Below are 48247 nucleotides of genomic sequence, written 5' to 3'. Positions count from 1 at the left end.
CATTGCGCCCCTTGGAGACCACGCGTGGTCACCGCCGGGGTGCCGATGCGCAGGCCCGAGGTCACGAAGGGCGATTGCGGGTCGTTGGGCACCGCGTTTTTATTGACGGTGATGTGCGCACGCCCCAAAGCGGCGTCGGCGTCTTTGCCGGTCAGGCCCTGACGAATCAGGCTGACCAAAAACAGGTGGTTGTCAGTACCGCCCGACACCACGTCGTAACCGCGTGTGATAAACACCTCAGCCATCGCTTGGGCATTGTCGATGACCTGCTGCTGATAGGTTTTAAAGCCTGGCTCCAGCGCTTCCTTAAAGCACACGGCTTTGGCCGCAATCACGTGCATCAACGGACCGCCTTGGCCGCCGGGGAATACCGCGGAATTGAATTTCTTCTCCAGCGCCTCGTTGCTCTTGGCCAGAATCAGCCCGCCACGCGGCCCGCGCAGGGTTTTATGGGTGGTGGTAGTCACCACGTCGGCATAAGGCAGCGGATTGGGGTACAGACCCGCCGCAACCAACCCGGCAACGTGGGCCATGTCGACAAATAGGTAAGCCCCGACTTTGTCTGCAATCTCACGGAAACGCGCAAAGTTCAGGGTTTTGGAGTAAGCCGAAAAGCCGGCAATGATCATCTTGGGTTGGTGCTCGACCGCCAGACGTTCCACCTCGTCGTAGTCGATCAAGCCGGTGGCGGTGTCAATGCCGTACTGCACCGCGTTGTACAACTTGCCCGAGAAGCTGACGCTGGCGCCGTGGGTCAAATGGCCACCGTGGGCCAAGCTCATGCCCAGCACCGTGTCACCGGCATTGAGTAGGGCCAAGTAAACGGCCGCATTGGCTTGGCTGCCGGAGTGCGGTTGCACGTTGGCGTAATCGGCGCCGAACAGTTGTTTGGCCCGGTCGATGGCCAATTGCTCGACTTTATCCACATGCTCGCAACCGCCGTAATAACGCTTGCCGGGGTAGCCTTCTGCGTACTTGTTAGTCAGACCGCTGCCTTGGGCTTGCATGACGCGTTGGCTGGTGTAGTTCTCGGAAGCAATCAGCTCAATATGATCTTCCTGACGCTGATCCTCAGCGTTGATCGCCGCTAACAAGGCATCGTCATAACCTTGGATCTGATCGTGTTTGCTGAACATTGCGTACTCCCAGCGCCAGCGCGCCATTCGTCTCGGTGAGGCTTATGCCCTTTGAGCCAGATGGTAGAGCTGGCGCTGGCCGATCAAATGCCTACGCACGCCACGCAATGGCGCGTTTACGACATCAAGCCAACGCAAATCTCTGCTGCCGTTGCCGCAGGCGGTGATAAAGCCCGCTGCATTTTGCAGATTGCGATCCAGTCACACGTTGAGAACCCCCTGCTGATTAATAAAAATCTTTGGGAATATTCCTACGCGCTGAGGGTGCTCAACGCTTCAGGGTAGTGCCTGCGGATTACATCCTTTCACATGCCGCCATCGGCAGAGACACACCAGACTTATCGCTATCGTTGAGCATGGTGGCTCAGTGTCACGCTGTCCGAATGATGTCGTCACTGACAGTCAATTTACGGTCGCAAACAGCTTGGTTTCGACCAGGCCGACAGGGAGGAAAATCAATGAGTGTTGGTTATTTCATTGGCTTGGGTGACAAAACCACCTGCGGCGGTGAGGTGTTGGATGGTGATAAGAGAATCAACATCTTTGGGCTTCTACATGCTTGCGCAGGTGATCGGGTTTCTTGTGGTCAGGACGGAAAAACGTATCGGATCGTCGGCGGGATTGCGCATATGAAAAGCCATGGCAGGCTAATGGCCGGTACGCTGGATAGCTTCAGCGATTGCCCCTGTAGGGCCCGACTGATTCCCTCGATATTTACTGCCACCTATAGAAACGGAAAGTCTGCACCACCAGCGGCCCGCAGAACGGCTCAACCGGCCTCTTCAACGGTAACCAACCCCTCGGTAGCGTCGCGTCAATCCAGTTTCACGCCTTCGAGCCATTCAGCGCCAGCGGCATTCAACCGCCTAGAGGCCCAGGAGCCGGGCTTTTATGTGGCGCCCAAGAGCATGACCCGTGAAGCGCTGGAGTCCACGCTTTTCCCCCTGCGCGATTCGGCTGTAATGAGCAAGTTTCGGGCGCTCAACCCGCATCTGGCCGAGGTTAAAGCCGGCACGATGATCGTACTGAGCGACCCGAATAACGCTCAGTGCACTCGTGAAGAAGCGCAACTGATGGAGGCCGCTCAACACGTCAAGAAGTCCCTTGAGCCCCTAACGCCGAGCGAGGCCGATTTTTTACAGCGCCATGCGGCTGAAATCGCCAGCTTTACCGGCCAGACCTCAACGTGGCTTGGCGTCAGCGCAGTGGTGATGGAAACGCACCTGACTAGCTTGCGCGACACCCTTCAAGCCATGGAACGCTTGCATCAAGCAAGCTATCGCCAACACGGCCACCTAAAGTCGCCGCAGTTCTTCGCCCATCGCCAGAGCCTGCTCGCCCAGTTGGATGCACACCTGCTGAACTCCACTCGTTTGCGTGGCCAGACAACCTTGGGCGACCACCCCAAGTTGAAAACGGCCCTTGGCATTTCCAGCCGTAGCTTGGTGCACCACTGGAGCAAGGCCGGTGCGCCGGGCCAGATCCCGGGTTACGCCACCCACGTGGACGCAACCAGTCGTGCGACCCAGTACATGAAGGCAGGTGGGTACATCGGCATTGGTATTGGCGGCGTCTCCTCGTTGTTGGCTATCCAGCAGGTGTGCAACGGCGACTCTGGAGCGGCTTGTGAGAAGGTTAAGTTTACTGAGGGGGGGAAGTTTGGAATGTCCACCTTTGGTGGTGCTGTGGGCGGGGAAATAGGCAAATTAGCGGGTATACCGATATGCCTAGCGCTTGGCGTTTCGACAGGTATTGGTGGTGTTGTCTGTGTTGCGGCCTTAGTAGGTACTGGCGCATGGGTGGGTACGACTGTCGGTGGTCAGGCTGGCGAGTATATAGGGGATAAAGTTTATCAGGCTGCACAACCATGACCAGTATCGACACTTGGCATCCTTGGGTTGCGATCTTTGTTGCGGGTGGGTGGGGTCTGCTAACAGCTGTAAGTCTTGCATTTAGTCTGTACCTGAGTCGCCGTCACCTAGACGCAATAAAAGAAGCCTTGAAGAACAGCCGTTATATTTATATATGGGGGCCGAGTCTGGGGAGGCGGGGGGTGATTTGGTCCCTCTTGGAGATAGCAAAAATCACCCAAATGATCATGATGCCGAGGGCATCACTTACCATCGGAGAACTGGACCCTGTCGATCTTGAGAACTTTCCCACTCATCTTAAACGGCTACTGAAGATCAAATTAGTGATGCTTCTGAGTTGTGCTACTTGGCTAGTGATTGTGGCTGTACTACTGAAGCTTAGATAACTTGACAGACGACTACTCCACATTGAAAACGGCCCTTGGCATTTCCAGCCGTAGCTTGGTGCGCCACTGGAGCAAGGCCGGTGCGCCGGGCCAGATCCCGGGTTACGCCACCCATTTGGATGCAACTCTTCGTACTACCCAGTATCTACACTTGGCATCTCTAGGTTGCGATCTTTGTTGCGCGTGGGTGGGGCCTGCTCGTAGTTGCCGGTAGCATCCACCGCCACGTGGACGCTATAAAAGAGGCGTTGAAGAACAGCCGTTATATTTGAGGAGATAGCTTGGGTAAACGAGATTTGATTGGGTCCCTCTTGGAGGTAGCAAAAATCACCTAAAGCCCAGCTGATTATTCCTCTTGGATAGCGTGGAGTTCTCGAAGAACACCGACTTGCCCTTTAAGGTCGCAACGTTGACCCTTATGTAATCACTCAGTGGCACAGACGTGCGATCGGCTCTTAAGGATGTTGCATATGTATCACGGAGAAAAACTCAACGCCTGGACCCACTTGGTAGGGGCTGTTGCGGCGGCTGCAGGGAGTATTTGGTTGTTGGTCGTGGCCTGTCTGGACGGCAGCCCGCAAAAGATTATCAGTGCCGCTATTTATGGTGTGACGCTGGTGCTGTTGTACAGCGTGTCGACCGTGTATCACAGCGTGCGTGGGCGCCCCAAGGCGATCATGCAGAAGATGGATCACCTGTCGATTTACTTGCTGATTGCGGGCAGTTACACCCCCTTTTGTCTCGTGACCCTGCACGGGCCGTGGGGTTGGTCGCTGTTCGGGATTGTTTGGGGCATGGCGGTGATTGGCATGCTGCAAGAGATCAAACCGCGCTCTGAAGCACGCATTTTGTCGATTGTGATCTACGCGGTGATGGGCTGGATTGTGCTGGTGGCGGTCAAGCCTTTGCTGGCGGCGCTCGGCACCGCCGGTTTTGTTTGGCTGGCCACGGGCGGGGTGATGTATACCGTGGGCATTATCTTTTTTGCCCTTGATCATCGTCTGCGACATGCCCACGGTATTTGGCATTTATTTGTGATCGCTGGCAGCCTGCTGCATTTTGTTGCCATTGCGCGTTACGTGATTTAAACGAAGCTGACGAGCAACCGCGTAGGATCTGCGGGGCGGGCCGATGGTAGCGCTGCATTAGCCGCGTCACGACGTCGAACGATAACCCCCGTAGGAGCTGCCGCAGGCTGCGAGCTTTTGACCTTAAACATCTAAAGCTCGCAGCCTTCGGCAGCTCCTACGCTGTGGGCCGGGCAGATGGTCGCGCTGCATCAGCCGTTAGTTTTTTTAGGCGGATAGTTGGTGTCACTGCGAATTTGAGCGTGGCTGATCAGGGCGAAGATACAACTGCCACCGATGATATTGCCGGCCAGTGTCGGGCCGGCAAAGATCATCCAGAAGTCATGCCATGACAACTCGCCAGCAAACACCAGGTAAGACACTTCAGCGGAGCCGACTACGATATGGGTGAAGTCGCCCAGTGCCATGAGGTAGGTGATGAGGATGATGATCCACATCTTGGCGCTCTCCATCGACGGGATCATCCAGACCATGGTTGCAATCATCCAGCCCGAGACGATGCCTTTGGCGAACATTTGACTGGCGTCGTTCTCCATCACCTTGCGTCCGATTTCGAGGAAAGCCTCGTCGGTCGGGGTGTCGAATATCGGCAAATGCAGCATGACGTAGGCCACCAGCAAGGTGCCCACAAGATTACCCACCAATACCACGCCCCACAGCCTGAGCAACCGACCGACGTTTTTTACGGTGGGTTTGCTCATGATCGGCAATACCGCCGTCAGGGTGTTTTCAGTGAACAACTGCTGGCGAGCTAGAATAACCGCCAAGAAACCCGCGCAATAACCAAAGCTTGTGATGACCTTAAACGTTTCCTCGCTGGGCAGCCTTGAAGTGAGCAAACCCATGCCCATCAACGACAAGCCCATGGTCAAGCCAGCGGCCAGCGCGGACCAAAAAAGTGCGGCGATGCTGCGCTCTAGCTCCTGATCGCCTTGCTGGCGGATGATTTCGTGCAAGACAGCGGCGCGCGGTGGTTGATGTTTGTTGATGTCGTGCTCTTCATCCGCCGACAGATTGGGGGTTTTACCGCTGTTTTCAGTGTCCATGAGCTTCATGACCGAGGGTGTGTATAGCGTACGACACGCCCGATCAGAAGCTGTTCACTGAAAAGAGTTAGCCGTTTTGCTGATCGTCAAACTGGTCTTTAACGTACTTGATTTCAGTGCGGCCATGGGCGGCTGGCAAGCCGTCTTCACCCAAGTTGACGAAGACCATTTTGTCGACCGTCAGAATGCTTTTGCGGGTGATCTTATTGCGCACTTCACAGGTCAGGGTGATCGAGGTGCGACCAAATTCAGTGGCTGTGATCCCCAGTTCGATGATGTCGCCTTGGCGCGAGGCGCTGACAAAGTTGATTTCTGAGATGTATTTAGTGACGACGCGCTGGTTGCCCAGTTGAACAATGGCGTAGATCGCGGCTTCTTCGTCGATCCAGCGCAGCAGGCTGCCCCCGAATAAGGTGCCATTGGGGTTGAGGTCTTCGGGTTTAACCCATTTGCGGGTGTGGAAATTCATATTCACTCCTGACCGTCTTGCCTTAGAGGCCTGCCATGATGTCAGACCTTAGCGCCTAGCTCTATTAACCTTGGACTATGGTCTCGATTAAACAATTAAAAAAGCCTTGGATTAAGCCTTGGGAACCACGGCGTGGATGGCTATAATCTCCCTCGCTTTAAAAACGGTCATGTTCACCCAGTACCGTTTTCCCGCCACCTGTCCGAGGGGCGCTGCAGCAGGTTCAACCTGTCAGGCTCGGATGGGGCGTTGTTTGTTCAGGGTCCCTGAGCAAGCATTAAACGCACAACGGCGCCCATTCGCGATTAAACGAATGGAGGCTCTTAATGAGCGCTGTAAACACGCCTGCAGGTTTTACCGACTACAAAGTCGCTGACATGTCCCTCGCCCCGTGGGGCCGTCGTGAAACCTTCATCGCTGAGTCCGAAATGCCAGCATTGATGGGCCTGCGCCGTAAGTATGCCGCTGAACAACCGCTCAAGGGCGCGAAGATTCTGGGCTGCATTCACATGACTATCCAGACTGCCGTACTGATCGAAACCCTGGTTGCCCTGGGTGCCGAAGTGCGTTGGTCGTCGTGCAATATTTTCTCGACTCAGGATCAAGCCGCTGCCGCTATCGCTGCTGCTGGCATCCCGGTTTTTGCTTGGAAAGGCGAGACAGAAGAAGAGTACGAATGGTGCCTTGAGCAAACCATCCTCAAAGATGGCGAGCCTTGGGACGCCAATATGATCTTGGACGATGGCGGCGACTTGACCGAGCTGCTGCACAAGAAATACCCGGCCATGCTGAAAAAGATCCACGGCGTGACCGAAGAAACCACCACAGGCGTACACCGCTTGCTGGACATGCTGGCCAAAGGCGAGCTGATGATCCCGGCAATCAACGTGAACGACTCGGTCACCAAAAGCAAAAACGACAACAAGTACGGCTGCCGTCACAGCCTGAACGATGCCATCAAGCGTGGTACTGACCACCTGCTGTCCGGTAAACAAGCGCTGGTCATTGGCTACGGCGACGTGGGCAAAGGCTCGGCTCAGTCCCTGCGTCAGGAAGGCATGATCGTTAAGGTTTCCGAAGTTGACCCGATCTGCGCCATGCAAGCCTGCATGGACGGCTTTGAAGTGGTTTCGCCGTTTATCAACGGTCAAAACGACGGCACCGAAGCCAGCATCGACACCGCTCTGTTGGGCAAAATCGACCTGATCGTGACCACCACCGGTAACGTCAACGTGTGCGACAAAAACATGCTCGCTGCGCTGAAAAAACGCGCTGTAGTGTGCAACATCGGTCACTTTGACAACGAAATCGACACCGCTTTCATGCGCAAAAACTGGGCATGGGAAGAAGTTAAGCCACAAGTGCACAAAATTCACCGTACGGGCGCTGGCGAGTTCGACCCACAGAACGACGACTACCTGATCCTGCTGGCTGAAGGCCGTCTGGTGAACTTGGGTAACGCCACAGGTCACCCAAGCCGTATCATGGACGGCTCGTTTGCCAACCAAGTGCTGGCGCAGATCTTCCTGTTCGAGCAGAAGTACGCTGACTTGCCAGCCGCGCAACAAGCTGAGCGTCTGACCGTTGAAGTACTGCCGAAGAAACTGGACGAAGAAGTGGCCTTAGAAATGGTTCGCGGCTTCGGTGGCGTGGTCACTCAACTGACCCCGCAGCAGGCCGACTACATCGGCGTGACCGTCGAAGGCCCGTTCAAACCTGAAGCGTATCGTTACTGATTAGACCCTCTTGCCCGCTCCCTTTTGGGAGCGGACTTGTATTCGGCTCTTGTATTGCCAAGGATTTGACCATGTCCCAAGACCGTCGTTACAGCTTCGAGTTCTTCCCGACCAAGACCGATGCTGGGCATGAAAAACTGATGAACACGGCTCGCCATCTGGCGACCTTTAACCCGGATTTTTTCTCTTGCACCTATGGTGCCGGTGGCTCGACTCGCGACCGCACGATCAACACTGTGTTGCAGTTAGAGAGCGAAGCCAAGATCCCTGCGGCTCCGCATTTGTCGTGCGTCGGTGACAGCAAAGACGATTTGCGCGGCCTTCTGGCTCAGTACAAAGCAGCAGGCATCAAACGTATTGTCGCGCTGCGTGGCGACCTGCCTTCGGGTATGGGGATGGCCAGTGGCGAGTTGCGCTACGCCAACGACTTGGTGAGCTTTATTCGCGAAGAAACCGGCGATCACTTCCACATCGAAGTGGCGGCGTACCCAGAGATGCACCCTCAGGCCCGCAATTTCGAAGACGACATCGCCAACTTCGTGCGCAAAGCCAATGCTGGCGCCAACAGCGCGATCACCCAGTACTTCTTCAACGCCGACAGTTACTTGCGTTTCGTGGAACGCGTTGAAGCCGCAGGCGTAACGATTCCAATCGTGCCGGGCATCATGCCGATCACTAACTACAGCAAGCTGGCGCGTTTTTCTGATGCGTGTGGTGCAGAAATCCCACGTTGGATTCGTAAGCAATTGGAAGCTTACGGTGATGATGTGCAGAGCATTCAGGCCTTTGGTGAGCAAGTTATCAGCGAAATGTGTGAGCGTTTGCTGGATGGCGGCGCGCCTGGCCTGCACTTCTACACCTTGAACCAGTCTGAGCCGAGCTTGGCAATCTGGAACAACTTGAAGCTGCCACGGTAAAACTGTGTGGCCGCTGCCGCAGCCTGCGGTAGCGGTTTGAGGTGTTGTGGCCTACAACGGAACAAAACCGTTGAGCAGCATGAAATCGGCGCGCCGTGATTGCTCTGTTATACTCCGGGCTTTCCGCCAGGCTTACGCCCGGCCGCTCGTCCTAGTACCCGGCATTCAACCCCGTTACTGCGCAGCTTTCAGCCAGCGCGAGCGCTGTTGATAAGCCTTCTGGACTGGAGCAGGACCGGACGGGATTGCGTCCCCTTAAACGCCATTCACGCCCGGCAAGACTATCCCTTTGGGCCACGCCCTAACTTAAAACAGGATTACTCATGTCCTTTGCTTCCCTCGGTCTCTCCGAGGCTTTAGTCCGTGCAATTGAAGATGCGGGCTATACCGAGCCTACTCCGGTGCAACAGCGGGCTATTCCCGCCGTGTTGCAAGGTCGCGATTTGATGGTTGCGGCTCAGACAGGTACGGGTAAAACCGGTGGTTTCGCTCTTCCAATTCTGGAAAAGTTGTTTCCCAACGGCCATCCGGACAAATCCCAGCGTCACGGCCCACGCCAACCTCGCGTGTTGGTCCTGACCCCGACCCGTGAACTCGCCGCTCAGGTGCACGAGAGCTTCAAGCTTTATGCGCGCGATTTGAAGTTTGTCAGTGCTTGCATCTTCGGCGGCGTAGGCATGAACCCACAGGTTCAAGCCATGTCCCGTGGTGTTGACGTGCTGGTGGCATGCCCAGGTCGTCTGCTCGATCTGTGTGGTCAAGGCAGTGTTGACCTATCCCACGTTGAAATTCTGGTGCTTGATGAAGCTGACCGGATGCTCGACATGGGCTTTGTCCACGACGTGAAAAAAGTCCTCGCCCGTCTGCCCGCCAAGCGTCAAAACCTGCTGTTTTCGGCGACGTTCTCCAAGGACATCACCGACTTGGCCGGCAAACTGTTACGCAACCCTGAGCGTATTGAAGTCACGCCGCCAAACACCACGGTTGAGCGCATCGAACAGCGCGTTTTCCGCCTGCCTGCGACGCACAAGCGTGCGTTGTTGGCCCACTTGATCACCGCTGGCGCGTGGGAGCAGGTACTGGTCTTCACCCGCACCAAGCACGGCGCTAACCGCTTGGCAGAATACTTGGATAAACATGGCCTCAGCGCTGTGGCGATCCACGGTAACAAGAGTCAAAACGCCCGAACCAAAGCCCTTGCCGACTTCAAAGCCGGTTCAGTGCGGATCTTGGTAGCCACCGATATTGCGGCCCGCGGTCTGGACATCGACCAGTTGCCACATGTTGTCAACTTCGAACTGCCTAACGTCGATGAAGACTACGTTCACCGTATCGGTCGTACTGGCCGTGCCGGTCGTTCGGGCGAAGCGATCTCGCTGGTCGCGCCGGACGAAGAAAAACTGCTGAAAAGCATTGAGCGCATGACCAAGCAGAAAATCGCTGATGGCGATCTGATGGGGTTTGACGCCAGCGCTGTAGAAGCCGAAAAACCAGAAGTGCGCGAGCGTCCGGACGTGCGTAACCCACGCAATCCGCCACGCGGCCCGCGTGGTGATGGCCCCGGTAATCCGGGCGGTGGCGGAGGTCGTAAAGACAAAGGCAAAGACAAGGGCAAAGAAAAGAGCAAAGAAAAGCCAGCCGCTGCACGCAGTGAGCGCCCGGTACGTGAGCGCAAACCACGTGAGGGGCAACCTGCTCGTGAGCCGCGTCAATCTATCCCGCGTCCTGACGCCAACCGTGCGCCAGACGAGTTCCGTGATGATGATGTGGACAACTTTGGTAACCGCGCTGATTACGTCAGCCCGTACCAAAACAAAAACAACCAAGGCCGCGACCGTCGTCCGGGTGCTCCCGCGCAAGGTGCAGGGGCTACCAACCGTTCGGGTGGTCGTCAAAACACCCCACGTACTGGCACCGGTGCAAGCACGGGCACCCCGCCAGCCAAGCGCAGCGGCCCACGCAGTGGTGCCCCTCGTGACGGCCAAGCCCGTCGTGACAGCCGCCCGCCGCGTGATGCTGCGCGCCAAGAGCCTGCGGTTAAAGGCCAACGTGAGAACCAGCCGAAAATCATGCACAAGGAGTCCAAAAGCGATCGCTTTTTGACCCCGGAGCAGCTGGATCAACTGCCGAACCGCCCTCGCGGTGAGAAGCCTGCACTGTTGACGCGCAACCGCTGAGCTTTATGACAGTGGGGTTCACAGTAGGAGCTGCCGAAGGCTGCGAGTTTTAAAAGTCGCACCCCCCGGTAGCGCCTACAAACATGCGCAAAGTTATATTTTTGCCTAAGCATGAACAATAGCCTCCGTAGGAGCTGCCGAGGAACGAAGGCTGCGAGCTTTTGATCTACCGGGCCGCCCTAAAATCTAAAGATCGCAGCCTTCGGCAGCTCCTACGGGGCATGCGCAAGTCATATTTTTGCCTAAAAAAACGCCCCGGCTCTCACAAGCCGGGGCGTTTTTTTAGCCGTATAAAAGCGCTATTACTTAGCTTTCACGCCTTCGAGCGAGATGTCCAAGTCCAGCGTCTGGGAAGTTGGGCCTGGGCCTTTGATGCCGAAGTCGCTCAGGTTCAGCGTGGTAGTTGCGTTGAAGCCAGCGCGTTCACCGCCCCAAGGGTCTTTGCCTTCGCCGTTGAATGTGGCCTTGAAGGTCACAGGCTTAGTCACGCCGTGCAGCGTCAGGTCGCCAGTCACGTCAGCGGTCTTGTCACCGGTGGCCACAACCTTGGTCGACTTGAAGGTCGCTTCAGGGTATTTGGACACGTCCAGGAAGTCTTTGCTGGCGATGTGCTTGTCACGTTCGGCGTGGTTGGAGTACAGGCTGGCGGTCACCAGAGTCACGTCAATTTTGCTGTCCGCAGGCTTGGCCGCGTCCCACGAGAAAGTACCTTTCCAGTCTTTGAACGTGCCATGAATGAAGCTGTAACCCAGGTGGCTGATTTTCCAGTCGATGAAGGCGTGTTGGCCTTCTTTGTCGATCGTGTAATCCGCAGCCATTGCTTGACCGGCGGTCAGCAGAGCAGTCCCAAGTGCCAAAGCGGCGAGCGTCTTTTTCAACATGCGTTCTATTCCTTTTGAATTGAGGTTGAGCATCAGGCTTTGCGACCCAGCATACGAGTCAAGGTCACATCACGATCAATAAAGTGGTGTTTAAAGGCGGCTAGACCATGCAAAACAGCGAAGATCACCACAGTCCAAGCCAGCCATAGGTGCACAACGCCGGCAACATCAGCCTGATCGGGCAGGCTGGATATCAGTGCCGGTACTTCAAACAGACCGAAGACAGGAATACCAACGCCCTCGGCTGTAGAGATCAAATACCCCGCGGTCATGAGGGCAAACAAGCTCAGGTACAGAAAAAAATGACCAAACTTGGCGCCGACACGGGTGGCAGGACTATAGCTTGCGAGCGCAGGTGGAGGGGGGCTAATAAACCGCCAGACCAGGCGGATCACCATGACCGCTAGCAGCGTCAGACCGATGCTTTTATGCAGGTCGGGCGCTTCTTTGCGCCAAGGGTCATAGTAGTCAAGACCTACCATCCACAAGCCCAACGCAAACAACCCAAACACGGCCAGAGCTACCGACCAGTGCAGGAAAATGCTAACCGCACCATAGCGGGAAGATGAGTTACGTAGCTGCATTGCCAACATCCTGTGGGAATTGACGATAAGACTAATGGTTTATCTATCGAATGAAAGCGCATTTTTTTGCTGCAAACCATCGACAAATACGATGCTTAGACTGTGTGTGGAGCATTAAGCAAGCGTTAACAATAGCCGCACGAAGTGTTTTGTGCCGAACTGTGTCCCGAATGTATACACGATAATGACCGGATAGTCGTAATGGCTTGTTACAGGGCTGTGCATTGCATAGGCTTGCAGGCTTATTCACCCGCAGACGCCGGGAACCAGCGCCAGGAGAGTGTAAATGGGCCTGAATAATCAGTGGATGCAGCGCGACCTTGCGGTGTTATGGCACCCCTGCACCCAAATGAAAGATCACGAACAGTTACCGCTGATCCCGATCAAGCGCGGCGAAGGCGTGTGGCTCGAAGACTTCGAAGGCAAGCGTTACTTGGATGCCGTGAGCTCTTGGTGGGTCAACGTGTTTGGCCATGCTAACCCGCGCATTAACCAACGCATCAAGGATCAAGTTGACCAGCTAGAGCACGTGATCTTGGCGGGTTTCAGTCACCAGCCAGTCATTGAATTGTCTGAGCGTCTGGTAAAAATGACCCCCGAGGGCTTGAACCGCTGCTTCTACGCCGACAATGGTTCGTCGTGCATCGAAGTGGCGCTGAAGATGAGCTTCCACTACTGGCTCAATCGCGGTCAGCCCGATAAAAAACGCTTCGTGACCCTGACCAACAGCTACCACGGCGAAACCATGGCGGCGATGTCTGTGGGCGATGTGCCGCTGTTCACCGAAACCTACAAAGCCTTGCTACTCGACACGATCAAAGTGCCGAGCCCTGATTGTTACTTGCGCCCTGAAGGCGTGAGCTGGGAAGAGCACTCGCGCACGATGTTTCTGGCCATGGAACAGACCTTGGCCGAACACCATGAAACAATTGCCGCAGTGATCGTCGAGCCGTTGATTCAGGGTGCAGGCGGCATGCGCATGTACCATCCGGTGTACCTGACCTTGCTGCGCGCGGCGTGTGATCGTTATGGCGTACACCTGATTCTCGACGAAATCGCGGTCGGCTTTGGTCGCACCGGAACCATGTTTGCCTGCGAGCAAGCCGGTATCACCCCAGACTTCTTGTGCTTGTCCAAGGCGTGGACCGGAGGCTACTTGCCGTTGGCGGCTTGTCTGACCACCGATGAGGTGTACAGCGCGTTCTACGACGACTATCCAACCCTACGCGCCTTCCTGCATTCCCACAGCTACACCGGTAACCCGCTGGCGTGTGCGGCGGCCTTGGCGACGCTAGATATTTTCGAGGACGACAACGTCATCGAAAACAACAAAGCACTTGCCCAGCGCATGGCCACTGCAACTGCTCACTTGGTCGATCATCCGCATGTCTCGGAAGTACGTCAGACCGGTATGGTGTTGGCGATTGAAATGGTGCAGGACAAAGCTACTAAAACGGCTTATCCCTGGCAGGAGCGGCGAGGCTTGAAGGTCTTCCAACATGCGCTTGAGCGTGGTGCGTTGTTGCGCCCATTAGGCAGTGTGGTGTATTTCTTGCCGCCTTACGTGATCACCCCTGAGCAAATCGACTTCTTGGCTGAAGTGGCCAGTGAAGGGATCGACATTGCCACTCGTACGGACATCAGCGTGGACGTGCCTGCGAACTTCCATCCTGACTTCCGGGACCCGGGTTAATTTAATCTTCTGTGGGCGCAGCCGGTCGACGCGCCTACAGGAGGAATTTCAGAGAATTTAAATGAGAGTGTCCCGCTTCTTTATTGATGCCCCACTGAGCCTCGGTGAGCATGAACTGCCTGAAGCTCAGGCGCATTATATTGGCCGCGTGCTGCGTATGGCCGAGGGCGATGCCCTGCAAGTGTTCGATGGCTCTGGCCAAGAGTTTCTGGGGCGCTTGCTAGAAGTTGGCAAAAAACGTGTACGCGTTGTGCTCGATCAAACCATCGCTGGGCAAGTTGAATCGCCATTGGCTGTCCACTTGGGGCAAGGTTTGTCCCGGGGTGAGCGCATGGACTGGGCGATTCAAAAAGCCACTGAATTGGGGGTGGCAGAAATCACGCCGATCATGAGTGAGCGGTGCGAAGTGCGGCTCAAGGACGAGCGTGCCGACAAACGCTTGGCGCATTGGCGGCAAGTGGCGATCAGTGCGTGTGAGCAATGCGGCCGTTCGCGGGTGCCGGTAATCCACCCTCCGGTGCTGCTCAGCGAGTGGATCAACACCACCCAAGCAGACCTCAAATTGGTGCTGCACCCCGTGTCTGAGCCGTTGACCGCCCATGCAAAGCCTGCGCGGTTGGCATTTTTGATCGGCCCAGAAGGCGGTTTGACTGACAACGAAGTGGCCCACGCCCAAGCGGCTGGTTTCCAGTCTGCACGCCTCGGCCCCCGTGTGCTGCGCACCGAAACAGCTCCGGTCGTGGCGTTAGCCGTTGCCCAACAGCTGTGGGGTGATTTCTAAGCCCACCCTTTACCCGCGCCGCGAGCCAAGGGGCGATAGGCTCATCGCCCCACGGCTAAGCCGATGAGTCTTGCGCCTTACTCCACCGGATCACTGACCGGCTTGGCGATGATCTGTTTCAGTTCGGCGGTCATCGGGAATTCCAGGTTGAGGCCATTCGGTGGAATGGGCTGTTCGAACCAGCGCTGGTAGATCCCATTGATTTCGCCCGACTGATACAAGTCCGCGAGCGCTTGGTTTACCGCGGCGAGCAATTGCGGATCATCTTTGCGCACCATGCAGCTGTAGATTTCACGGGATTGCTCATGGCCTACCACGACCCAGTTATGCGGATCGCGGGCTTTGGCACGTTCGCCGTACAGCAGCGCGTCATCCATGTAAAAGGCCACGGCACGACCTGTTTCGAGCATCTTGAACGCCTCGCCGTGATCTTTGGCACTGACCACGTTCATGTTCATGGCGTGATCAGCGTTGTAACTCTTAAGAAAGCGCTCATTGGTGGTGCCCGCCGTGGTCACTACGTTTTTATCGCGCAGATCGTCAAAGCCTTTGATACCGCTATTTTTCGCGGTCAACAGTTGGCCTTTGACGTAGATAAATCCATACGAGAACGCCACCTGCTTTTGCCGCTCGGCAGTCACGCCGGTCGAACCGCATTCCAGATCAACCGTGCCGTTTTGCACCAGCGGGATACGGGTTTGCGAGGTGACTAGGTTGTATTTGACCTTGAGCGGCTTGCCGCCCGTTTGCTGTTGGATGCGTTCGACGATTTTGTTCGCCAAATCAACCGAATAGCCCATGGGTTTACCGCTGTTGTCGCCCACATACGAAAACGGTACAGATGCATCGCGATAACCCAGGGTTATGCTTCCAGAATCAGCGATTTTCTTAAGCGTGCCTTGCAACGGCGCTTCATTGGCGTGCAGTGAGTGGCTGAGTAAAAGACCCAGCGTACAACTGATCAACGTGAGTTTTTTCATCTTCTTATTCTCCGGTTCAAGCTGATTAACGGCGCACAGCAATGACGCTGATTTCCACCAGCACCTGTGGCCGCGCCAGTTGGGCTTGCAGCGTCGTGCGCGTAGGCGCTTTGCCTTCGGACAACCAGGCTGACCACACCGCGTTCATGGGGGCAAAGTCGCGCTCAATGTTTTGCAGATAAATCGTGGCGTTAAGGATGTGGTCTTTATCGCTGTCGGTTTCGGCCAGCAAGGCGTCGATTTTATTCAGGACCTCTTGGGTCTGCGCCGCGATGTCTTCACTTTGGGTCGGAACCTGTCCAGACAGAAACACCAGCGCCTCAAAGGTCGCAGCGGCGCTTAAACGGTCATTGCTGTGAATGCGGTGAATCGTCATTGGACATTTCCTTGTTGTGTAGGTGATTTTTCAGGCGGCATGCAGCGCCAAACCTTGTAGGTCGATGGAGGTTTTACGTTGTGCAATCAACTCGCTCAGCAAGCGCCCGCTGCCGCAGGCCAAGGTAAAGCCCAGCGCGCCATGCCCCAAGTTGAGCCACAGATTGCGATAACCACTGGCGCCCAAAATGGGCACGCCGCTGGGCGTCGCAGGGCGCATACCCGCCCATTCAATGGCGTGCTGGTAATCACCGGCTTCGGGGAACGTGCTCTGCGCCAGTTGGCGCATTTGCGCGAGGCGTTTTGGGTCGAGCGAGGCATCGAAACCGACGATGTCGACCATCGCGGCAATCCGCAGTTGGCTGCCAATCCTGGCGTATACGATCTTGCGATCGTAGTCGGTGATGCTCACATTGGGCGCTTTGGTCAGGTCATCTAGGGGCAGGGTGAGGCTGTAGCCCTTGAGCGGATACAACGGCAGACTCAGCCCTGGCACGCTCAAGGCTGGGCTGTTATGGCCCGCAGCCAGCACCACTTGATCCACCGGCAGCACGTCATCGACCATGTGTACTGCTTTGATCTCGCCTTGAACATGCTCAAGGTGGGTAACGGTTTTACCCAGCAAAAAGGTGCAGCGCCCTGACGCCTGCAAGCGTGCGTAAAGCTGTTGGCAGAAGGCGTGGCAATCACCCACTTCTTCATCGGGTGTGTAAATACCGCCGACAAAAGCTGAGCCCTGTAAGCCAGGCTCTAACGCTGAACATTCGTTGGCGGACAGCGCCTGCTGAAATGAACTGTGGATAACTTTCTGACGAGCCTTGTCGAAGTGGGACTGCTCGCGAAAGGTCACCAACTTACCGTTCCGACGCCATTGGAAGCCGTCGAGATGATCTTCCTCGCGCCATTGCTGCAAGGTGGCTTGGCTCAGCAATGCCAAGCGTAATAGATGTGCGCCATTGCGCTGGTTAACCGAACCACGACACGCCGCCATAAATGACGCCAGCCAGCGCCATTGTGCGGGGTCCATACGCGGGCGCAGTTTGAGCGGCGAATCGCCACGCAACATCCAGCCCAGCGCCTGCCACGGCACGCCAGCATCTGCCAGCGGCGCGACGTAGCGGTAAGACAATTGGCCGCCATTGGCAAAGCTGGTCTGGCTGGCGAGTGTCGGCCGGGCTTCGATCAAGCTCACTTCAAAGCCATCACGCACCAGCGCATACGCTGTTGCCAGCCCGATAACTCCGCCGCCGATGATGCAAACGCGCTGTCCCATCTCAGTTCTTTCCTACAATTGTGCGGGTTTCAGATTAGGGGCAGGTGACAGCACTTGAACAATGATTAAAGATGCCTAACCCATAAACAAAGGTTATGGACTGCCCTTATGCGCTTGCGACACATCGAAATTTTCCAGGCGATTCGACAGACCGGCTCGATCAGCGCTGCTGCTCAATTGCTGCATGTCTCGCAACCTGCGGTGAGCAAGGTGTTGCAGCATGCAGAGCTGCAACTGGGGTTTCCGTTATTTTTGCGTGTGCGTGGCAAATTGCAGCCCACCCCAGAGGCGCTGCTGCTGGAACGCGAAGTCGAAAAAGTCAGCGAGAGCGTACAAGGTGTACAGCGGCTGGCCGAAAGCTTGCGGCGCACGCCGGGCCATCGTTTACGGATTGGCAGCACCCCGGCGCTGGCATTGTCTTTATTGCCGCCTGTGATTGGCGAGTGGACGCGCCGTTATCCCGACACGCGATGCGAATTGGCGAGCGCTCACAGCCGTGAGCTGGTGCAAAACCTGTTGATGCGTGAGCTGGATGTGGCGTTGACCTTCAAACAGCCCGACCACCCAGGGCTTAAAGCGCAGGCGTTGGCTCACGGCGTACTGGTCGCGCTGGCGCCACGAGGTTACTGGGCACACGACCGCGAAGGCGTGCCGCTGGAGTTGCCTGAATTGGCGGATGCACCGTTGATTGGTCTGAGCAGCGCCGATCCGTTGTTTTCGCGGCTGGACAGCTACCTCAAAGCCATTGAACCGCCGCCTCGCATCAGCATTGCGGTGCAAACCTATTCATTGGCGCGGGCGATGGTGGAGTCTGGGGCGGGGTTGGCCGTGATTGACCCGTTTACCGCATTGGGCGCCTCACGGGCCAGTACGATCATTCGTCCGCTGAGTCCGGCGTTGCCGATCACGCTCTACGCGCTGACCCGAGCCGACGAGGCGCCGGTGCATGTATTGGAAGGGTTGCTGGAACTGTTCGCCGAGCGTGCCAATGAACAATTACAGCGAATAGAGAAAGGCCAAGAAACCCTGTAGCCGCAGGCGACTACAGGGTTGCGTGCTTACTTCGGCAGTGCGTACACCACCACTTGGTCACCCACTTGATCTTTCATGATCGAGTTGCCGCCTGCGACAAAGGCGACATATTGCTTGCCTTTGTACTCATACACCGCAGGGTTGGCGACAGCAGGGGCCATGACGATGTCAGACCACAGCTCTTTACCGTCATCCAGTGAGTAGGCGCGAACCTTGGCGTCCATCGAGGCACCAATGAACACCACGCCACCGGCTGTTACCGCTGGGCCACCAATGGTAGGCGAACCCATGTCTTCGGGCATGTACCAGCCCCACTGTTGAACCGCACCCATCGGCCGACGCCATTTCACGTCACCGGTTTGCATGTTGATGGCCACCAATTCCCCGAACGGTGGCGCCCAGCAAGGCATACCGGCCCAGTTCTGCGCGTTCAACAACGACATGCCGTAAGGCGCGCCGATTTGCGGGTAGAAGCCGTTTTCGTTACCAGCATCTTTAGGCTGTTTATCGTAGGACGCACGATCCCACAGCTTGATCATTTGCACGATGTGCGAGGTGTTGACGATGGCCACTTGGCTGACCGGGTCAAACGCTACACCGCCCCATTGCACACCACCGGCGCTGTCTGGATACGCCAGCACGCCGTTACCTTTGGTGGTCGGTGGCGAGTACATGCCGTCGTATTCCAGGCCGTCCCACATTTTGCTGCACTGGCCAAAGCCGACGATGTCAGCGATTTTCCAGATGGCAGGTTTTTTCGACTGATCCAGTAACGGAGCAGGCTTGGTGGGGAACGGTTGAGTCGGTGAATAGACTTCGCCTTCAATGATGCCTTTAGGCACCGGGCGCTCTTCAATCGGCCACACGTCTTCACCGGTACGACGGTCAACCGTGAACAGGAAGCCCATTTTGGTCGCTTGAACCAGCGCCGCGACAGGTTTGCCGTTAACCGTGATGTCCATCAGGGTCGGTGCAGAGTTGATGTCGTAGTCCCACAGATCGTGGTGAACCCACTGACGTGACCAAACGACTTTGCCCGTGTTGATATCCAACGCAGTGGTCGAGGTGCCGAGTGGGATCGGGTTAGTCCGGTTGCCGCCCCAGTAGTTAGGTGACGGAGAGGACACAGGGATATACAGCAGGCCCAGAGCTGGATCATAGGACATGCCGGTCCAGATATTGGCGGTCCCGGTTTTCCCGGCTTCTTCATCAGGAATAGGCTTGAATTCCCACTCCAGCTCGCCAGTACGAGCGTTCAGGGCAAACAGTGAGCCTGGCGATTCGACTTCGTATTCCCAGTCTTTACCGGCCCAGCCGACGATCAACTTGTCACCGATAACGGTTGGCGGCTGCAACTGCGACAACGGCCATTTGTTGTTCTGCTTGTTCCACTGGTTAACATCCACAACGCCGTTTTTGCCGAAGTTTTCACATGGCTTACCGGTATCCGCATCGACTGCATACAACTGCGCGGTCATGTTGCCCAGGTACACCATCTTTTGGCAGGCCACACCCGCTTGCGGGTCTTTCTCTTGCCAGTAAGACACACCGCGTGACTTCAGCGCAGGCTGTGTTTCTGCCACTAGCGCAGACTTGGTGTCGTATACCCACTTCTCTTTACCACTCTCGGGGTCAAGGGCAATGATCCGGTAGAAAGGCGTGCCCACGTAGAGCGTGTCGTTGGCAAAAATGGGCGTGGCAGACCAAACAGTTGCGGGTGTTTTGCCCGCGCCGTCAGACATGTCCCCGGTGAAATACTGCCAGACCTTCGTCAACTGACCGACGTTGTCCTTATTGATTTGAGTCAGTGGCGAATACTTCTGCGAACTGAGCTGGCCGTGAAAGGTGTCCCATTCTTTACCGGAAGGCACCGGCAGCTTGGCCTCTTCAGCCGAGAGGGTCGGCGCAGCGAGAAGCGGCGGTGGAACTACGTAAGACGTGTCTGCATGTGCAGTAGAAATGCCCGCCAGCATGCAGAGGGCGGGTGCTGCCAATAGAGTTTTTTTCATTGCGCTCATCTCACGCTCTCCTTGTCGGCTGGCTGCCAAACGTTTCAATGAGGACACCTAAAGCGCACACAATTAGCACAGCGACTGTCCACCAGCCATGTAGCAACAACGCGGCAAAAAACGTCCCGATAACACCGACCCAAGCCAGAAACAGGAAAAAAGCTCTCGCGCCTCCGGCCCCGGTCTTGATCAATAAAAGCCCCAAAATAAACAGTACAAACTCGGCCAACATGGCGACCATTGCGCCACCTGAGTCTGTAATCCCGGATAACGGGGTGAAAAATCTATACGCAGTGATGCATAAAGCGACCAGCGCAGTGATGATCACGATATAAGCGCCGGTATGGCGCCGTGGGGGGGTAAAGGCAGCAGACGTACTCATCACTCTCTCCTTTTGTGACGTGCTTTTTACATTTTGAAACCAGTGTAGCCAAGCTTACAAGAAACGCATGCAAGAGAGCGAAATGACTTTTTGGAGGTCAAGGCTGCGATTTTTTGACTTGAAAATCGCAGCCTTGGCCAGTACTTGCGGGGGGAAAGAGGATTAATGCGTGTGTTCGGACTCAGCGGGTGCAGGCGTATCTTTTGTGACGTGGCTGACCAACTTGCCGATGGTCAAGCCCTGGAGCAGGATCGAAGACAGCACCACGATGTAGGTGATACTCAAGATCAGGTCACGCTCTGGGCCCAATGGCAACGCCAAGGCCAACGCGACTGAAACGCCGCCCCGCAGGCCGCCCCACGTCAGAATGCGGATGGTGCCACGTGGCACCGTACGCCAGCGACGCAGCAGCACAATGGCTGGGGCCACAGTGAGTAGGCGAGACAGCAAAATCGCCACGGCCAACAGGCCAGCAGCCATCAAGTGCAGCCAAGAGAACGGCAGCAGCAACAGTTCCATACCGATCAACGCGAAGAGCAGCGCGTTGAGCATGTCATCCAGCAACTCCCAGAAACCGTCCATGTAGCGACGGGTCATGTCGTTCATGGCCTTGTTGCGGCCCAAATTACCAATGATCAAACCGGCCACCACCATCGCAATCGGCGCAGACACGTGCAGCTCACTGGCCATGGCCGAGCCACCGATGACCAGCGCCAGCGTGAGCATGACTTCGATTTGATACTGCTCAATACTTTTGATCATCAGGTACACCAAGTACCCAATCAGGCCGCCAAACACCACGCCGCCAATGGCCTCGTGAGCGAATAGCATCGCGGTGGCGCCAAGGCTCGGGGTTTCGCCCAATTGCACGATGCCCAGCAACACGGTGAACACCACAACCGCGGTGCCATCATTGAACAGCGACTCGCCAACAATCGTGGTTTTCAGTGGCTTAGAGGCGTTGGCTGTACGCAGTACACCGAGCACGGCAATCGGGTCGGTGGGTGAAATCAATGCGCCAAACAGCAAGCAATACATGAAGCTGACATGCCAGCCGAACAGTTCAAAAATCCAGTACGCGAGGCTGCCGATCACCGTGGTTGCGATCAGCACGCCGAAAGTCGCCAACAGACCAATCGGCCAGCGATAGCTGCGCACATCATTGATATTGACGTGCAAGGCGCCCGCAAACAGCAGGAACGAGAGCATCCAGTTCATGAGCAGATCGCCGAAGTCGATCTGGCCGATCAGCTCTTGCACACGGTCTTCGAGCCCTGGAAAGCCGATGAAGCTCAAACCTTGCAACAGTAGAGAAAACATCAACGCGGTGACCATGACGCCAATCGTTGGCGGCAGGCCGATAAAACGGTAGTTCACGTAAGTGAGGAGTGAAGTCAGACAGATAAACGCAGCAACAAGCTCAAGCATCCGGGATCCTGTGGTGGCGTGAGTGAATGGAAACCCGACGGTGCGGGCTTTTAGTTTGATGTAACCATACTTGTCAGGGACACATCTTGGGTAGGTATGTGTTTTTAGAGGAAGGGGTTTTAACCGTCGAGTCACTGCGAAGAACCTTTTGCCGCCCCGAGGCTCTTAGGCTCTGTAGACCGGCGCTGATTAGCATGCGCGTGACCCCACTCTAAAAAGGAAAACTCCAATGACGGTTGCCTTCTGGTGTGTACTGATTGCTCTGTTTTTGCCGTATGTGTGCACCGGTGTTGCCAAGTTCAGCCAAGGCAAATTCGGGCCTCGTCAGAATCACGATCCGCGAGGGTTTCTAAGCACCGTTGACGGGGTCGCCAAGCGCGCCGACAACGCTCAACTCAACAGCTTTGAAGTGACCCCGGCCTTTGCGGCGGCGGTGATCATTGCCGACATCGTCGGCAACGCCCAGCCCGTGACCCTCGACGTACTCGCGGTGTTATTTATCACCAGTCGCCTGCTGTACATCATCTGCTACCTCGCCGATTGGGCGATGTTGCGTTCGATTGTCTGGGTGATTGGCATGGGACTGATCGCTAGCTTCTTTTTTGTGTCGATGTGAATCAGCGCACGATCGACAGGGGCGAGGCAGCGCGCCCCTGTAACAGAGCTAAGGTGTTTGCCAGTCAAGAAGTTAGGCGTTTTGTTGCTGCTTAGCCCGTAGGCTTTGGCGAACGCCAGCTTTGTCGTTCAAGTAGTCCTCTAAGCCTTTTGAACGTAGGCTGCAGGCTGCGCAGTGGCCGCAGCCGGCGCCTATGAGGCCGTTGTAGCAGGTCAGTGTCTGGTCACGAACCAGCTCAAGTTGGTGATGGGTGTCAGCCAATGCCCATACTTCAGCTTTGTTTAACCACATCAGCGGCGTTTTAATGTGTACGTCGTAGGCCATGCCTAATGCGATGGCTTGGTTCAGTGATTTTACAAACTCATCCCGACAGTCCGGGTAGCCCGAAAAATCAGTTTCACACACGCCGGTGATTACGGTTTTAGCTTGCACTTGGTAAGCATAAATAGACGCCAGTGTCAGAAACACGATATTGCGCCCCGGCACGAATGTACTCGGTAAACCGTTTACAGGCGCCGACGCGTCAGGCACTGGCATGTCATCACGGGTCAGGCTGCTAACAGTGAGTTGGTTCAGTAGTGAGGCATCCAAGACAGTGTGTTTTGTGGCACCCAGTTTTTTTGAAAGCGCTGAAGCAACGTCTATCTCCGCTCGGTGACGTTGGCCATAGTCAAAAGTGACGCAGTGAACTTCGTCATACAGAGGCAGTGCCTGTAATAAACAGGTGGTCGAGTCTTGCCCGCCACTGAAGACGATAACCGCTTTGTTAGTCATGTTTTTCACTCGATAAGTGCTGCGCAGGAATGACGCTAGACAGCGACGCCTGAGACTATTCCGCGATACGGGCAGGAACAAGCAGGCAGGAATGTCTAGGTACTTTCCAAGCTCAGAAGAGGATTTGCCCTACCGATCACTGTGTAGGAGCTGCCGCAGGCTGCGATCTTTTGATCTTTAAACGATCGCAGCCTGCGGCAGCTCCTACGCGTGGTCAGTCGTTACTGCGGCAGTTCGGCACCTTTAGGCCATAACAGCCAGATGTTGCCTTTCTGTTTCATGTCGCCCGCTATTTGCCCGGCTTGAGGGCCGGTGCCGACGAAGAAGTCAGCGCGCACTTCACCCGCAATTGCGCCGCCCGTGTCTTGGGCGGCGACCGGGCGAATAATCGGCTGGCCATCTGCTTGTGTGGTCGACAACCACAGCAGGCTGCCCAGTGGGATCACTGAACGATCCACCGCCACGCTGTATCCGGGTGTCAGCGGCACGTTGAGAGAGCCGCGTGGGCCTTCGTTGCTGTCAGGGTTTTGGGTGAAAAATACATAGCTGGGGTTGCTTGCCAGCAACTCATGCACGCGCTCAGGGTGAGCCATTGCCCATGCGTGAATAGTGCCCATGGTGACGTCTTCTTTTTTTAGTTCGCCCTGTTCGACCAGCCAACGGCCAATAGGCTTGTAGGGATGCCCATTTTGGTCAGCGTATCCGATGCGCAGTTGGCGGCCATTTTCTAGCTGTACTCGGCCCGAACCCTGAATTTGCAAAAATTGCAGGTCCATCGGATCGGTCAGCCATGCCAGCACCGGAGCGTTCAGCCCTTTGCTGTAGATGGTTTCGGCGGTGTCATAGGGCTTGAGTACTCGCCCTTCAAGACGACCGCGCAGGCGTTTACCTTTGAGTTCAGGGTAAATGCTGTCTAGGTTCACTACGATCAAGTCAGACGGAATACCGTAAATCGGCACATTGGCATTGGCGGTCTGTTTTAGGCTGCCGGGGTAAACCGGCTCGTAGTACCCGGTGATCAAGCCGTCACTGCTGCCTTCGGCCGAGCGCAAGCTGTACACATCCAAGTGAGTTTGCAGAAAGCTGCTGACCTCGGCCACGCTCGGGTTGGCGGGCAAACTGGCGGCAGCGCTGCACAGGCTCCCCCAGTTGGGGTCGGCTTTGAGCCGGGTACACGCACTGCGCCATGAGGCAAAACCGTTTTGCAGATCGACACCGGTCACTTCGGGGAGCGCACTCCAGTCGGCTTTGCTGTACGTGGTGTGAGGGGTAGGTTTGTCGGTGTCTTTGTCGGTGCCATTGCAGCCCGCCAGCAACATGACAATCGGCAGCGCCCAAGCCAGAGGCTTGAAAAGTGATTTCATCTGCGATGTTCCTTCAAGGGTTGCCGAGGTCAGATAGCCGTCGAGGCAACCGTATATTTAATAGGGGTATTGGTCTTTGCAAGTGACCCGAGGATGCTGGCAACCGTTTTTTGTGACGTGAAGCCACCATGACTTTTAAATATTGTTCCATTGTGTTGCTGGCTTGCTTGGTGCTGTCGGCGTGCGGCGGCATTGATCCCGATTCACCGCTGGGTCAGCGCAAAGCGATCTTTAAACAAATGCTCAGTACCAGTGAGGAACTGAGCGGTATGTTAAAGGGGCGGGTTGCGTTCAATGGCCCGCGCTTCGCTGAGGCGGCCGTGCAGTTGGATGCATTGGCTTACCAACCGTGGACGCATTTTGCGCAGGCTAAAGATTCAGATCAATCCAGCGCGACAGATGCCGTTTGGCACAAGCAAGCGCGTTTTCAGGCGTTGGCGCGTGAATTGGAAGCTGCGACGGGAGAGTTGGTGATTGCCAGTCAATTACAACCTTATAAGGCCAGCCACCTGACGCCAGCGGTGCAGAAAGTCCAAGACACGTGCAGCGCGTGTCACAAAGTCTTCAGAAATCACTGAACCCGTAGGAGCTGCCGCAGGCTGCGATCTTTTGCTTTTAACGATCAAAAGATCGCGAGCAAGCTAGCTCCTACAGGGCGTTCAATGGCTCACTTATCCAACTGTTCCAGCGCTTCTTGTAGCTCTTTGCGCGACTCAGCAAGCTTGGTTTTGCGCTTGTCGATTTTTTCTGGATCGCCTTTTTTCATGGCTTTGTCCAAGTCTGCCTGGCGCTTGCTGACGTCGTGCTTGGCTTCCAGCACTTTGTTTTCGCGCTCTTTCTTCAGGCCCGCATCGGTGCAGTTCGCGGTAACTTCGCTCAGGGCTTTTTCCAAACCCGCCACTTGGTTGCTGTTGTTGTGGGCACGTGCTTGTTCGAGTTGCACGCTGATGGCGTGCTTTTTAGCCGCACAACCAGTGAGTTCTGGGGTTTGATCAGCAGCCATCAATGGAGCAGCCAGCAGGCCGCAAACAGTAAACAGGGCGAGCGGTGAAAAACGTTTCATAAAAAGCTCCGTGACAAAAATAATGACAATACACACAATTCAAAAAGCTGAGACGCAGCATACGCCTCGGGTGAAGCGACGGCGCGGTTTCTAATCAAAACCGGCAACCCCCGCAGCACGTAACTGTTTGCTTAACGCTTGGACGTTGGGCTCGCGCAAAAACTTAACCAGTTGCGTTGCACGCTGCGGCCCAATTCCTGGGTAAGCCTGCCAAGCCCTTTCGTCACGAGCAACCAATGCTTGCCATGACTGCCCCAGCGGCGCATCCGCGCTGGGTGGCAAGCCAAGGGCTCTGACCCAACGTTCAAACGGTTGTTGCCGTGCCGCGTGCACACTTGTGAGCAAGCGTTCGCTGCTACGTTTGCCGAAGCCGCTAATGTTAGCAAGCTGTGCGCTATCAAGGGTCAGCCAATCCAACAGGTTGTTAACGCGGCCCGCTGTAACCAAGGTTTTCCACGTGCCCGGCCCGACAGATGGCATCGCCAAGCCCTTTTTACCGCTCAGCCAACTAAGCCGCGCTAAAAACTGACCTTCGCATCCCGGTGTTGCCTGCCAGCAACTCAGCTCATGGAAGTCCGTGGGGTTGGGTGTTTTGACTTCAATGCGCTCGCTGGCCCGCACGGCCACGCTGTCCAGTTGAGGAATGGTCATGCCTGCCAAGCTGATGACGACTTGATCACCGGTTCGAATATCCAGTTGTCGCCAGCGCTGTAGCGAACCCACGCTGATGCGTTTTATTGTGCGGTCATCGAGGCGCACCGGAGTCAGTTCCAGCATGGGCGTGATACGCCCTGTACGACCCACATTGAAGGTAACTGCACGCACCTCGGTTAGTGCCTGAGCCTGCGGGTATTTCCATGCCGCGGCCCAGTCAGGTGGCTTGGCTTGCCAACGTTCGGCCGCAGGGCGCGGGCCTTGGCGCAACACCACACCATCGCTGGCGAAAGGCAGCGGGCTATTAAACCAATACTCGCGCCAATGTCGCGCGTGCTCGAGGTGTTCGATGGGCTGGCTGTAGGTTCGGCTGTCGGTAAACCCCAGCTCCGCCAACTGAGCAAACCGTTCGCTTTGAACACGCGGGCCTTGGGGCCAGTCCCACACAAACAGCCCAATACGTTGACCTTGTGCCGGGCTCAGTTCATGCCGCGCCATCAGCCCGGCAACGATGCTGCGAGCATTGACGCTGCCCGCCTTGGCTTGGATATGGTCGGGCAAGCGCCAGTAAAGTTCGCCTTGCAGCAACATATCCACAGGCTGCGGCAAACGTTGAGGGATGGCGCTGATCGCTCGGGCAGAGCCTATCCAGTTCTGGCCCTTTAGTCCGTCGCCCCGACTGATGACGTGCTGGAGTTGCCCTTGGCGGTAGATCAATGTGACGGCCACGCCATCCACCTTGGGTTGAATCCACAGGTCTTGGCGCCCTTTGAGCCAGTCTTGAACGGCGGGTTCATCAGCCAGTTTGGCCAAACCTGTTTGCGCCACGGGGTGCGAGAGCGGGCCACTGGCAGTCTGTAGTGGGTTGTGCGCACCAAGACAGTGTTCAAGGCGGCTGCGTAGTTGGTCGTAAACCGAGTCGCTGACCAACGAAACCCCCAGTCGGTGGTAACTGTCATCCCAGACCTCGAGCTGCTGGCGCAGAGCTTGAGTCTCGTCGCAGGTGTTGGCGAATGAGTTGAAGCTGAGGACAGCGAGCACAAGCCCACTGAAAACACGGAGTATGGCCAGCATCTTGAGCGTCCTTGCTCGGAGTGAATGCTTAAGGCTAGTGGAGGATTTTTAGCGCGCGCGGGTAGAGGATTGCCGCGTGTGTCGGGCACAAAAGCCCCGAACAGTCGCCTGTCCGGGGCTTGGGTGCAGCAGTCTGACTTACAAGCCAGCGGCAGTGCGCAGCTCTTCAGCGCGGTCGGTACGCTCCCACGTGAACGTGGTGAAAGTATCGTCACCAACCGTTTTGGTTTGCGGGGTACGGCCAAAGTGACCATAAGCTGCGGTTTCTTGGTACATCGGGTGCAGCAGGTCGAGCATGGTGGTGATCGCGTAAGGACGCAGGTCGAACACTTCACGCACCAGCTTGATGATTTTGTCGTCGGCGATCTTGCCAGTGCCGAAGGTGTTCAACGAGATCGAAGTCGGTTGAGCGACGCCGATAGCGTAGGAAACCTGGATCTCGCAACGCTCAGCCAAGCCAGCAGCCACGATGTTTTTGGCTACATAACGACCGGCGTAGGCCGCCGAACGGTCAACCTTGGATGGATCTTTACCCGAGAATGCGCCACCGCCGTGACGGGCCATGCCGCCGTAGGTGTCAACGATGATCTTACGACCGGTCAGGCCGCAGTCGCCCACTGGGCCACCGATGATGAATTGGCCAGTCGGGTTGATGTGGAACTGAGTGTCTTTGTGCAGCAGTTCGGCAGGCAGCACGTGCTTGACGATCAGTTCCATCACGCCTTCGCGCAGATCGCTGTACGACACTTCTGGGTTGTGCTGAGTCGACAACACGATGGCGTCGACGGCCACGACCTTGCCGTTTTCGTAACGGCACGTCACTTGAGACTTAGCGTCCGGGCGCAACCAAGGCAGCAAGCCAGATTTGCGGGCTTCAGCTTGGCGCTGAACCAGTTGGTGCGAGAACGTGATCGGTGCCGGCATCAGCACGTCAGTTTCGTTGCTGGCATAGCCGAACATCAGGCCTTGGTCACCGGCGCCTTGATCTTCAGGCTTGGCACGGTCAACACCTTGGTTGATGTCTGGGGATTGCTTGCCGATGATGTTCATGACGCCGCAGGTCGCGCCGTCGAAACCGACGTCGGAACTGGTGTAACCAATATCGGTGATGACGTCGCGAACGATCTGTTCCAGATCAACCCAAGCCGAAGTGGTCACTTCGCCTGCGATGATTGCTACGCCGGTTTTCACCAGAGTTTCGCAGGCCACACGGGCGTGCTTGTCTTCAGCAATGATGGCGTCCAGCACCGCATCAGAAATCTGGTCGGCGATTTTGTCCGGATGCCCTTCAGACACGGACTCGGAGGTGAAAAGGGAGTATTCGCTCATCTCGACGGTTTCCTAATATTTACCGATGGTGAGTGTCGCCAGCTGGCCGCTGAAAGTGGCGGACCTGAATCTGGAAACCATTACGTAAGCCTACATAGAGGCTTTCCCCGGGAACGAGTCCCGCAGCGGTGGCCCAATGGGCCAGATCATCTTGTTCAAAACCTAACCACAAATCGCCGCAAGCCTCACGGGCCCACACCTGATTATGGCTACACAACTCTGTTACCAGCAGGCTACCGCCAGGTTTTAGCAAGGTGGCCAGTTGCTTTAGTGCTTCAGCCGGTGCCGCGAAATGGTGCAAAACCATGTTCATGACCACGCAATCGGCTTGGATAGACGTATCGTGCAGCGCGTCGGCTAATAGCAGGCTGACGTTATTCAATGACTCGCGTTCACATAGCTGGCGGGCCAGCTCAAGCATCACCGAGCTGTTATCCAGCGCCGTGACTTGCTGGAAGCGGCGAGCCAAGTCTGGCAAAAAACTGCCATCACCGGGGCCGACCTCAAGGGCCGTGGCGGCTGAGCTAAAGCTCTGTTTGTCGAGCAACGCCAAGACGCTATCCCGATACTGTGGCAAGCCTGCGATCAAATCCTGTTGAGCTCGAAATTTCTCAGCGATACGTGAGAAAAAGTCTTGGCTGGCCGCTGCTCGTTGTCCATGTACGGCGCTGATGCGTGCTTGCACATCGGCAGGCAAGGTCAGATTGTCGACCTCTTCTAGCAACGCCGCATGCAATTTGCCGCCTAGCAGCGCGGTGTGGGGCAGGGCACGACGATAAAAAATGGCATTGCCTTCACGACGCGTGGCCACCAGTTGCGCTTGAGACAACACCTTGAGGTGGTGGCTCATGCCGGATTGGCCCGTGGCAAAGATTTGCGTCAGTTCCAGCACTCCAAATGAATCGTTGGCCAGCGCACGCAGCACATTGAGCCGCAGCGGGTCGCCCCCAGCCTTGCACAATGCGGAGAGCTCGTCGCAATCGTCATGGCGGATTGAAGGCACGCGTAAGTTCATAGCGCCGCAGTCTAGTTACCCGCACCCTACCTCGCAAGACCAATATCAAAACTTTTTGATATTGGTCGATAACTGGTTCGTTGGTCGGATGGCTTGCACGTAATAACGAAATGAAATGTCCGATCTTCAACAGGTTGAACGGTTAAGCGCAGGAAAAACGTTTCAAGCGACTATCTGTCATTGCCCCGAGGGCGGTGGGTGAGGGAAAATGCTCGCCTTTTTTCCGTTTCGATTTAACTTTCAATACCCAGGAGAACAGCGATGCCCAGCCGTCGTGAGCGTGCCAACGCCATTCGTGCACTCAGCATGGATGCCGTGCAAAAAGCCAACAGCGGCCATCCAGGTGCCCCTATGGGTATGGCGGATATCGCCGAAGTACTGTGGCGCGATTATCTGAAGCACAACCCGAGCAATCCATCGTTCGCTGACCGTGACCGCTTCGTGCTGTCCAACGGCCACGGCTCGATGCTGATCTACTCGTTGTTGCACCTGACCGGCTATGACCTGTCGATCGACGACCTGAAAAACTTCCGCCAACTGCACAGCCGTACGCCGGGCCACCCAGAGTTCGGTTACACGCCGGGCGTTGAAACCACCACTGGCCCACTGGGTCAGGGCTTGGCCAACGCTGTGGGCTTTGCCCTGGCTGAAAAAGTCATGGGCGCGCAGTTCAACCGCCCAGGTCATAACATTGTCGATCACCACACCTACGTGTTTCTGGGTGATGGCTGCATGATGGAAGGCATTTCCCACGAAGTGAGTTCGCTAGCCGGTACGTTGGGCCTGAGCAAACTCATCGCGTTCTATGACGACAACGGCATCTCGATTGATGGTGAAGTTGAAGGCTGGTTCACCGACGACACGCCAAAGCGTTTCGAAGCCTACAACTGGCAAGTGATCCGCAACGTTGACGGTCACGACCCGGAAGAAATCAAAACCGCGATCGAAACGGCCCGTAAAAGCGATAAGCCAACGCTGATCTGCTGCAAAACCACCATTGGTTTTGGCTCGCCGAACAAGCAAGGCAAAGAAGATTGCCACGGCGCTCCGCTAGGCAACGATGAAATCGCCCTGACCCGCAAAGCGCTGAACTGGGACCACGGCCCGTTTGAAATCCCGGCCGATATCTATGCCGAATGGGATGCCAAGCAAGCCGGTGCCGCCGCTGAGTCCGAGTGGAACCAGCGCTTTGAAGCCTACGCTGCCGAGTTTCCGCAGTTGGCCAACGAGTTCGGCAGCCGCATGAAAGGTGATCTGCCACTGGACTTTGATCGTAAGGCTAACGAGTACATCGCCGAAGTCGCTGCTAAAGGCGAAACCATTGCCAGCCGTAAAGCCAGCCAAAATGCGCTTAACGCTTACGGCCCTCTGCTACCAGAACTGCTGGGCGGCTCGGCTGACTTGGCCGGTTCTAACCTGACCCTCTGGAAAGGTTGCAAAGGTGTAAGCGCTGAAGACGCCAGCGGCAACTACGTGTACTACGGCGTACGCGAGTTCGGCATGAGCGCCATCATGAACGGTATTGCCCTGCACGGTGGCTTGGTGCCTTACGGGGCGACCTTCCTGATGTTCATGGAATACGCTCGTAACGCCATCCGCATGTCGGCTCTGATGAAGCAGCGCGTGATCTATGTGTTCACCCACGACTCCATTGGTTTGGGCGAAGACGGCCCGACGCACCAGCCGGTTGAGCAACTGACCAGCCTGCGTACTACGCCAAACCTCGATACTTGGCGCCCAGCTGACGCGGTTGAATCCGCAGCGGCTTGGAAGTTCGCACTGGAGCGTAAGGACGGCCCTTCGGCGCTGATCTTCTCTCGTCAGAACCTCAACCACCAAACCCGTGATGCCGGTCAAATTGCCGACATCAACCGTGGTGGTTACGTGCTCAAAGATTGTGAAGGCGAGCCAGAGCTGATCTTGATCTCGGCCGGTTCCGAAGTGGGCTTGACCGTGCAGGCGTACGAAAAACTGACTGAGCAAGGCCGCAAAGTACGCGTTGTTTCGATGCCGTGCACCAGCGTGTTCGAAGCCCAAGATGCAGGCTACAAGCAGTCGGTTCTGCCGCTGCAAGTGAGCGCTCGTATTGCCATCGAAGCCTCCCATGCAGACTACTGGTACAAGTACGTGGGCTTGGAAGGCCGCGTCATTGGCATGACCACCTATGGTGAGTCGGCGCCTGCACCAGCCTTGTTCGAAGAGTTCGGCTTCACCCTGGAAAACATTCTGGGTCAGGCTGAAGAGCTGCTGGAAGACTAAGCAAGCCCCTCGTAGGAGCTGCCGCAGGCTGCGATCTTTTGATCTTAAAAGATCGCAGCCTGCGGCAGCTCTTACGGGGATTGTTTTGCTAATCCCTTAATAAGAGAACCCCATGCCTCAACCGCGTCCTTACAAAGTTGCACTCAACGGCTACGGCCGCGTGGGTCGTTGCGTCTTGCGTGCGTTGTTTGAGCGAGGGGCAGCTGCTGGGTTCGAAATCGTTGCATTGAATGACTTGGCCGATATGGCCAGTCTCGAATATTTGACGCGCTTCGACTCCACACATGGCCGGTTCCCCGGCGAGATAAGGATCGAAGGCGATTGCCTGCATATTAATGGCGACTGCGTGAAAGTATTCCGCAGTGCCACCCCCGAAGGCATCGACTGGGCTGCGTTGGGCGTAGATTTAGTGCTGGAGTGTTCCGGCGTCTACAACACGCGCGCCGATGGCCTGCGCTTTCTTGATGCCGGAGCCCCGCGTGTGCTGTTTTCGCACCCGATGGCCAGCGAAGCAGATGTCGACGCGACCATCGTGTATGGCGTTAACCAGCACACCCTGAGCGGCGACGAACGTTTGGTGTCCAACGCGTCTTGTACCACCAACTGCGGCGTACCGCTGTTGCGCTTGCTCGATGAAGCGTTTGGCCTTGAGTACGTGTCGATCACCACCATTCACTCGGCGATGAACGATCAGCCGGTGATTGATGCCTATCACCATGAAGACTTGCGTCGAACCCGCTCGGCGTTTCAGTCGGTGATTCCGGTTTCTACCGGCCTTGCCAAAGGCATTGAGCGTTTATTGCCAGAGCTGGCAGGCCGTATTCAGGCCAAAGCGGTACGTGTGCCGACGTTGAATGTGTCATGTCTGGATATTACCTTGATCACCGCGCGCGATACCGACGCCGTAGAGGTTAACCGCGTGCTGCGCGAAGCGGCGACCAGCGGCCCGCTCAAAGGCTTATTGGCTTATACCGAGTTGCCACACGCCAGTTGCGATTTTAACCATGACCCGCATTCGGCCATCGTCGATGCTAGCCAAACCCGTGTTTCCGGCCCTCGGCTGGTGAACCTGCTGGCGTGGTTCGACAACGAATGGGGTTTTGCCAATCGAATGATTGATGTGGCAGAGCATTATTTGCACGCCACCCACCCTAAACCCGCTCTCTAACAGTAGATACTCAGGAACTGCGACCCATGACCGTGTTGAAGATGACCGACCTCGATCTGCAAGGTAAGCGCGTGCTGATCCGCGAAGACCTCAACGTCCCAGTAAAGGACGGTGTTGTTGCCAGCGATGCCCGTATCCTTGCTTCGCTGCCGACCATCAAGCTAGCGCTGGAAAAAGGCGCAGCACTAATGGTCTGCTCGCACTTGGGGCGCCCGACTGAAGGTGAGTTCTCGGCTGAAAACAGCCTCAAGCCTGTTGCTGACTATTTGAGCAAGGCCTTGGGCCGTGACGTACCGCTGGTCAGCGACTACTTGAACGGCGTTGACGTGAAAGCGGGCGACATCGTGTTGTTCGAAAACGTGCGCTTCAACAAAGGCGAAAAGAAAAACACCGACGAACTGGCCAAGCAATACGCCGCCCTGTGCGACGTATTTGTGATGGACGCGTTCGGCACCGCCCACCGCGCTGAAGGCTCTACCCATGGCGTCGCCAAGTTCGCCGAAGTGGCCGCGGCGGGCCCTTTGCTGGCCGCTGAGCTGGACGCGCTGGGCAAAGCCCTGGGCGCCCCGGCCAAACCAATGGCTGCCATTGTTGCCGGTTCCAAGGTGTCGACTAAACTCGAAGTCCTCAACAGCCTGAGCCAGATCTGCGATCTGCTGATCGTGGGCGGCGGCATTGCCAATACCTTCCTGGCCGCTGCCGGCCACCCGGTCGGCAAGTCGCTGTACGAACCCGATCTGTTGGACACGGCTCGCGCCATCGCCGCCAAGGTTAACGTGCCGCTCCCAACTGACGTGGTAGTGGCCAAGGAGTTCGCCGAGTCTGCTGCGGCCACTGTCAAACTGATTGGCGACGTGGCGGCTGACGACATGATCTTGGACATTGGTCCGCAAACCGCTGCGCACTTCGCTGAGCTGCTGAAGTCGTCCAAGACCATTCTGTGGAACGGCCCGGTGGGTGTGTTTGAATTTGATCAGTTTGGCAACGGCACCAAAGTACTGGCTCAAGCCATCGCCGACAGCTCGGCTTTCTCGATTGCGGGCGGTGGCGACACCTTGGCTGCTATCGACAAGTACGGCATTGCTGATCAAGTGTCCTACATCTCCACCGGCGGCGGTGCATTCTTGGAGTTCGTCGAAGGCAAGGTACTGCCTGCGGTCGAAATCTTGGAAAGCCGCGCCAAAGCCTGAATATGATTCGGGCCCTGAAAGGAAGCATGGACATGGTCAAGTTGTTACCGCTGTTGATTGTTGCGGGCTTTTTGGCCGGTTGTGCGGGTTCGGCCGAGCCATCTGCAGAACCCGCCACTCCCGAAGAGAGTGGTTGTTACCAAGCTGAGTGGCAGGCGCAGAGCGTGCCGCTGGTCAATAAGCGCTCAGGGCCTGAAGCACTGGAAAAATACGAGAGACCCCAACCTTCAAAAGAGCACGGATGTCCCTGACGGTTACAGATGTAGGAGCTGGCGCAGGCTGCGATCTTTTAATCTTTTAATAGATCGCGAGCAAGCTAGCTCTTACAGAAGGGCGTGCAGCTATAGCTAGAGCTGTAACGTTTCAGCTCTATCGAATTCGTAGAGTCTGGGCTAACCCCCGATCTGCAATAACTTGAATCGCAGCCGCCGCTACGGCAGGCTTGCACGATTAACGACCCTTGTCCGGGAGAGACATACACAATGGCACTTATCAGCATGCGCCAGATGTTGGACCACGCCGCCGAATTCGGCTACGGCGTTCCAGCTTTCAACGTCAACAACCTTGAGCAGATGCGCGCGATCATGGAAGCCGCTGACAAGACTGACTCCCCGGTGATCGTTCAGGCTTCGGCCGGTGCGCGTAAGTACGCGGGTGCTCCTTTCCTGCGTCACCTGATTCTCGCGGCAATCGAAGAATTCCCGCACATCCCGGTGTGCATGCACCAAGACCACGGCACCAGCCCTGACGTCTGCCAGCGTTCGATCCAACTGGGCTTCAGCTCGGTGATGATGGACGGTTCTTTAGGCGAAGACGGCAAAACCCCAACCGACTACGACTACAACGTTCGCGTCACTCAGCAAACCGTTGCCATGGCGCACGCGTGTGGTGTGTCGGTTGAAGGCGAGCTGGGCTGCCTGGGTTCCTTGGAAACCGGTATGGCGGGCGAAGAAGACGGTATTGGCGCTGAAGGCGTTCTGGACCACAGCCAAATGCTGACCGACCCGGAAGAAGCGGCTGACTTCGTAAAACGTACTCAAGTGGATGCTTTGGCCATTGCCATTGGTACGTCCCACGGTGCTTACAAGTTCACCAAGCCGCCTACCGGCGACGTATTGGCGATTGACCGAATCAAAGAAATCCACAAACGCATCCCGAACACTCACTTGGTGATGCACGGTTCGTCTTCTGTGCCACAAGAGTGGCTGGCGATCATCAACCAGTACGGCGGCGACATCAAAGAGACCTACGGTGTGCCGGTTGAAGAAATCGTTGAAGGTATCAAATACGGCGTGCGTAAGGTCAATATCGACACTGACCTGCGTCTGGCATCTACCGGTGCAATGCGTCGCCTGATGGCCACCAACCCAAGCGAGTTCGACCCGCGTAAATTCTTCGGCGCCACTGTAACGGCCATGCGTGACGTGTGTATCGCTCGTTACGAAGCGTTCGGTACTGCGGGCAATGCCTCGAAGATCAAGCCGATCTCTCTGGAAGCCATGTACCAGCGTTACCTTAAAGGTGAGCTGAACGCCAAGGTCAATTAAGCCTTAGCGTTATGAAAAGCCTGCAGCGATGCGGGCTTTTTTGTGCTTCTTGGGACCTCGTAGGAGCTGCCGCAGGCTGCGATCTTTAGATTGTTAAAAGCTCGCAGCCAGCGGCAGCTCCTACAAGGTAGGGTGTGTTTTTTCGGGATCTATGCCATTACCCTTGAGCAGCGCATCCACCAGCGAGCGAGCCATTTCGACAGAATGCACCAGCGACCACACCAAGCCGCGTTCTACGCCGCTGGCCAACTCGGTGATTTCATCTGACACCTCTTCTGCGCTTTTGAGCATGATCGAGACATGCTGCAACGCCTCCAGGGCACGCACATCGGCCTGTACCGTAAACGGTGACTGTGGGCTGATTTCGTGCGCTTGAGTGGGTTTTAGTGTGTCCACATTGGCACGCGGGTTTTGTTGCAGGCGTTTGAGAATCTGCCGGGTGGCGTCATCGTGCTGGTGATCATCGCGCTGGGTGCGCTTTGGCTTGGGACCGGCGGGTGTCGGATTTTTCATGTCTCATCCACGGGGCTCGTCAGCGACGGGTGAAGATAGCCCCGACTCTTTCCAAGTCGCAAGCAGCGCTTGCAGGCACTCAGTTTTCTCGGAAACGTCTGTCTCTTAGCAGCGTAAAAGTCCGACAAAGTAGCCATAAAAGCTGAATTCGCTACACTGGCGAACTTTACGCTGTGCGTTGGCACCTCATGACTGTTCTCAAATACCTCCAGGCTTATCCTCAGACGTTGCAGGATCAGGTGCGTCAACTGATTGAGCGCGACCAGTTGGGCAGCTACCTAAGCGAGCGTTATCCACAGCGCCACGCGGTGCAAAGCGATAAAGCCTTGTATGCCTACGCCCAAGAACTCAAACAGGAATACCTGCGCAACGCGCCGTCCTTTGACAAGGTGTTGTTTGATAACCGACTGGACTTGACTCACCGTGCGTTGGGGCTGCACACCACCATCTCGCGGGTTCAGGGTGGCAAACTTAAAGCCAAGAAAGAGCTGCGCGTAGCCTCATTGTTCAAAGAGACGGCGCCTGAGTTTTTAAAAATGATCGTGGTTCATGAGTTGGCGCATCTGAAAGAGTCCGACCACAACAAAGCGTTCTACAAATTATGCGAGCACATGTTGCCCGGTTATCACCAACTGGAGTTTGACCTGCGGGTGTACCTCACATGGCGAGATCTCAACCCAGGCCCGCAGGTATTGTTGCCCACAAAGACCAATAAGGAGTTCTGAATGGAAGTCAGTAAAACCAAAAGCAGTTTTTATCGGCGTTTGTATGTGGCTTGGTTAATCGACAGCCACATCGCCAGTAATGTGCCAGCGCTGACCGAGGTCACCGGCATGCCGCGGCGTACCGCTCAGGACACGATCGCGGCCTTGGCTGATCTAGACATTGTGTGTGAGTTTGAGCAGCAGGACGGCGCCCGAAACCATGCCGGGCGCTATCAGATTCGCAGTTGGGGCCCCGTCGACAAAGCCTGGGTGGGGCAGCATCTGGAACAGATTAAACAGGTGCTTGGTTACCCTTAATCGCGGCGCATGGCGATGTGCGGGATGTCATCTTCAAGGTACTGCTCGCCCTCAGCATGGAAACCGTGTTGCTCATAAAACGGCTGTAAATGCGCCTGTGCAGACATGAAAATCGGTTGCCCCGACCAGTACTCTTCGATGTTGCGCAGCGCCACTTTGATCAGGGTGTGCCCAAGTTTTTGCCCGCGGCCATCAGGTGCAATGATCACCCGGCCTATCACCACGTCACCGCCCTGAGACTCGGGGTCAAGCAAGCGTGCGTAGGCCACCAGTTGGTCGTCCTGCCAACCCATCACATGCAGCGTATCGCCGCAAAGATCTTGCCCATCGACGTCTTGATAGGCGCATTCCTGTTCGGCGACGAACACCTTTGAGCGCAATTCCAGAATGGCGTAGAGCTGTTGTTTACCTAAGTCGTTGTGGTGCTTGCAGATCCAGTCAATGGTCACGGTGTTGTCCTTGAGATCGAAACGATGAGTCGATAGTAGGCGTGATGCTGACGGCCGCCAAGCTGCGATAAATCCTACGGAGCTTTGACCAAATGCGCGGCCAAGGTGCGTAAGGGGCCCAGTTGACGGCAAATAAGGGCCAATTGGGTTTGCACTAATCGCTGGTCTTCATCGCTATCGTCTGGCATCTGCTCCAGTTCGTTGGCCATTGCCTCTTCCTCGTCGCTCTGCACCGCCACCGGGAGTTTAGCGCTCAGACCTTTGGCTATCAGGTCAATACTGTCTGCAATACGTCGCCCTGCGCCCTCGATCAATTGCTCGCGTAACTCCACCGGCAACTCAGTACCGCGGTGCGCGCCCAAGCCCGACAAATAGCTGAGCAAGGTGTGCGACATCACCAAAAAGCGGAAGCCCATGTCAGCGTCTTTACGAAAGTGCCCAGGTTCCATCAGCATGTTAGCCAGTGTGGTCGAGAGTGCCGCGTCAGCGTTGTGGGCGTTACGCCTTGCCAAGCGATAAGCCAGGTCATCTCGTTTGCCCTGCGCATATTGCTGCAAAATCTGGCGTAGGTACTGGCTGTTGCAGCTCAACGTATTAGCCAGCGCCTGATTGAGCCGACGGCCCTGCCAGTCAGGCAGGAACAGGAAAACTGCCGCAGCGGCAATCACGCTGCCCACCAACGTGTCGAACAGCCGAGGCAAGAACAGCCCGTAACTGTCGCCCACCTGATTGAAGCAAAACAGAATCATCAAGGTGATGGCGGCTGTGCTCAGGGTGTAACGCGTGGTGCGGTTGATAAAGAACACCACCCCGGCCACCACCGCAAACATAGATTGCACCAGCGGGTTTGGGAACAAGTCGAATAGCGCCCAACCCACGGCTAGGCCGATGGACGTACCGATGATCCGCTGGCTGAACTTGCGCCGTGTGGCGCCGTAGCTCGGTTGGCAGACGAACAGCGTAGTGAGGATGATCCAGTAACCTTGGCTTGGGTGAATCCAGTGCACCATCGCAAAACCGATGCTCAGGGCCAATGGCAGGCGCAAGGCGTGGCGAAAGATCAGCGAGGTGGGCGTAAGGTGCTGACGCAAGCGCGCCCCTACATCCTTGAGGTTGCGAGGCGAGCGGTCCAGCAGGCTGCTGTCCGTCGCATCGGCTAGGGTATCGGGGTTGCTCGCATCACTGAGCAGGCGATCGAGCGTACCTAGGTTAGCTGCCAATGCGCGTAATGAACGCAGTAGCCCGCGCCAGGCCGGATTGCTTTGGATGCGCAAGTGTTCGAGCGAGGCGTGCAAGTCGGCCAGCGCTTCGGCAAAACTGTCGTCATAGACAAACGGCTGGCGCAGCTTGATGGACTCTGAGAGGCGCTGGCAGGCCACACCCTGTTGGCGCAACAGGCGTTGGCAGCGGAACATCACGTCACTGTGGAAAAAGGCCTCGGCCAGCGCGTTGTACGGGTAGTGCGATGAGCTGGCGCGCTCGTGAATGTCTTGGGCGAGGAAGTACATCTTGAGGTAGCGGCTGATTTTAGAACCCGGCCGCGAGCTGCCGACCCGATGCAAAATGATCTCTTTCGCGGCATTCAATGCGGCCACTACCCGTCCATTCTGTCGGGCCAGCTCCAATCGGCCGGCTTCAATATCCACGTTGCGCACCGGCTCAAACAGCGACGACTTAAGCTTGAGATACAGACCCAGTTCCCAGAACAGTCGCGCCAAACTTTGCTGCACCGGCTGGTGGGAAAACATCGCCTGCCACAGCACTGACAGCAGGCCGTACCAAGCGGCGCCCGCCACCAGCAACATGGGTTCGTGCCAGAAATCGGTGACCTCGCCGCCGCGTTGATCAACGCCAATCATGGTGTACACGGCCAAAATCAGCGTGGCCGAGGCAATGGCGCCGTAGCGCTCGCCCAGCGCACCGAGCATGGTCAGGCCAAAACTGGCCAAGGCTAATGCACAGACCAATAGCCAGGGGTAGGGAAAGAGTAATTCGACGCTCAATGCCGATGCGCTGAAACACACCAGCGTCACCAGCAACGCGTTCAAGCGGCCTTGCCAGCTGTCATCTGTCTCTGACAAGGCGCTGGCAATAATCCCCAAGAACAAAGGAATTAGCAGCGACATCTCGTCCTGATACCAGCAAAAAGCCATGCTGCCGGTGAGGGCAATGAATACCCGAACGCTGTAACTGAACTTGTCCCGCGCCCACAGGCGGCGCAATGACTGACGCAAAGAGGTCGATGACATGGAGTGGCGGTGCCTAGCTCGTGATTCGCTAAATTGAGGCAGATAAGACGTTAGTACAATGGCACTGTTCACATCGAACAGAAAATATTTTTAATGCGGTTATGCGCAGCTGCCGAAGGCTGCGATCTTTCAAAGCCAAATCAAAAAAATCGCAGCCTATGCTGTTGGGGTCAAACGAACTGCGCGGCCGCGTACCCCGATGCCCACGCCCACTGAAAGTTGAAACCGCCCAAGTGGCCGCTCACATCCAGCACTTCGCCGACAAAATACAGCCCCGGGCTTTTGAGTGATTCCATCGTCTTAGATGACACCTCTCGGGTATCGACCCCGCCCAGCGTTACTTCAGCGGTGCGATAGCCTTCGGTTCCGGCAGGTACAACCGTCCAAAAGGCCAGCTTGCCAGCCACCTCAGCCAGTTCACCCGGGGTGTACTGCTTCATCGGCTTGGACACAAACCAGTGTTCGGCCAGCAAGGTGGCCATTTTCTTGGTGAAAATTTCACCGAGCAGGGTTTTAAGTTCGCTGTTCGGGCGTTCAGCTTGTTGGGTTTGCAGCCAGCTCAAGGCGTCTAGGTCTGGCAGCAAGTTGATCTCAACCGTGTCTCCCGATTGCCAGAACGATGAGATTTGCAAAATCGCTGGGCCGCTCAAGCCACGGTGAGTGAACAGAATGTTCTCGCGAAAGCTTTGATCGTTGCAGCTCACTAGGCAATCTACCGAGGTGCCCGAGAGTTCAGTGCAGATCTCTTTGAGCTGATCTGTAATGGTGAACGGCACCAACCCGGCCCGGGTCGGTAGCAATGTATGGCCAAACTGCTTGGCCACTTGATAACCAAAACCGGTCGCGCCAAGGGTGGGAATCGACAGGCCGCCCGTGGCGATGACCAGCGACAGGCAGTTCAACTGATCCAGCGTGGTCTTGAGGCTATAACCGCCGTCGGTTTTCTCGATCTGCTCAACCGAAGTGTCCAAGTGCAGGCTGACACCGGCTTGCTGACATTCACTGAGGAGCATATCGAGGATGTCGCTGGACTTGTTATCGCAGAACAACTGGCCGAGCTTTTTCTCGTGATAAGGCACACCGTGTTTGCTCACCAGCTCGATGAAATCCCATTGCGTGTAACGGGCCAGCGCCGATTTGCAGAAGTGAGGGTTCTGCGACAAAAAATTGCTCGGCTCGGTGTACATATTGGTGAAGTTACAGCGGCCCCCGCCCGACATCAGGATCTTTTTACCGGCCTTGTTGGCGTGGTCGATCAACATCACCTTGCGCCCACGTTTCGCAGCGGTCAGCGCGCACATTAAACCTGCGGCGCCAGCGCCAATAATCACAACGTCGGTGGTACGCAAAGCGGTGTCCTCAAAAAACGGGGGGTGTATTGTGGGGTTTACAACACGCGAACGCGCAGCGAACGGCCTTTGATTTTGCCGTCGCTCAGGCGCTGAGCGGCTTGTTTAGCAATCGTGCGGTCAACAGCGACGTACGCTTGGAAGTCAAAAATCGCGATTTTGCCCACTTGCGCACCTGCAATCCCGGCCTCGCCCGTCAATGCGCCCAAAATGTCACCGGGGCGAACCTTGTCTTTGCGGCCCGCTGCAATCACCAGTGTGCTCATGGCTGGCAGCAATGGGGCGCCGCCTTTGGAGGTGAGGGTATCCAGCGATTCCCAATTCAGCGGGGCTTTTTGCAGTTGTTCGATAGCCTGAGCGCGGTGTGCCTCTGACGGCGCTACCAGACTGATCGCGATCCCTTTTTCGCCTGCACGGCCAGTACGGCCCACACGGTGAATGTGGATTTCCGAATCACGGGCCAACTCAACGTTGATCACCATGTCCAGCGCATCAATGTCCAGACCTCGGGCCGCAACGTCAGTGGCCACCAGTACCGACGTCGAACGGTTGGCGAACATCGCCAGCACTTGATCGCGGTCACGCTGCTCTAAGTCACCGTGCAGGCCAACCGCAGAAATCCCCTTGGAGGTCAGGTGATCAACGGTTTCTTGCACCTGCTGCTTGGTGAAGCAGAACGCCACGCACGACTGCGGACGGAAGTGCCCCAGCACCTTGGTCACAGCGCTCATGCGCTCGTCAGGGGAGATCTCGTAGAAACGCTGCTCGATCTGGCTGTCAGTGTGCAGCGCTTCTGCTTTGACCTGCTGCGGGTTGCGCATGAACTTGGACGACAACTGCTTGATGCCGACCGGGTAGGTGGCCGAAAACAGTAGAGTCTGGCGACGTTCAGGGGTCTGCACAATGATGTCTTCGATGGCGTCGTAGAACCCCATGTCGAGCATGCGATCGGCTTCGTCGAGCACCAAGGTGTTCAGACCGTCGAGCACCAGCGAACCTTTGCGCAAATGTTGCTGGATACGGCCTGGGGTGCCGACGATGATATGCGCGCCGTGTTCCAGCGAGCCGATTTGTGGGCCGAACGACACGCCGCCACACAGGGTCAGCACTTTGATGTTGTCTTCGGCGCGGGCCAGACGGCGGATTTCTTTGGCCACTTGGTCAGCCAATTCGCGTGTCGGGCAGATCACCAGCGCTTGGCAACCGAAATAGCGCGGGTTGATCGGGTTCAGCAGGCCGATACCAAAAGCGGCGGTTTTGCCGCTGCCAGTCTTGGCTTGAGCGATCAGGTCCATGCCTTTGAGGATCACCGGCAAGCTCTGCGCCTGAATCGGCGTCATCTGGGCATAACCGAGGGAGTCGAGGTTAGCCAACATGGCGGCGGACAGAGGCAGAGTATTAAAAGCGGTGGCGATGGTGGTCACGGGACTGGCCTGCAAAACAAAATGTCGCGCAGTGTAACAGCCCGTTGCCCAATGCCCGAACATTCTGGACGAGAAGTCACTCCAAACCCCACACAACCCCTAGGAGCTGCCGAAGGCTGCGATCTTTTGATCTTTAAAACTAAAGCTCGCAGCCTGCGGCAGCTCCTACGCAAAGAATGAGCCGCCTCCCAGCGCTGGAGGAGCTGCCGAAGGCTGCGATCTGTTAATCGCTTAAAAGATCGCGCCCGTCGAGGATCAGTGATCCAACTCATGCTCCGAGTTAGCTTTTGGCTTGCGTCCGTCTTGCGGTGACAGTTGTAGGAAGATCGCTGCCGCCAACATGGCCATGATGCCGACTGTCAAAAAGGTCAGTTGGAACGCACCCAACACGGTGTCGACGCCATCACTGGCACCGTCGCCCGAGAAGCCGCCCAGCAACGCACCGGCGCAGGCCACCCCCAAGCTTAGGGACAATTGCGCCACCACCGACAGCAAGCTGTTACCGCTGCTGGCGCTGGCGTCATCGAGGTCGATCAGGGTCACGGTGTTCATGGCCGTGAACTGCAACGAGTTGATCGCGCCCAAAACGGCCAGCATGGCCAGCAGCAACGGATACGGCGTTTGTGCGGTGACCAAGCCCATGCTGGCCAGCATCAAACCCAGCGCCAGCGTATTGCCGGTCAGGATCGTGCGGTAGCCCAAGCGTTCGATCAATGGCCGAGCGCCCCATTTAGCCACCATCGCTGCTGCCGCCAAGGGCAGCATGCTCATCCCGGCTTCTGACGGTGAATAGCCCAGCGCCACTTGCAGCAGCAGCGGCACCAAAAACGGCAATGCGCCGCTGCCCAAGCGCGCAAACAAGTTGCCCAGAATGCCCACTGCAAAGGTCTTGGTTTTAAATAGCACGGGCGAGAACAGCGGGTTGCTGATATTTGCAGCTCGCAGCCAATACGCGGCCAAACACGCCAACCCCGCAAACAGCAGCAACATGACACGCAAATGCGGCATGTGCAGCTCGCCCAACCCTTCCATCGCAACGGTGATAAACACCATTGCTGCGCCAAACAGCACAAAGCCTAAGGTGTCGAAGCGTGTACGACCGTCACCGCGCAAGTCGGGAATTAGCTTCCAGACGCACCAGCAACCGACCATGCCCACCGGCAAGTTGATCAAAAAAATCCAGTGCCAGCTCAGGTACTGCACCATCCAGCCGCCTAGGGTCGGGCCGATCAGAGGGCCGAGCAGGCCGGGGATGGTAATAAACCCCATGATCCGCACCAGCTCTGTACGCGGATAAGCCTTGAGCACCACCAAGCGCCCAACCGGCACCATCAAAGCGCCGCCCAGCCCTTGCAGCACACGGGCGGCGATCAATTGGTCGAGGGTGTTCGACAAGGCGCAACACAGCGAGCCAATGCTGAACAGCAAAATGGCGCTGAAAAAGATTTTCTTGGTGCCGAAGCGGTCAGCGATCCACCCTGAAGCCGGGATCAATAAGGCCACCGTGAGCATGTACGCAACGATCACCCCTTGCATGCGCAGCGGGTTTTCTTTGAGGTCGCGGGCCATGTCGGGCAGGGCGGTATTGAGGATCGTGCCATCGAGCGACTGCATGAAAAACGCGATGGCCACCACCCATGGCAACCAACGTAATATTTCGGGCGTGAGAACCGGGCGTGTCGGCATAGGACCTCTGGCATTATTCGAGGATCTTGCGTAGGAACTGGGGCAGGCTGCGATCTTTTTAAACGATCAAAAGATCGCAGCCTGCGCCAGCGCCTACAGGTTATAGGGTCAACGTGAGTTTTTTGACCAAGGCACCCGGTAATAAATTCGACGCAGTCTGCCGCTGGTCGTAGGTGCTGGCCGATACCAGCAGTTCACGGTCTGCCGTGAGTGCTTCGAGTTGCGTGCCCAGCAGGCTGTAGACGCTGTCATCAAAACGCATGGTATTGACCGGCGCTTTGATCTCGCCATTCTCGACCCAAAACGTGGCAAACCGGGTCATGCCGGTCAAACGTGCCGCTGGTTGATCAGAATAGTTCAAGTACCACAAGTTGCTGATGTACAGCCCGGTGCCCAACTGCTTGAGAATATCGGCCTGTGCCAGTTGCCCGGCAGCCATCGCCAGCGCACTCGGCGCTTCGCCTGCGTGGGCGCCGTTGGCCTCAAGCCCATATTCGGCCGCACTGCGCGACCCCACCAATGACTGATCGGCCTTGCCGAGTTTGACCAACGACAAATCCTGGCGCGGGTATCCCTCGTCTGAAAACGCCGGGCTCAAAGAGCCACTGACCTGTTCGTCGAGTGATACCAGTGGGCTCAATTGCGCATCACCGGCATACAGCTTTTGCAACGGGCTGTACTTGCTGGCTAATGTTTGAGCCGAGAAGCCGCCCCAACACAACATGCTCATCACCTCCTCCAACGCTGCGGGCGCCAGATAAGCACGGTACTCACCCGGTGCCAGCACGTGCGCCGGGCGGTCCAAAAACGCCAACTGCTCGCGGGCTGTTTGCATGCGCAGAGCAAAGAGTTCGCTGTCCCAATGCGCCCCGGCGTAGCTGGCTTTAACGGCTTGGCCATTGCTGTGGAACAGGCTCCAATCAAAATTGAAGCTGTTGGCTTGATGCCAGCCCAGCGCGCCTTGCGAACTGGCGTAGCCATAACTGATCGGGCCACTGGCGAAGAACCCCACCAGATCGACCCCTTTGGCGGCGCGGCGGATGTCATCCAGCACATGGGCCGTGTCCGGCAACGGCTCAGCTTGCACCGTATGGCTCTGCCACGGCTCAGGGTTGAGTTGCAAATACGGATCGACGGGCAGCAGCGGCAAGGTTTCACGCAATTGCCCCAAAGCGTCAGCCAAGCGCTGTTGATCAACAGCAAGCTCACCGGCCAAGGTGACTTTGATGCTGGCATGGCGCCCGCTATTAATCAGCTTAAGGCTGAGGCTGGCTTGCTGTACCGCACCAGCTTGGCGCACCTTGCCTTTATTGAAGCGAATAAACGTCGAGGCTTCAGCGTCGTAGCCCACGGTGAATTGCTCAGGGCTAAGTGTGGCCTTGTGCAACCATGCCACCAACGCTTCAAACTGCTCGGCCTGACTCAAGGCGGTATGCATCAGGCATCCCCTCCAAAAACATCCACTTGACTGAACACACATGCCGGGGACGCATGGCCCACGCGAATAACCTGATTTGGTTCACCCTTGCCGCAGTTAGGCGTACCCAACACTTTGAAGGTGCTGACGTCGCCCACGGCGCTGAGGTTGCGCCAGAACTGCTCGGAAATCCCCCGGTAGTTAGGGTTTTTGACCACGCCTTTGAGTTCGCCATTTTCGATCAACTGGCCCCACTCGCAGCCAAACTGGAACTTGTTACGGGCATCGTCAATCGACCACGATCGGTTGTTGGCCATCAAAATGCCGCTTTCAATGCCGCCAATCAGTTGCGCCATCGACTGCTCGCCCGGCTCGATATTGAGGTTGGCCATGCGGTCAATCGGTGCGCGGTTCCAACTGCAAGCACGGCTATTGGCCACCCCTTCAAGCCCCGCCCGGAACTGTGACAGCGCGCCGCCCAATGGGCGCAGCAACACACCTTCACGGATCAGAAATTCTTTGTGCGCCGGGGTGCCGTCATCGTCATGCTGGTAACTGGCCAGTTGCTCCGGGATCGTCGGGTCGAAGGTCACGTTGAGCAGCGGCGAGCCATAACGCAGGCTGCCGAAGTCACTGAGTTTGACGAAGCTGGTGCCCGCGTAATTGCGCTCGTCACCCAAAATGCGATCCAGCTCTAGCGGATGGCCGATGGACTCATGAATTTGCAGAGTCATTTGATCTGGCATCAGCAGTAGGTCGCGCTTGCCTTGCGGGGTGTTTGGGGCGAGCAGCAGTTGCAGCGCTTGGTCGGCGACGGTTGAACCTGAGCCGATCAACCCGCAGCGGCGGATCACATCGGCGCCGCCTTGCTGGCCAAAATTCTCCCGGCCTAAGTTGCGGCTTTGGCTGTTATGGCCGTCATAGGCGGTCACGCTCATACCGGGGAATACAAAGCGTTGTGCCTGACGCAATTGGGCGCCTGCGCTGTTGAGGTAGATCTGCTCGACGTGTGTCAGCCCGAGCGAGGCCACCCAACTGACCAGTCGTTCGTCGTTAGGCACGCTGCCAGACTCGGCGCTCAGCAGCTCGTAGCAATCGCTTAGCGACGGAAACGTTTGCTCAAGATCGGGCGAAAAGTAGTCTGCTTGAGCGCTCGATACCGGCTCGTGGCTCAGGTCGAGCAACGCGTGTTCGCCAATCAATTGGGCTTGAGCCTCGGCGCGCTCCAGTGCGGCTTGCAACCCGGCTTGGGATAAATCGTTGGTGGCGGCATACGCTTCCACGCCCTTGAGTCGCACGGTCAACATCGCGCCTTGGTCGTGCATGAATGACGGAGGTTCTGCGACATTCTTGCGCACCGACAGGTATTGCCCGGACTCGCGCACATAACGCAGCGAAAAGAACTCGGCTCGGGTGCGCAGCGTGGCAAAGCGCTGTTTGAGCTGAGGGTAAAAATCGAACATGCACAGGCCTCCGAAAGGGGGAAGTCGGGTGTACAGCGGGGAGTGAGGCGCGAAATGAGGCCTAGAGTAGGCCTGAGTAGAGAAGGGGGCAAGCAGAGGCGTGAGCGTGCTTGTGATCTTTTTGAGATCAAAAGATCGCAGCCTTCGGCAGCTCCTACGGAGCATGCGCAAGCCATAGCCTTCGTAGGAGCTGCCGAGGCACGAAGGCTGCGAGCTTTTGATCTATCGAGCCGTCCTGAAATCTAAAGATCGCAGCCTACGCCAGCTCCTACAAAGTGGACTGCCCCCCAAAAGTTGGACAGGTTAGCTAGCAATCTGCGCAGCCCGGGTCCTGTACTCCACAGGGCTTAGGTTGTTGAGCGTCAGTTTGATGCGGTG

Annotated in this window: 43 protein-coding genes and 1 riboswitch; of the genes, 18 read left to right on the top strand and 25 right to left on the bottom strand. The window is 56.6% G+C overall.

Annotated elements, in window-relative coordinates; all coding sequences use genetic code 11:
• Positions 1–1136, bottom strand: a 1136-nt coding sequence (glyA, locus tag AQS70_RS09340; protein ID WP_055102530.1) for a serine hydroxymethyltransferase, incomplete at its 3' end; no start/stop codon positions are given.
• Between the two features lie 51 nt (positions 1137–1187).
• On the opposite strand from glyA, the gene AQS70_RS09335 reads away from it, so the two are divergent.
• The 3 genes from AQS70_RS09335 (at position 1188) to trhA (ending at position 4481) form a co-directional block, all read left to right on the top strand.
• Positions 1188–1421 (top strand): hypothetical protein, encoded by a 234-nt coding sequence (locus AQS70_RS09335; RefSeq protein WP_156355080.1) that lies wholly within the window; start codon positions 1188–1190, stop codon positions 1419–1421.
• A 173-nt stretch (positions 1422–1594) separates the two neighbouring features.
• The gene (locus tag AQS70_RS09330) at positions 1595–3007 is read left to right on the top strand and encodes a PAAR domain-containing protein (RefSeq protein WP_055102528.1); all 1413 of its coding nucleotides are present in this window, start codon (positions 1595–1597) and stop codon (positions 3005–3007) included.
• Positions 3008–3863: 856 nt separating this feature from the next.
• Positions 3864–4481: a PAQR family membrane homeostasis protein TrhA gene (gene trhA / locus AQS70_RS09320; RefSeq protein ID WP_055102526.1), complete on the top strand. Its 618-nt coding sequence runs from the start codon at positions 3864–3866 to the stop codon at positions 4479–4481.
• 191 nt (positions 4482–4672) lie between these two features.
• Here trhA and AQS70_RS09315 read toward each other — a convergent pair whose 3' ends face one another.
• Positions 4673–5527: a formate/nitrite transporter family protein gene (locus AQS70_RS09315; RefSeq protein ID WP_055102525.1), complete on the bottom strand. Its 855-nt coding sequence runs from the start codon at positions 5525–5527 to the stop codon at positions 4673–4675.
• Positions 5528–5594: 67 nt separating this feature from the next.
• A complete protein-coding gene (locus tag AQS70_RS09310) occupies positions 5595–5996 on the bottom strand; it encodes an acyl-CoA thioesterase (protein ID WP_055102524.1) in 402 nt (133 codons plus the stop codon).
• A gap of 198 nt (positions 5997–6194) precedes the next feature.
• A riboswitch (S-adenosyl-L-homocysteine riboswitch) is annotated at positions 6195–6300 on the top strand.
• 22 nt (positions 6301–6322) lie between these two features.
• Here AQS70_RS09310 and ahcY point away from each other — a divergent pair.
• The 3 genes from ahcY (at position 6323) to AQS70_RS09295 (ending at position 10826) form a co-directional block, all read left to right on the top strand.
• Entirely contained in the window at positions 6323–7732 is a 1410-nt protein-coding gene (ahcY, locus tag AQS70_RS09305) for an adenosylhomocysteinase (protein WP_055102523.1), read from the top strand.
• 71 nt (positions 7733–7803) lie between these two features.
• Positions 7804–8649, top strand: a complete 846-nt coding sequence (gene metF, locus AQS70_RS09300) for a methylenetetrahydrofolate reductase [NAD(P)H] (protein WP_055102522.1) — start codon at positions 7804–7806, stop codon at positions 8647–8649.
• A gap of 323 nt (positions 8650–8972) precedes the next feature.
• Positions 8973–10826, top strand: a complete 1854-nt coding sequence (locus AQS70_RS09295) for an RNA helicase RhlE2 (protein WP_055102521.1) — start codon at positions 8973–8975, stop codon at positions 10824–10826.
• Between the two features lie 302 nt (positions 10827–11128).
• On the opposite strand, the gene AQS70_RS09290 is transcribed toward AQS70_RS09295, so the two are convergent.
• Both AQS70_RS09290 and AQS70_RS09285 read right to left on the bottom strand, forming a co-directional pair.
• The gene (locus tag AQS70_RS09290) at positions 11129–11707 is read right to left on the bottom strand and encodes a YceI family protein (RefSeq protein ID WP_055102520.1); all 579 of its coding nucleotides are present in this window, start codon (positions 11705–11707) and stop codon (positions 11129–11131) included.
• Between the two features lie 32 nt (positions 11708–11739).
• A complete protein-coding gene (locus AQS70_RS09285) occupies positions 11740–12291 on the bottom strand; it encodes a cytochrome b (protein WP_055102519.1) in 552 nt (183 codons plus the stop codon).
• A gap of 286 nt (positions 12292–12577) precedes the next feature.
• On the opposite strand from AQS70_RS09285, the gene AQS70_RS09280 reads away from it, so the two are divergent.
• Complete coding sequence (locus tag AQS70_RS09280) at positions 12578–13984, top strand: adenosylmethionine--8-amino-7-oxononanoate transaminase (RefSeq protein ID WP_055102518.1); 1407 nt, start codon at positions 12578–12580, stop codon at positions 13982–13984.
• Positions 13985–14045: 61 nt separating this feature from the next.
• Positions 14046–14765, top strand: a complete 720-nt coding sequence (locus AQS70_RS09275) for a 16S rRNA (uracil(1498)-N(3))-methyltransferase (RefSeq protein ID WP_055102517.1) — start codon at positions 14046–14048, stop codon at positions 14763–14765.
• Between the two features lie 77 nt (positions 14766–14842).
• Here AQS70_RS09275 and AQS70_RS09270 read toward each other — a convergent pair whose 3' ends face one another.
• Genes AQS70_RS09270 through AQS70_RS09260 form a run of 3 tightly spaced genes read right to left on the bottom strand, consistent with a single transcriptional unit; the run spans position 14843 to position 17393 of the window.
• Entirely contained in the window at positions 14843–15745 is a 903-nt protein-coding gene (locus tag AQS70_RS09270) for a transporter substrate-binding domain-containing protein (RefSeq protein ID WP_055102516.1), read from the bottom strand.
• 25 nt (positions 15746–15770) lie between these two features.
• A complete protein-coding gene (locus AQS70_RS09265) occupies positions 15771–16121 on the bottom strand; it encodes a RidA family protein (RefSeq protein WP_055102515.1) in 351 nt (116 codons plus the stop codon).
• 30 nt (positions 16122–16151) lie between these two features.
• Entirely contained in the window at positions 16152–17393 is a 1242-nt protein-coding gene (locus AQS70_RS09260) for a D-amino acid dehydrogenase (RefSeq protein WP_055102514.1), read from the bottom strand.
• Between the two features lie 108 nt (positions 17394–17501).
• On the opposite strand from AQS70_RS09260, the gene AQS70_RS09255 reads away from it, so the two are divergent.
• Entirely contained in the window at positions 17502–18425 is a 924-nt protein-coding gene (locus tag AQS70_RS09255; RefSeq protein ID WP_055102513.1) for a LysR family transcriptional regulator, read from the top strand.
• A 26-nt stretch (positions 18426–18451) separates the two neighbouring features.
• Here AQS70_RS09255 and AQS70_RS09250 read toward each other — a convergent pair whose 3' ends face one another.
• The 3 genes from AQS70_RS09250 to AQS70_RS09240 all read right to left on the bottom strand — a co-directional run bounded on the left by AQS70_RS09250 (position 18452) and on the right by AQS70_RS09240 (position 22244).
• Positions 18452–20443 carry a pyrroloquinoline quinone-dependent dehydrogenase gene (locus AQS70_RS09250; protein WP_055102512.1) on the bottom strand — a complete coding sequence of 664 codons (1992 nt, stop codon included), beginning with the start codon at positions 20441–20443 and terminating at the stop codon, positions 18452–18454.
• Between the two features lies 1 nt (position 20444).
• Positions 20445–20816, bottom strand: a complete 372-nt coding sequence (locus tag AQS70_RS09245) for a hypothetical protein (RefSeq protein ID WP_055102511.1) — start codon at positions 20814–20816, stop codon at positions 20445–20447.
• Positions 20817–20978: 162 nt separating this feature from the next.
• Positions 20979–22244, bottom strand: coding sequence for a cation:proton antiporter (locus AQS70_RS09240; RefSeq protein ID WP_055102510.1), 1266 nt, complete (start codon positions 22242–22244; stop codon positions 20979–20981).
• A 229-nt stretch (positions 22245–22473) separates the two neighbouring features.
• On the opposite strand from AQS70_RS09240, the gene AQS70_RS09235 reads away from it, so the two are divergent.
• Positions 22474–22860, top strand: a complete 387-nt coding sequence (locus AQS70_RS09235) for an MAPEG family protein (protein WP_055102509.1) — start codon at positions 22474–22476, stop codon at positions 22858–22860.
• 72 nt (positions 22861–22932) lie between these two features.
• Here the strand turns inward: AQS70_RS09235 and queC are convergent, their stop codons facing one another.
• Both queC and mltA read right to left on the bottom strand, forming a co-directional pair.
• On the bottom strand, positions 22933–23634 hold the full coding sequence (gene queC / locus AQS70_RS09230) for a 7-cyano-7-deazaguanine synthase QueC (protein ID WP_055102508.1): 702 nt from the start codon (positions 23632–23634) through the stop codon (positions 22933–22935).
• 221 nt (positions 23635–23855) lie between these two features.
• Positions 23856–24998: a murein transglycosylase A gene (mltA, locus tag AQS70_RS09225; protein ID WP_055102507.1), complete on the bottom strand. Its 1143-nt coding sequence runs from the start codon at positions 24996–24998 to the stop codon at positions 23856–23858.
• Positions 24999–25126: 128 nt separating this feature from the next.
• On the opposite strand from mltA, the gene AQS70_RS09220 reads away from it, so the two are divergent.
• Positions 25127–25576 carry a c-type cytochrome gene (locus AQS70_RS09220; protein ID WP_055102506.1) on the top strand — a complete coding sequence of 150 codons (450 nt, stop codon included), beginning with the start codon at positions 25127–25129 and terminating at the stop codon, positions 25574–25576.
• A gap of 89 nt (positions 25577–25665) precedes the next feature.
• Here the strand turns inward: AQS70_RS09220 and AQS70_RS09215 are convergent, their stop codons facing one another.
• The 4 genes from AQS70_RS09215 to AQS70_RS09200 form a co-directional block, all read right to left on the bottom strand.
• The gene (locus tag AQS70_RS09215; RefSeq protein ID WP_055102505.1) at positions 25666–26061 is read right to left on the bottom strand and encodes a DUF1090 domain-containing protein; all 396 of its coding nucleotides are present in this window, start codon (positions 26059–26061) and stop codon (positions 25666–25668) included.
• Positions 26062–26151: 90 nt separating this feature from the next.
• Positions 26152–27789 (bottom strand): NAD-dependent DNA ligase LigB, encoded by a 1638-nt coding sequence (ligB, locus tag AQS70_RS09210; protein ID WP_055102504.1) that lies wholly within the window; start codon positions 27787–27789, stop codon positions 26152–26154.
• Between the two features lie 138 nt (positions 27790–27927).
• Positions 27928–29118: a methionine adenosyltransferase gene (gene metK / locus AQS70_RS09205; protein WP_055102503.1), complete on the bottom strand. Its 1191-nt coding sequence runs from the start codon at positions 29116–29118 to the stop codon at positions 27928–27930.
• A gap of 19 nt (positions 29119–29137) precedes the next feature.
• Positions 29138–30133, bottom strand: coding sequence for an ArsR/SmtB family transcription factor (locus tag AQS70_RS09200; RefSeq protein WP_055102502.1), 996 nt, complete (start codon positions 30131–30133; stop codon positions 29138–29140).
• Between the two features lie 261 nt (positions 30134–30394).
• On the opposite strand from AQS70_RS09200, the gene tkt reads away from it, so the two are divergent.
• From tkt to fba, 5 genes are all read left to right on the top strand, one after another.
• On the top strand, positions 30395–32392 hold the full coding sequence (gene tkt, locus AQS70_RS09195; RefSeq protein WP_055102501.1) for a transketolase: 1998 nt from the start codon (positions 30395–30397) through the stop codon (positions 32390–32392).
• Positions 32393–32504: 112 nt separating this feature from the next.
• A complete protein-coding gene (gene epd, locus AQS70_RS09190) occupies positions 32505–33560 on the top strand; it encodes an erythrose-4-phosphate dehydrogenase (protein ID WP_055102500.1) in 1056 nt (351 codons plus the stop codon).
• Positions 33561–33586: 26 nt separating this feature from the next.
• Positions 33587–34750, top strand: coding sequence for a phosphoglycerate kinase (locus tag AQS70_RS09185; RefSeq protein WP_055102499.1), 1164 nt, complete (start codon positions 33587–33589; stop codon positions 34748–34750).
• Positions 34751–34782: 32 nt separating this feature from the next.
• Complete coding sequence (locus AQS70_RS09180) at positions 34783–35001, top strand: hypothetical protein (protein ID WP_055102498.1); 219 nt, start codon at positions 34783–34785, stop codon at positions 34999–35001.
• 231 nt (positions 35002–35232) lie between these two features.
• A complete protein-coding gene (gene fba / locus AQS70_RS09175; protein ID WP_007913760.1) occupies positions 35233–36297 on the top strand; it encodes a class II fructose-bisphosphate aldolase in 1065 nt (354 codons plus the stop codon).
• Positions 36298–36417: 120 nt separating this feature from the next.
• Here the strand turns inward: fba and AQS70_RS09170 are convergent, their stop codons facing one another.
• The gene (locus AQS70_RS09170; RefSeq protein WP_055102497.1) at positions 36418–36810 is read right to left on the bottom strand and encodes a hypothetical protein; all 393 of its coding nucleotides are present in this window, start codon (positions 36808–36810) and stop codon (positions 36418–36420) included.
• Positions 36811–36998: 188 nt separating this feature from the next.
• On the opposite strand from AQS70_RS09170, the gene AQS70_RS09165 reads away from it, so the two are divergent.
• Positions 36999–37535, top strand: coding sequence for a YgjP-like metallopeptidase domain-containing protein (locus AQS70_RS09165; protein ID WP_055102496.1), 537 nt, complete (start codon positions 36999–37001; stop codon positions 37533–37535).
• The gene (locus AQS70_RS09160; protein ID WP_055102495.1) at positions 37536–37832 is read left to right on the top strand and encodes a winged helix-turn-helix domain-containing protein; all 297 of its coding nucleotides are present in this window, start codon (positions 37536–37538) and stop codon (positions 37830–37832) included.
• Here the strand turns inward: AQS70_RS09160 and AQS70_RS09155 are convergent.
• The 7 genes from AQS70_RS09155 to AQS70_RS09125 all read right to left on the bottom strand — a co-directional run bounded on the left by AQS70_RS09155 (position 37829) and on the right by AQS70_RS09125 (position 47869).
• A complete protein-coding gene (locus AQS70_RS09155) occupies positions 37829–38281 on the bottom strand; it encodes a GNAT family N-acetyltransferase (protein ID WP_055102494.1) in 453 nt (150 codons plus the stop codon). The two genes, AQS70_RS09160 and AQS70_RS09155, sit on opposite strands and share 4 nt — an antisense overlap.
• A 74-nt stretch (positions 38282–38355) precedes the next feature.
• A complete protein-coding gene (yccS, locus tag AQS70_RS09150) occupies positions 38356–40530 on the bottom strand; it encodes a YccS family putative transporter (RefSeq protein WP_055102493.1) in 2175 nt (724 codons plus the stop codon).
• A gap of 170 nt (positions 40531–40700) precedes the next feature.
• Positions 40701–41879, bottom strand: coding sequence for a BaiN/RdsA family NAD(P)/FAD-dependent oxidoreductase (locus AQS70_RS09145; RefSeq protein ID WP_055102492.1), 1179 nt, complete (start codon positions 41877–41879; stop codon positions 40701–40703).
• A 38-nt stretch (positions 41880–41917) separates the two neighbouring features.
• Entirely contained in the window at positions 41918–43255 is a 1338-nt protein-coding gene (gene dbpA / locus AQS70_RS09140) for an ATP-dependent RNA helicase DbpA (RefSeq protein ID WP_241492817.1), read from the bottom strand.
• 303 nt (positions 43256–43558) lie between these two features.
• The gene (gene mdtD, locus AQS70_RS09135; RefSeq protein ID WP_055102491.1) at positions 43559–44989 is read right to left on the bottom strand and encodes a multidrug transporter subunit MdtD; all 1431 of its coding nucleotides are present in this window, start codon (positions 44987–44989) and stop codon (positions 43559–43561) included.
• A 100-nt stretch (positions 44990–45089) separates the two neighbouring features.
• Positions 45090–46427 (bottom strand): TldD/PmbA family protein, encoded by a 1338-nt coding sequence (locus AQS70_RS09130; RefSeq protein ID WP_055102490.1) that lies wholly within the window; start codon positions 46425–46427, stop codon positions 45090–45092.
• Positions 46427–47869, bottom strand: a complete 1443-nt coding sequence (locus AQS70_RS09125) for a TldD/PmbA family protein (protein ID WP_055102489.1) — start codon at positions 47867–47869, stop codon at positions 46427–46429. Before AQS70_RS09125 ends, AQS70_RS09130 begins: the two co-directional genes overlap by 1 nt.
• Between the last annotated feature and the right edge of the window lie 378 nt (positions 47870–48247).

This window comes from Pseudomonas endophytica (assembly GCF_001411475.1).
Lineage (GTDB): Bacteria > Pseudomonadota > Gammaproteobacteria > Pseudomonadales > Pseudomonadaceae > Aquipseudomonas > Aquipseudomonas endophytica.
This window is presented reverse-complemented; position numbering and strand designations above follow the sequence as displayed.

Bases quoted from the DNA above. Each gene is read 5' to 3' on its own strand.
- AQS70_RS09125 (WP_055102489.1), bottom strand. From the start codon at position 47,869: ATGTTCGATTTTTACCCTCAGCTCAAACAGCGCTTTGCCACGCTGCGC.
- AQS70_RS09185 (WP_055102499.1), top strand. From the start codon at position 33,587: ATGACCGTGTTGAAGATGACCGACCTCGATCTGCAAGGTAAGCGCGTG.
- AQS70_RS09250 (WP_055102512.1), bottom strand. From the start codon at position 20,443: ATGAGCGCAATGAAAAAAACTCTATTGGCAGCACCCGCCCTCTGCATG.
- AQS70_RS09310 (WP_055102524.1), bottom strand. From the start codon at position 5,996: ATGAATTTCCACACCCGCAAATGGGTTAAACCCGAAGACCTCAACCCC.
- AQS70_RS09165 (WP_055102496.1), top strand. From the start codon at position 36,999: ATGACTGTTCTCAAATACCTCCAGGCTTATCCTCAGACGTTGCAGGAT.
- AQS70_RS09275 (WP_055102517.1), top strand. From the start codon at position 14,046: ATGAGAGTGTCCCGCTTCTTTATTGATGCCCCACTGAGCCTCGGTGAG.
- AQS70_RS09280 (WP_055102518.1), top strand. From the start codon at position 12,578: ATGGGCCTGAATAATCAGTGGATGCAGCGCGACCTTGCGGTGTTATGG.
- AQS70_RS09285 (WP_055102519.1), bottom strand. From the start codon at position 12,291: ATGCAGCTACGTAACTCATCTTCCCGCTATGGTGCGGTTAGCATTTTC.
- AQS70_RS09220 (WP_055102506.1), top strand. From the start codon at position 25,127: ATGACTTTTAAATATTGTTCCATTGTGTTGCTGGCTTGCTTGGTGCTG.
- AQS70_RS09170 (WP_055102497.1), bottom strand. From the start codon at position 36,810: ATGAAAAATCCGACACCCGCCGGTCCCAAGCCAAAGCGCACCCAGCGC.
- trhA (WP_055102526.1), top strand. From the start codon at position 3,864: ATGTATCACGGAGAAAAACTCAACGCCTGGACCCACTTGGTAGGGGCT.
- mdtD (WP_055102491.1), bottom strand. From the start codon at position 44,989: ATGCCGACACGCCCGGTTCTCACGCCCGAAATATTACGTTGGTTGCCA.
- AQS70_RS09180 (WP_055102498.1), top strand. From the start codon at position 34,783: ATGGTCAAGTTGTTACCGCTGTTGATTGTTGCGGGCTTTTTGGCCGGT.
- AQS70_RS09130 (WP_055102490.1), bottom strand. From the start codon at position 46,427: ATGCATACCGCCTTGAGTCAGGCCGAGCAGTTTGAAGCGTTGGTGGCA.
- AQS70_RS09160 (WP_055102495.1), top strand. From the start codon at position 37,536: ATGGAAGTCAGTAAAACCAAAAGCAGTTTTTATCGGCGTTTGTATGTG.
- AQS70_RS09295 (WP_055102521.1), top strand. From the start codon at position 8,973: ATGTCCTTTGCTTCCCTCGGTCTCTCCGAGGCTTTAGTCCGTGCAATT.
- AQS70_RS09265 (WP_055102515.1), bottom strand. From the start codon at position 16,121: ATGACGATTCACCGCATTCACAGCAATGACCGTTTAAGCGCCGCTGCG.
- AQS70_RS09240 (WP_055102510.1), bottom strand. From the start codon at position 22,244: ATGCTTGAGCTTGTTGCTGCGTTTATCTGTCTGACTTCACTCCTCACT.
- ahcY (WP_055102523.1), top strand. From the start codon at position 6,323: ATGAGCGCTGTAAACACGCCTGCAGGTTTTACCGACTACAAAGTCGCT.
- AQS70_RS09260 (WP_055102514.1), bottom strand. From the start codon at position 17,393: ATGGGACAGCGCGTTTGCATCATCGGCGGCGGAGTTATCGGGCTGGCA.
- AQS70_RS09315 (WP_055102525.1), bottom strand. From the start codon at position 5,527: ATGGACACTGAAAACAGCGGTAAAACCCCCAATCTGTCGGCGGATGAA.
- yccS (WP_055102493.1), bottom strand. From the start codon at position 40,530: ATGTCATCGACCTCTTTGCGTCAGTCATTGCGCCGCCTGTGGGCGCGG.
- fba (WP_007913760.1), top strand. From the start codon at position 35,233: ATGGCACTTATCAGCATGCGCCAGATGTTGGACCACGCCGCCGAATTC.
- dbpA (WP_241492817.1), bottom strand. From the start codon at position 43,255: ATGTTGGCTAACCTCGACTCCCTCGGTTATGCCCAGATGACGCCGATT.
- AQS70_RS09290 (WP_055102520.1), bottom strand. From the start codon at position 11,707: ATGTTGAAAAAGACGCTCGCCGCTTTGGCACTTGGGACTGCTCTGCTG.
- metF (WP_055102522.1), top strand. From the start codon at position 7,804: ATGTCCCAAGACCGTCGTTACAGCTTCGAGTTCTTCCCGACCAAGACC.
- epd (WP_055102500.1), top strand. From the start codon at position 32,505: ATGCCTCAACCGCGTCCTTACAAAGTTGCACTCAACGGCTACGGCCGC.
- AQS70_RS09330 (WP_055102528.1), top strand. From the start codon at position 1,595: ATGAGTGTTGGTTATTTCATTGGCTTGGGTGACAAAACCACCTGCGGC.
- queC (WP_055102508.1), bottom strand. From the start codon at position 23,634: ATGACTAACAAAGCGGTTATCGTCTTCAGTGGCGGGCAAGACTCGACC.
- metK (WP_055102503.1), bottom strand. From the start codon at position 29,118: ATGAGCGAATACTCCCTTTTCACCTCCGAGTCCGTGTCTGAAGGGCAT.
- AQS70_RS09200 (WP_055102502.1), bottom strand. From the start codon at position 30,133: ATGAACTTACGCGTGCCTTCAATCCGCCATGACGATTGCGACGAGCTC.
- ligB (WP_055102504.1), bottom strand. From the start codon at position 27,789: ATGCTGGCCATACTCCGTGTTTTCAGTGGGCTTGTGCTCGCTGTCCTC.
- AQS70_RS09215 (WP_055102505.1), bottom strand. From the start codon at position 26,061: ATGAAACGTTTTTCACCGCTCGCCCTGTTTACTGTTTGCGGCCTGCTG.
- AQS70_RS09270 (WP_055102516.1), bottom strand. From the start codon at position 15,745: ATGAAAAAACTCACGTTGATCAGTTGTACGCTGGGTCTTTTACTCAGC.
- tkt (WP_055102501.1), top strand. From the start codon at position 30,395: ATGCCCAGCCGTCGTGAGCGTGCCAACGCCATTCGTGCACTCAGCATG.
- AQS70_RS09245 (WP_055102511.1), bottom strand. From the start codon at position 20,816: ATGAGTACGTCTGCTGCCTTTACCCCCCCACGGCGCCATACCGGCGCT.
- AQS70_RS09255 (WP_055102513.1), top strand. From the start codon at position 17,502: ATGCGCTTGCGACACATCGAAATTTTCCAGGCGATTCGACAGACCGGC.
- AQS70_RS09235 (WP_055102509.1), top strand. From the start codon at position 22,474: ATGACGGTTGCCTTCTGGTGTGTACTGATTGCTCTGTTTTTGCCGTAT.
- mltA (WP_055102507.1), bottom strand. From the start codon at position 24,998: ATGAAATCACTTTTCAAGCCTCTGGCTTGGGCGCTGCCGATTGTCATG.